Source organism: Streptomyces sp. NPDC085937 (assembly GCF_044540535.1).
Classification (GTDB): Bacteria; Actinomycetota; Actinomycetes; order Streptomycetales; family Streptomycetaceae; genus Streptomyces.
This window is the reverse complement of record NZ_JBITSH010000011.1, coordinates 269,859-310,698: the sequence shown is the minus strand read 5'-3', so window position 1 is coordinate 310,698 and position 40,840 is coordinate 269,859. Positions and strand designations below refer to the sequence as shown.

37 protein-coding genes and 1 pseudogene are annotated in these 40,840 nt (G+C 71.4%); 31 read left to right on the top strand and 7 right to left on the bottom strand.

The features are described from left to right. Window positions 1–147: 147 nt before the first annotated feature. A complete protein-coding gene (locus ACIF8S_RS23960; RefSeq protein WP_024885186.1) occupies window positions 148–819 on the bottom strand; it encodes a response regulator transcription factor in 672 nt (223 codons plus the stop codon). A gap of 14 nt (window positions 820–833) precedes the next feature. Continuing rightward, on the bottom strand, window positions 834–1,778 hold the full coding sequence (locus tag ACIF8S_RS23955; protein WP_400001573.1) for a RecB family exonuclease: 945 nt from the start codon (window positions 1,776–1,778) through the stop codon (window positions 834–836). Window positions 1,779–1,953: 175 nt separating this feature from the next. On the opposite strand from ACIF8S_RS23955, the gene ACIF8S_RS23950 reads away from it, so the two are divergent. From ACIF8S_RS23950 to ACIF8S_RS23940, 3 genes are all read left to right on the top strand, one after another. After that, window positions 1,954–3,600: a site-2 protease family protein gene (locus tag ACIF8S_RS23950; RefSeq protein ID WP_400001572.1), complete on the top strand. Its 1,647-nt coding sequence runs from the start codon at window positions 1,954–1,956 to the stop codon at window positions 3,598–3,600. A gap of 62 nt (window positions 3,601–3,662) precedes the next feature. Continuing rightward, on the top strand, window positions 3,663–4,565 hold the full coding sequence (locus tag ACIF8S_RS23945; RefSeq protein WP_024885183.1) for a tRNA (adenine-N1)-methyltransferase: 903 nt from the start codon (window positions 3,663–3,665) through the stop codon (window positions 4,563–4,565). A gap of 352 nt (window positions 4,566–4,917) precedes the next feature. Then, window positions 4,918–5,496 carry a hypothetical protein gene (locus ACIF8S_RS23940; protein WP_400001571.1) on the top strand — a complete coding sequence of 193 codons (579 nt, stop codon included), beginning with the start codon at window positions 4,918–4,920 and terminating at the stop codon, window positions 5,494–5,496. Between the two features lie 78 nt (window positions 5,497–5,574). Here the strand turns inward: ACIF8S_RS23940 and ACIF8S_RS23935 are convergent, their stop codons facing one another. Further along, the gene (locus ACIF8S_RS23935) at window positions 5,575–5,874 is read right to left on the bottom strand and encodes a ferredoxin (RefSeq protein WP_145828159.1); all 300 of its coding nucleotides are present in this window, start codon (window positions 5,872–5,874) and stop codon (window positions 5,575–5,577) included. A gap of 252 nt (window positions 5,875–6,126) precedes the next feature. Between ACIF8S_RS23935 and arc the strand changes: the two genes are divergently transcribed. The 6 genes and pseudogenes from arc to prcA all read left to right on the top strand — a co-directional run bounded on the left by arc (window position 6,127) and on the right by prcA (window position 12,022). Further along, window positions 6,127–7,893, top strand: coding sequence for a proteasome ATPase (arc, locus tag ACIF8S_RS23930; protein WP_349790724.1), 1,767 nt, complete (start codon window positions 6,127–6,129; stop codon window positions 7,891–7,893). A gap of 231 nt (window positions 7,894–8,124) precedes the next feature. Continuing rightward, window positions 8,125–9,636, top strand: coding sequence for a depupylase/deamidase Dop (dop, locus tag ACIF8S_RS23925; protein WP_349790725.1), 1,512 nt, complete (start codon window positions 8,125–8,127; stop codon window positions 9,634–9,636). Between the two features lie 197 nt (window positions 9,637–9,833). Continuing rightward, window positions 9,834–10,052 (top strand): ubiquitin-like protein Pup, encoded by a 219-nt coding sequence (locus ACIF8S_RS23920; protein ID WP_349790726.1) that lies wholly within the window; start codon window positions 9,834–9,836, stop codon window positions 10,050–10,052. A 152-nt stretch (window positions 10,053–10,204) separates the two neighbouring features. Then, window positions 10,205–10,390: pseudogene (locus tag ACIF8S_RS23915) on the top strand (endonuclease domain-containing protein); the annotation flags it as partial. Further along, complete coding sequence (prcB, locus tag ACIF8S_RS23910) at window positions 10,342–11,187, top strand: proteasome subunit beta (protein ID WP_024885176.1); 846 nt, start codon at window positions 10,342–10,344, stop codon at window positions 11,185–11,187. The pseudogene ACIF8S_RS23915 and the gene prcB, both read left to right, overlap by 49 nt. A 73-nt stretch (window positions 11,188–11,260) precedes the next feature. Further along, on the top strand, window positions 11,261–12,022 hold the full coding sequence (prcA, locus tag ACIF8S_RS23905) for a proteasome subunit alpha (protein ID WP_400001568.1): 762 nt from the start codon (window positions 11,261–11,263) through the stop codon (window positions 12,020–12,022). 593 nt (window positions 12,023–12,615) lie between these two features. On the opposite strand, the gene ACIF8S_RS23900 is transcribed toward prcA, so the two are convergent. Then, window positions 12,616–13,617 (bottom strand): LacI family DNA-binding transcriptional regulator, encoded by a 1,002-nt coding sequence (locus ACIF8S_RS23900; protein ID WP_400001590.1) that lies wholly within the window; start codon window positions 13,615–13,617, stop codon window positions 12,616–12,618. A gap of 88 nt (window positions 13,618–13,705) precedes the next feature. Between ACIF8S_RS23900 and ACIF8S_RS23895 the strand changes: the two genes are divergently transcribed. The 17 genes from ACIF8S_RS23895 to ACIF8S_RS23815 all read left to right on the top strand — a co-directional run bounded on the left by ACIF8S_RS23895 (window position 13,706) and on the right by ACIF8S_RS23815 (window position 31,182). Beyond that, window positions 13,706–14,965, top strand: coding sequence for an MFS transporter (locus ACIF8S_RS23895; protein ID WP_400001566.1), 1,260 nt, complete (start codon window positions 13,706–13,708; stop codon window positions 14,963–14,965). A 9-nt stretch (window positions 14,966–14,974) separates the two neighbouring features. Then, window positions 14,975–16,336: a Pup--protein ligase gene (pafA, locus tag ACIF8S_RS23890; protein WP_024885172.1), complete on the top strand. Its 1,362-nt coding sequence runs from the start codon at window positions 14,975–14,977 to the stop codon at window positions 16,334–16,336. A gap of 137 nt (window positions 16,337–16,473) precedes the next feature. Then, window positions 16,474–17,475, top strand: coding sequence for an FKBP-type peptidyl-prolyl cis-trans isomerase (locus ACIF8S_RS23885; RefSeq protein ID WP_400001564.1), 1,002 nt, complete (start codon window positions 16,474–16,476; stop codon window positions 17,473–17,475). A 62-nt stretch (window positions 17,476–17,537) separates the two neighbouring features. Then, on the top strand, window positions 17,538–17,909 hold the full coding sequence (locus tag ACIF8S_RS23880; protein ID WP_015661657.1) for an FKBP-type peptidyl-prolyl cis-trans isomerase: 372 nt from the start codon (window positions 17,538–17,540) through the stop codon (window positions 17,907–17,909). 123 nt (window positions 17,910–18,032) lie between these two features. Next, window positions 18,033–18,986 carry a YafY family protein gene (locus ACIF8S_RS23875; protein WP_145828014.1) on the top strand — a complete coding sequence of 318 codons (954 nt, stop codon included), beginning with the start codon at window positions 18,033–18,035 and terminating at the stop codon, window positions 18,984–18,986. Between the two features lie 18 nt (window positions 18,987–19,004). Next, on the top strand, window positions 19,005–20,000 hold the full coding sequence (locus tag ACIF8S_RS23870; RefSeq protein WP_349790732.1) for a WYL domain-containing protein: 996 nt from the start codon (window positions 19,005–19,007) through the stop codon (window positions 19,998–20,000). A 31-nt stretch (window positions 20,001–20,031) separates the two neighbouring features. Further along, window positions 20,032–20,325, top strand: a complete 294-nt coding sequence (locus tag ACIF8S_RS23865) for a hypothetical protein (RefSeq protein ID WP_024885167.1) — start codon at window positions 20,032–20,034, stop codon at window positions 20,323–20,325. Between the two features lie 10 nt (window positions 20,326–20,335). Beyond that, window positions 20,336–20,530 carry a hypothetical protein gene (locus ACIF8S_RS23860; RefSeq protein ID WP_400001562.1) on the top strand — a complete coding sequence of 65 codons (195 nt, stop codon included), beginning with the start codon at window positions 20,336–20,338 and terminating at the stop codon, window positions 20,528–20,530. Between the two features lie 246 nt (window positions 20,531–20,776). Continuing rightward, window positions 20,777–21,058 (top strand): Sec-independent protein translocase subunit TatA, encoded by a 282-nt coding sequence (tatA, locus tag ACIF8S_RS23855; protein WP_024885165.1) that lies wholly within the window; start codon window positions 20,777–20,779, stop codon window positions 21,056–21,058. 92 nt (window positions 21,059–21,150) lie between these two features. Then, the gene (gene tatC, locus ACIF8S_RS23850) at window positions 21,151–22,020 is read left to right on the top strand and encodes a twin-arginine translocase subunit TatC (RefSeq protein WP_349790734.1); all 870 of its coding nucleotides are present in this window, start codon (window positions 21,151–21,153) and stop codon (window positions 22,018–22,020) included. A 31-nt stretch (window positions 22,021–22,051) separates the two neighbouring features. Next, window positions 22,052–22,942 (top strand): diacylglycerol kinase, encoded by an 891-nt coding sequence (locus ACIF8S_RS23845; RefSeq protein ID WP_400001560.1) that lies wholly within the window; start codon window positions 22,052–22,054, stop codon window positions 22,940–22,942. Between the two features lie 45 nt (window positions 22,943–22,987). Continuing rightward, window positions 22,988–25,846, top strand: a complete 2,859-nt coding sequence (locus ACIF8S_RS23840; RefSeq protein ID WP_400001558.1) for a DEAD/DEAH box helicase — start codon at window positions 22,988–22,990, stop codon at window positions 25,844–25,846. 455 nt (window positions 25,847–26,301) lie between these two features. After that, on the top strand, window positions 26,302–27,912 hold the full coding sequence (locus tag ACIF8S_RS23835) for an ATP-binding protein (RefSeq protein WP_400001556.1): 1,611 nt from the start codon (window positions 26,302–26,304) through the stop codon (window positions 27,910–27,912). Further along, window positions 27,909–28,316 carry a roadblock/LC7 domain-containing protein gene (locus ACIF8S_RS23830; RefSeq protein ID WP_024885160.1) on the top strand — a complete coding sequence of 136 codons (408 nt, stop codon included), beginning with the start codon at window positions 27,909–27,911 and terminating at the stop codon, window positions 28,314–28,316. The genes ACIF8S_RS23835 and ACIF8S_RS23830 overlap by 4 nt, the downstream gene beginning before the upstream one ends. After that, window positions 28,313–28,723 (top strand): DUF742 domain-containing protein, encoded by a 411-nt coding sequence (locus tag ACIF8S_RS23825; protein ID WP_400001555.1) that lies wholly within the window; start codon window positions 28,313–28,315, stop codon window positions 28,721–28,723. The genes ACIF8S_RS23830 and ACIF8S_RS23825 overlap by 4 nt, the downstream gene beginning before the upstream one ends. Then, window positions 28,704–29,324 carry a GTP-binding protein gene (locus ACIF8S_RS23820; RefSeq protein WP_400001553.1) on the top strand — a complete coding sequence of 207 codons (621 nt, stop codon included), beginning with the start codon at window positions 28,704–28,706 and terminating at the stop codon, window positions 29,322–29,324. Before ACIF8S_RS23825 ends, ACIF8S_RS23820 begins: the two co-directional genes overlap by 20 nt. A gap of 130 nt (window positions 29,325–29,454) precedes the next feature. After that, window positions 29,455–31,182 carry a cytochrome P450 gene (locus ACIF8S_RS23815; protein ID WP_400001552.1) on the top strand — a complete coding sequence of 576 codons (1,728 nt, stop codon included), beginning with the start codon at window positions 29,455–29,457 and terminating at the stop codon, window positions 31,180–31,182. Here the strand turns inward: ACIF8S_RS23815 and ACIF8S_RS23810 are convergent. The 3 genes from ACIF8S_RS23810 to ACIF8S_RS23800 form a co-directional block, all read right to left on the bottom strand. After that, the gene (locus ACIF8S_RS23810) at window positions 31,176–32,135 is read right to left on the bottom strand and encodes an RluA family pseudouridine synthase (protein ID WP_400001550.1); all 960 of its coding nucleotides are present in this window, start codon (window positions 32,133–32,135) and stop codon (window positions 31,176–31,178) included. The two genes, ACIF8S_RS23815 and ACIF8S_RS23810, sit on opposite strands and share 7 nt — an antisense overlap. Before the next feature lie 153 nt (window positions 32,136–32,288). Beyond that, the gene (locus ACIF8S_RS23805) at window positions 32,289–33,125 is read right to left on the bottom strand and encodes a siderophore-interacting protein (protein WP_400001548.1); all 837 of its coding nucleotides are present in this window, start codon (window positions 33,123–33,125) and stop codon (window positions 32,289–32,291) included. A 91-nt stretch (window positions 33,126–33,216) separates the two neighbouring features. Continuing rightward, entirely contained in the window at window positions 33,217–34,137 is a 921-nt protein-coding gene (locus ACIF8S_RS23800) for a 5'-3' exonuclease H3TH domain-containing protein (RefSeq protein ID WP_400001547.1), read from the bottom strand. A gap of 242 nt (window positions 34,138–34,379) precedes the next feature. Here ACIF8S_RS23800 and ACIF8S_RS23795 point away from each other — a divergent pair, with 242 nt between their 5' ends. The 5 genes from ACIF8S_RS23795 to ACIF8S_RS23775 all read left to right on the top strand — a co-directional run bounded on the left by ACIF8S_RS23795 (window position 34,380) and on the right by ACIF8S_RS23775 (window position 40,763). Continuing rightward, complete coding sequence (locus tag ACIF8S_RS23795) at window positions 34,380–35,465, top strand: glycine betaine/L-proline ABC transporter ATP-binding protein (RefSeq protein ID WP_349790744.1); 1,086 nt, start codon at window positions 34,380–34,382, stop codon at window positions 35,463–35,465. Beyond that, complete coding sequence (locus tag ACIF8S_RS23790) at window positions 35,458–38,079, top strand: ABC transporter permease/substrate binding protein (protein WP_400001545.1); 2,622 nt, start codon at window positions 35,458–35,460, stop codon at window positions 38,077–38,079. The genes ACIF8S_RS23795 and ACIF8S_RS23790 overlap by 8 nt, the downstream gene beginning before the upstream one ends. 397 nt (window positions 38,080–38,476) lie before the next feature. Further along, a complete protein-coding gene (locus ACIF8S_RS23785) occupies window positions 38,477–39,049 on the top strand; it encodes a helix-turn-helix domain-containing protein (protein WP_349790746.1) in 573 nt (190 codons plus the stop codon). Then, entirely contained in the window at window positions 39,046–39,774 is a 729-nt protein-coding gene (locus tag ACIF8S_RS23780; RefSeq protein ID WP_400001544.1) for a helical backbone metal receptor, read from the top strand. The genes ACIF8S_RS23785 and ACIF8S_RS23780 overlap by 4 nt, the downstream gene beginning before the upstream one ends. Before the next feature lie 53 nt (window positions 39,775–39,827). After that, complete coding sequence (locus ACIF8S_RS23775) at window positions 39,828–40,763, top strand: LysR family transcriptional regulator (RefSeq protein WP_400001542.1); 936 nt, start codon at window positions 39,828–39,830, stop codon at window positions 40,761–40,763. The last annotated feature ends 77 nt before the right edge of the window (window positions 40,764–40,840 follow it).

Genomic DNA, 40,840 nt, shown 5'->3' with positions numbered 1-40,840 from the left:
CCCGGGCGCGGGCGGTCGTTTCGTCCCGGCCCGGCGCACCCGTTCTCGGGTTGGGGTTGCCCTGGGGGGGCGCCCGGGCCGCGCGCGGGGGGGGGGGGCCCCCCCGGGGGGGGGGGGCCGCCCCCACGTCGTACACGGCGACCCGTGCTACTGGGCGCCGGGACGCACCAGCCCGCTCTCGTACGCGTACACCGCCGCCTGCACCCGGTCGCGCAGTCCCAGCTTGGTCAGCACATGACCCACGTGCGTCTTCACGGTGGTCTCGCTGACGAACAGGTCGGCGGCGATCTCCGCGTTCGACAGCCCGCGCGCCACCAGCTTGAGCACCTCGACCTCGCGGTCGGTCAGCGTGTGCAGGGTGTCCGGCACCGGCTCCTCGCCGGACGGCAGATGCGTGGCGTACTTGTCCAGCAGCCGGCGCGTGATGCTCGGCGCGAGCATCGCCTCACCGGCGGCCACCACACGGATCGCCTGCACCAGCTCGTTGGCCGGGGCGTCCTTGAGCAGGAAGCCGCTCGCCCCCGCCTTCAGCGCCTCCACCACGTACTCGTCGAGGTCGAACGTCGTCAGCACCAGCACCTTCGCCGGCCCGTTCCGCTCCGGGCCGGTGATCTGGCGGGTGGCCTCCACCCCGTCCATCCGCGGCATACGGATGTCCATCAGCACCACGTCGGGCTGAAGCGCCCGCACCTGGTCCAGGGCCTGGAGGCCGTCGCCGGCCTCGCCGACGACCGCGAGGTCCTGCTCGGCCTCCAGAATCATCCGGAAGCCGGTGCGCAGCAGCGGCTGGTCGTCGACCAGTAGGACGCGGATGGCCACGTAAGTCTCCTTCGCTAGTCCGGCCCCATTCTGCCCTGCTCGGTCCCGCCGGATTCCGGCGCCCTCAGGGGCAGCGGATAGGGCGGGGGAGTACCGCCGAACTCGGGGCAGTGCTCCTGGTGGTCGCACCAGCCGCACAGCTTGGTCGGCCTCGGCCGCCAGTCCCCGGTCTCGGTCGCCAGCCGGATCGCCTCCCACAGCGCCAGCAGCTTGCGCTCGACCCGCTCCAGGTCGGCGAGCACCGGGTCGTAGGTGAGCACGTCACCGCTGCCCAGGTACACCAGCTGCAGCCGGCGTGGGATCACCTTCTTCAGCCGCCACACCACGAGCGCGTAGAACTTCATCTGGAACAGCGCGCCCTCGGCGTACTCCGGGCGGGGCGCCTTGCCGGTCTTGTAGTCGACGATCCGCACCTCGCCGGTGGGTGCCACGTCCACCCGGTCGATGATGCCGCGCAGCCGCAGCCCGGACTCCAGCTCCGCCTCCACGAACAGCTCCCGCTCGGCGGGCTCCAGCCGGCTCGGGTCCTCCAGCGTGAACCACCGCTCGACCAGCGACTCCGCCTGCGTCAGCCAGCGCGCCAGGCGCTCGCCCTCGGGATCGTCCGCGAAGAGCTCCGCGACATCGGGTCTGCTCTCGCGCAGCCGGTCCCACTGGCCGGGGATCAGTGACTTCGCCCGCGGCACGGTGCGGTCGGCGGCCGGGGCGTCGAACAGCCGCTCCAGCACCGCGTGCACCAGCGTGCCCCTGGTCGCCGCCTCGCTCGGCTTCTCCGGCAGCCGGTCGATCACCCGGAACCGGTACAGCAGCGGGCACTGCATGAAGTCACTCGCACGGGAGGGCGACAGCGAGGCGGGCGGCGCCGCGGGCGTCCCGGTCGCCACGACCGTGTCCGCCGGCGCCTGAGGCGCGGCCGGGCTGCTGTCGGGCCGCGTGGTGCCCTCGGTGCTCGTCTCCATGACCACAGACCTTACGGCCCGGCACCGACAACGCGGCGTGACCGGAGGGAGAGAAGGGGAAGGAGGGGGTAGAGAGAGGGGTGCCGGGGCGAACGGGCGGCGGACGCCGCATACCATCGACCCAGGACCCTCCCGTCCGGCAGGCGCGGGAGACGCAGCGAACGAGGGGACACCGGTGGACGTAAGCGGCGGGCGCGGACGGCCGCGGCCCGGCAACGACGAGTCGGCCGAGCAGACCGGGCCCGACGCCCCGGCCACCGGCGACGACACCCACGCCACCGGCGAACCCCGCGCGACCCCGGCCGCCCCGGCGCCCGACCCGACGCACACCGCCGGCCCCGGCGCCCCGGCCCCCGGGCCCGCGGCCGAGGACGGCGACACCCCGGCGTCCGGCCCCACGGCCGAGGACCCCCACGGGACCACGGGCGGGCCGGCGCACGGCACCACCGGTACCGGCCCCGCCGCACCGGACGGGCGTGCCGAGCCGGACGGGCGTGCCGAGCCGCACCAGGAGTCCCCGGCGGACCGTCCGTCCGCCGCCCCCGACGCGCGGGCCCCGGGGCCCGCCGGGCGGGGCGCCGGCGACGGGGGCGGACAGCTGCCGGAGCACGCCGACCGGCCGTTCGCCCACTCCGGCGCCAAGGGACCCACGCCTCAGCGCCCCGAGGAGCGGCGGCGGGGCGGCCTGCTGATGGGCCGGCCCTTCGGCGTCCCGGTGTACGTGGCGCCCAGCTGGTTCCTGGTGGCGATCCTCATCACCTGGGTGTTCGGCGGCCAGATCGACCGTGTCCTGCCCGAGCTGGGCGCGGCCAGCTACCTGGTCTCCCTCTTCTTCGCGGTGGCCTTCTACGCCTCCGTGCTGGTGCACGAGCTCGCCCACACCGTCGCGGCCCTCCGCTTCAAGCTCCCCGTGCGCCGCATCCAGCTGCAGTTCTTCGGGGGCGTCTCCGAGATCGAGAAGGAGGCCGAGACCCCCGGCAGAGAGTTCGTGCTGGCCTTCGTCGGCCCGCTGCTCTCCCTGGTGCTCTCGGGCCTCTTCTACCTCGCCCTGCAGGCCGTGGACCCGAGCAGCGTCCCCGGCGTCCTGCTGGCCGGCCTGATGGTGTCCAACCTCATCGTGGCCGTCTTCAACCTGCTGCCCGGCCTCCCGCTGGACGGCGGCCGGATGCTCCGCGCGGTCGTCTGGGCGATCACCGGCAAGCCCATGACCGGCACCGTCGCCGCCGCCTGGGTGGGACGCGCCCTCGCCGTCTCCGTGCTGATCGGCCTGCCGCTGCTCACCCAGTCCGGGGCGCTCGGCTCCGACGCCGTGGACAACGTCGGCATGGACACCGTCCTGGACGCCCTGCTCGCGGCCATCCTCGCCGCGATCATCTGGACCGGTGCCGGGAACAGCCTGCGCATGGCCCGGCTGCGCGAGCACCTGCCCGAGCTGCGTGCCCGCACCCTCACCCGCCGCGCGGTCCCCGTGGAGACGGACACGCCCCTCTCCGAGGCGCTGCGCCGGGCCAACGCCGCGGGGGCCCGCGCCCTGGTCGTCGTCGACACCGACGGCGTGCCGCTGTCGCTGGTCCGCGAGGCCGCGATCGTCGGCGTACCGGAGCACCGCAGGCCCTGGGTGCCGGTCGGCGGACTCGCCCAGGACCTCACCGACGGCATGCGCGTCTCCGCGGAACTGGCCGGCGAGGACCTGCTGGACGCCCTGCGCGCGACGCCCGCCACCGAGTACCTCGTCGTCGAGAACACCGGCGAGATCTACGGCGTGCTGTCCGCCGCCGACGTGGAGCGGGCCTTCGTCAAGGCCATGGCCCGCCCCTCCTAGAGAGCACCCCGGTGGCGCCGGCCGTGGTCGGCGGGCCCCTCGCGGACCGGTAGGCTGGTCACATGTCCGAACCGACCGGTGCCGCCCGCAGGCGCGGGCCCTTCAAGGTCGGGGACCAGGTTCAGCTGACCGACCCCAAGGGCCGCCACTACACGTTCACGCTCGAGGCCGGGAAGAATTTCCACACCCACAAGGGTTCCTTCCCCCACGACGAACTGATCGGTGCTCCCGAGGGCAGCGTTGTCCGCACCACCGGGAACGTCGCCTACCTCGCGCTGCGCCCCCTGCTCCCCGACTACGTCCTGTCCATGCCCCGCGGGGCAGCCGTCGTCTACCCGAAGGACGCGGGGCAGATCCTCGCCTTCGCCGACATCTTCCCCGGCGCGCGCGTCGTGGAGGCCGGCGTGGGCTCCGGCTCGCTCAGCAGCTTCCTGCTGCGCGCCATCGGCGACCAGGGCATGCTGCACTCCTACGAGCGCCGCGAGGACTTCGCCGACATCGCCCGGCAGAACGTGGAGCGCTACTTCGGCGGCCCGCACCCCGCCTGGCAGCTCACCGTCGGTGACCTCCAGGACAACCTGTCCGACGCCGATGTCGACCGCGTCATCCTCGACATGCTCGCCCCCTGGGAGTGCCTGGACGCCGTCTCCAAGGCGCTGGTGCCCGGTGGCATCCTGTGCTGCTACGTCGCCACCACCACCCAGCTCGCCCGGACCGTCGAGTCCATCCGGGAGATCGGCTGCTTCAACGAGCCGACCGCCTGGGAGACGATGATCCGCAACTGGCACATCGAGGGCCTGGCCGTCCGCCCCGACCACCGGATGATCGGCCACACCGGCTTCCTGCTCACCGCCCGCCGGCTCGCCGACGGCGTCGAGCCGCCCATGCGCCGGCGCCGCCCGGCCAAGGGCGCCTACGGCGAGGACTACGCCGGCCCCAACGCCGACGGAGGCGCCGGCCGCTGACGCGCGGTCCGTACCTCACCAACGCTCCGGCGCCGGGGGGGGGGGGGCCCCCCCCCCCCCGCGGCCCGCCCCCCCCCCCCCCCCCCCCCCCCCCGGCGGGGGGCCCGGGGGGGGCGGGGGGGGGGGCGCCGCCCCCCCCCCCCCCGGGCGGGGGGGGGCCCCCCCCCCGCCCCCCCCCGCCCCCCCCCCCACGGCGCTCTCACGTTGACGCAGGGTCGTGGCCGTCCCCGCAGGCGGCGCGTCGCGGGCGCTTCGCGCGGCCGGTGCGGACCCCGCCGTTCCCTCCGTCCTGTGACGTGTGGCACGATGCTGGCCACCCCCACCGGCACAGTCCTCACAGGAGACACTCCTCGTGCAGTCTTCCGCCGTACCGGAGCTCGCCCAGACGCACGCCCGGCCCATCCACTGGATGGCCACCGCCACGGCCGTCGCCGGTGTCGTGGCGCTCTCCTCCGTCCTGCAGCCCGATCCCGCGACCGCCGCCGCGCCGGGCGCCCCGCACACGAAGAACGCCCCGGCGCAGACGCTGCCGCCCGACCCGGCCGACGTCGACTTCCCGCTCGACTGCGGCCCCGTCAAGGTCGTGGTGAAGAAGCAGGCGTCCGGCGACCTGGACGGCGACGGCCGCCCCGAGACGGTCGCGGCGGTCCACTGCGACGCCCCGATGGGCACCCCGCCCGACGGCGTGTACGTCCTCACCCAGGCGGCCGACGGCACGAAGCCGCGCGTGGTGGCCACCCTCGTCGACCCCAAGGACCGCACCAACGTCGAGGACCTCGCCGTGCGCGCCGGCGACGTCGTCGCCACGCTGCTGGGCTACTCGTCCACCGACGTGCCCCGTTGCTGCCCCGACGTCCGCGAGACCGTGAAATGGCGCTGGGAGAACGGCGCCTTCGTACGCTCCGCGCCGTCCGACGCCCGGAGCGTGTGACCCGCACGCGGGCGCACGCGGCGGGCGTACGCCCGCCGCGTGAGCATCAGCCACCTGTGACCCGTGGTGCGACGGCGGTCACCCGGCGTCCGGGCCGTACACCTCGACGCTGTCCGAAACCCGGCGGACGTGGATGCACTCGCCCGGGCACTCCTTCGCGGAGTCGATGACGTCCGTGAGGAGCGGCAGCGGGACGGGCGTTGTCGCGCCCTTGTCCTGCAGCAGCTCGTCCTCGCCGCTCTTCACGTAGGCGAGACCGTCGATGTCCAGCTCGAACACCTCGGGCGCGTACTGGGCGCAGATGCCGTCGCCGGTACACAGATCCTGGTCGATCCAGACTTCCAGGTCCTCGCCCGCGACTGCGGCCTCCTGCTGCACGATCGTCTCTCCTGCCGTTTTACTGCGTCGAGCCGTACGGGAATCCGGCCAGCTCTGACGGGTGTTGAACACTTCGACCCTACCGCCGCCAGGGTTCCGATCATCTTCGGTGGGTATTCCCCTGGCGTGAGGGAGAGCGCAAGGGTGAAGATCGGACACACCCCGACCGTCTTTGTGATCTAGGGGTTTCAATCGACACCCGCCCAGGTAGGGTCTGGAAGCGTCCAGCTCCCCTTGGAGGAGGTGAGGACCGTGGCAGCCCACGACGACGACATGAACCGCGGCATCCGCCCGGGACGCGGGTCCGAGGACCCGGCCGGGCAGATCGCCTACCTTGAGCAGGAGATCGCCGTCCTGCGACGCAAGCTCGCCGACTCTCCGCGGCACACGAGAATTCTCGAAGAGCGGATCGTCGAGCTGCAGACCAATCTGGCCGGCGTGTCCGCCCAGAACGAACGACTCGCAGGCACGCTCCGCGAGGCCCGCGACCAGATCGTGGCCCTCAAGGAGGAGGTCGACCGGCTCGCCCAGCCCCCGGCCGGCTTCGGTGTCTTCCTCACGGCGAACGAGGACGGCACGGCCGACATCTTCACCGGCGGCCGCAAGCTGCGGGTGAACGTCAGCCCGAGCGTCGAGCTCGAAGAGCTCCGGCGCGGCCAGGAAGTGATGCTCAACGAAGCGCTCAACGTGGTCGAGGCCATGGAATTCGAGCGCGTGGGCGAGATCGTCACCCTCAAGGAGATCCTCGAGGACGGCGAGCGCGCCCTGGTGCTGGGGCACACCGACGAGGAGCGGGTGGTGCGGCTCGCCGAGCCGCTGCTGGACGTCACCATCCGTCCCGGCGACGCCCTGCTGCTGGAGCCCCGCTCCGGATACGTCTACGAGGTGGTCCCGAAGAGCGAGGTCGAGGAACTCGTCCTCGAGGAAGTCCCCGACATCGGCTACGAGCAGATCGGCGGCCTCGGCGGCCAGATCGAGGCCATCCGCGACGCGGTCGAGCTCCCGTACCTCTACCCGGACCTGTTCAAGGAGCACGAGCTGCGGCCGCCGAAGGGCGTCCTGCTGTACGGACCCCCTGGATGCGGCAAGACGCTGATCGCCAAAGCCGTGGCGAACTCGCTGGCCAAGAAGGTCGCCGAGGTCACCGGTGTCGCCGCCGGCAAGAGCTTCTTCCTCAACATCAAGGGTCCCGAGCTGCTGAACAAGTACGTCGGCGAGACCGAGCGGCAGATCCGCCTGGTCTTCCAGCGTGCGCGTGAGAAGGCCAGCGAGGGCACCCCCGTCATCGTCTTCTTCGACGAGATGGAGTCCCTCTTCCGCACCCGTGGCTCCGGTGTCAGCTCGGACGTGGAGAACACCATCGTCCCGCAGCTGCTCGCCGAGATCGACGGTGTGGAGGGCCTGCAGAACGTGGTCGTGATCGGTGCCTCCAACCGTGAGGACATGATCGACCCCGCCATCCTGCGTCCCGGCCGGCTGGACGTGAAGATCAAGATCGAGCGTCCGGACGCCGAGGCGGCCAAGGACATCTTCGGCAAGTACCTCACCGAGCGCCTCCCGCTGCACGGCGACGACCTCACCGAGCACGGCGGCGACAAGTCCATGACGGTCCAGAGCATGATCCAGACCGCCGTGGAACAGATGTACGCGGAATCCGAGGAGAACCGCTTCCTGGAAGTCACCTATGCCAATGGTGACAAGGAAGTCCTGTACTTCAAGGACTTCAATTCCGGTGCCATGATCGAGAACATCGTGGGCCGTGCCAAGAAGATGGCGATCAAGGACTTCCTGGAGAAGAACCAGAAGGGCCTGCGCGTCTCCCACCTCCTCCAGGCCTGCGTGGACGAGTTCAAGGAGAACGAGGACCTGCCCAACACCACCAACCCGGACGACTGGGCCCGGATTTCCGGAAAGAAGGGCGAGCGGATTGTTTACATCCGCACCCTCATCACCGGAAAGCAGGGCGCGGACACCGGACGCTCCATCGACACGGTGGCGAACACCGGTCAGTACCTGTAAAAGCAAGGGCGGCTGCGGGTGCCCACGTCGGGTACCCGCAGCCGACTGCTTTTCGGGCCACGGCTGGAGCACAGCAATGACGCAAATGATCTCCCCACCAGGGCGAAGGCGTTCTAGGCTCGTCCGTACCGCCGAGTCGCGCAGTGCGGGGACGGGCACCGCACACGCACCGGAGCGCCAGCGGTACAGCAGCGCCCCCGACCGGGGACGCCGCCGGGCAAGGAGGGCCGCATGACCGTACGGCGAGTAATGGGCATCGAGACGGAGTACGGGATCTCCGTCCCCGGCCACCCCAACGCCAATGCCATGCTCACCTCGTCCCAGATCGTGAACGCCTACGCGGCGGCGATGCACCGGGCCCGCCGGGCCCGCTGGGACTTCGAGGAGGAGAATCCGCTGCGCGACGCGCGAGGCTTCGACCTCGCCCGGGAGACGGCCGACGCCAGCCAGCTCACCGACGAGGACATCGGCCTGGCCAACGTCATCCTCACCAACGGCGCGCGGCTCTACGTCGACCACGCCCATCCGGAGTACAGCGCCCCCGAGGTCACCAACCCGCGGGACGCGGTGCTCTGGGACAAGGCGGGCGAGCGGATCATGGCGGAGGCCGCGGAGCGGGCGGCGCAGCTCCCCGGCGCCCAGCCCATCCACCTGTACAAGAACAACACCGACAACAAGGGCGCGTCCTACGGCACGCACGAGAACTACCTGATGAAGCGGGAGACCCCCTTCTCGGACATCGTGCGCCACCTGACGCCGTTCTTCGTCTCCCGGCAGGTCTTCACCGGCGCAGGCCGCGTCGGCATCGGCCAGGACGGCCACGAGCACGGCTTCCAGATCAGCCAGCGCGCGGACTACTTCGAGGTCGAGGTGGGCCTCGAGACCACGCTGAAGCGCCCCATCATCAACACGCGCGACGAACCGCACGCGGACGCCGAGAAGTACCGGCGCCTGCACGTGATCATCGGCGACGCCAACCTCTCCGAGATCTCGACCTATCTCAAGCTCGGCACGACCGCGCTGGTGCTGTCCATGATCGAGGACGGGTTCATCGCGGTGGACCTGGCGGTCGACCAGCCGGTGCGGACGCTGCACCAGGTGTCGCACGATCCCTCGCTGAAGCACCTGGTCACGCTGCGCAGCGGCCGGACGCTGACCGCGGTGCAGCTCCAGATGGAGTACTACGAGCTGGCCCGCAAGTACGTGGAGGAACGCTTCGGGGCCGACGCGGACGAGCAGACCAAGGACGTCCTCACCCGTTGGGAGGACACGCTCACCCGGTTGGAGAACGACCCTATGAGCCTGGCCGGCGAGCTGGACTGGGTTGCCAAGCGGGAGCTCATGGAGGGCTACCGGCGCCGGGACGGCCTCGACTGGGACGCGGCCCGGCTTCACCTGGTCGACCTCCAGTACGCCGACGTGCGTCCCGACAAGGGCCTCTACAACCGTCTGGTGGCCCGGGGACGGATGAAGCGGCTGCTGGACGAGACCGAGGTCGAGCGGGCCCGCACGGCGCCTCCTGAGGACACTCGGGCGTACTTCCGCGGGCGGTGCCTGGAGCAGTACGCCGACGACGTCGCGGCGGCTTCCTGGGACTCGGTGATCTTCGATCTGCCGGGCCGCGACTCGCTCCAGCGGGTGCCAACCCTGGAACCGCTTCGCGGAACGCGTAATCACGTCAAGGCGCTCCTGGACCGCTGCCGGACGGCGGAAGACCTGGTCAGGGTGCTGTCCGGCGGCTGACCGGGTGAGCCGCCGTCGCATGGGTACCTGCGGGTGTCCGGGACGGACCGGCCGGACAGGGTGGAAAACCGCCCGTCCGGGAATCATCGAGGTGGTCCCCGTACGTTGGAGCAACTGCGGGGGCATTGTCGGACCCGGCTTGTAGGGTCTGATCTTGACCAGCAACTGTGTCGGGCGAACCGAGCGGGGTGAGGGTGATGGCGACCAAGGACACCGGCGGCGGACAGCAGAAGGCCACGCGGTCCACCGAGGAGGTCGAGGAGCAGGCGGCGGAGACCGAGGCTTCCGAGGACCTCAAGGAGCGTCACGAGAAGCTGAGCGACGATGTGGACGACGTCCTGGACGAGATCGACGACGTGCTCGAGGCCAATGCCGAGGACTTCGTGCGGTCCTTCGTGCAGAAGGGCGGCCAGTAGCCTCACCGGCCTCGCCGGTGCCGGTTCGGCAGCCGCGCGGCGAGAGACACACGGCGGACGGAGGAGCGCTGTTCGCGGCCGGCCCGGTGGCCGGCCGCGGGCGGCGTTCGCTCGGCTCCGAGGCGTGCTGCCCGGTCGCTCCAGAAGCTGTTGTCGTAAATGTGGATCATTGCTGTGGGGCGGGTAGGGTCCGTGGCGTAATGTGCTTCAACTGCAATTCGGCCATCGGCAAGTTGGGAGATGATCCCGACGCTGTTCGTCGGGCAGCTGCCTACCTGGAAGGAACTTCGTGGAAGCCAACACTTCTGGCACCGGGCGTCTGCCGGCTGCCTTTCTGACGCCGGGCTCCTCCTCCTTCATGGACTTCCTCTCCGATCACCAGCCGGAGCTGCTGCCCGGCAGGAGGACGTTGCCGCCCGTGCAGGGCGTGATCGAGGCGCCGCACGGCACGACCATCGTCGCCGTCAGCTTCCCGGGCGGTGTCGTCCTCGCCGGTGACCGCCGGGCCACCATGGGGAACGTCATCGCGCAGCGGGACATCGAGAAGGTGTTCCCGGCCGACGAGTACTCGGCGGTCGGCATCGCCGGTACGGCCGGTCTGGCCGTCGAGATGGTCAAGCTGTTCCAGCTGGAGCTCGAGCACTTCGAGAAGGTCGAGGGCGCGCAGCTGTCGCTGGAGGGCAAGGCGAACCGGCTGTCGACGATGATCCGCTCGAACCTGGGCATGGCCATGCAGGGGCTGGCCGTGGTCCCGCTGTTCGCCGGGTACGACGTGGACCGGGAGAAGGGGCGGATCTTCTCCTACGACGTCACGGGCGGGCGGTCCGAGGAACACGGGTACGCCGCGACCGGCAGCGGGTCCATCTTCGCGCGCGGTGCGATGAAGAAGCTGTTCCGGGACGACCTGAGCGAGGCCGAGGCCACCACGCTGGTGGTCCAGGCGCTGTACGACGCGGCAGACGACGACTCGGCGACCGGTGGTCCCGATGTCGCCCGCCGGATCTATCCGATCGTCACCGTGATCACCGAGGACGGTTACCGCCGGCTCACCGAGGACGAGGCGTCGGACATCGCCCGGTCCGTGCTGGAGCGGCGGCTGGAGCAGCCGGACGGGCCGCGGGCCTCGCTGCTGTAGTGCGGGGGCCCGTGGTTCAGGCCCTGTCGTTCAGGGTGGTCCAGTGACTTCTACAGAAAAGGACGGGTAACCGGTGTCGACGCCGTTCTATGTCTCACCTCAGCAGGCGATGGCCGACCGGGCGGAGTACGCCCGCAAGGGCATTGCCCGTGGCCGCAGCCTGGTCGTGCTGCAGTACGCCGACGGGATCGTGTTCGTCGGTGAGAACCCGTCCCGTGCGCTGCACAAGTTCAGCGAGATCTACGACCGGATCGGGTTCGCCGCGGCGGGCAAGTACAACGAGTACGAGAACCTGCGGATCGGTGGTGTGCGGTACGCGGATCTGCGCGGGTACACCTACGACCGTGACGATGTGACCGCCCGGGGTCTGGCGAACGTGTACGCCCAGACGCTGGGCACGATCTTCTCCAGCGTGGGGGAGAAGCCGTACGAGGTGGAACTGGTGGTGGCCGAGGTCGGGGAGACCGCGGAGGGCGACCAGATCTACCGGCTGCCGCACGACGGGTCGATCGTCGACGAGCACGGCTCGGTGGCGGTGGGGGGTAACGCGGAGCAGATCAGCGGGTACCTCGACCAGCGGCACCGGGACGGGATGACGCTGGCGGAGGCGTTGAAGCTGGCGGTGCAGTCGTTGTCCCGGGACACCAACGGCAGTGAGCGGGAGATTCCCGCGGAGCGGCTGGAGGTGGCGGTGCTGGACCGGACGCGGCCGCAGAAGCGGAAGTTCAAGCGGATCGAGGGGCGGCAGCTGGTGCGGCTGCTGGAGGCGGGTGGCGGTGGCGGTGGCGGTGCGGAGACGCCTTCGTCCGAGGACTCCGGCGGGGACGTGGAGTAACCCGTTCGTTCGCACGGGTTGAGGTTCGATGCCTGCGGCGCAGGGTTCTGTCCGGTGGGGGTTGCTGTAGCGCCCACGGTGGGGTGGTGGTGCGGGGTCGGGGTGGGGATGGCCGTCCTCGGTCTGGCGCGAAAGTGCCTGTGGTGAAGCACAGGGTGCGGACGCGCCAGCCGCTGCGGGCGCCCACCCCCACCCCGCCCCCTCCCCGCCGCACGCGGCCACATCAACGCCGTGGCGGGCCATCGCCCTCCGCCGCTCGCGGCGCGCCTACCGCGCCGCCATGCCCGCCAGCTGCGGGCAGTCGTGCCTCCCCCAGTGCCTTTAGGGCCTGGGAGGTGCCCCCAGGGCGATGGGGGTCCCCCCGCTCGAGCGGAGCCGAGAGTGGGGAAGGGTGGGCGCGGCGGCAACCCGGAAGCGCCGGGCTGCGCGCGCACCCCCCCCCCCGGCGCGCAGCTGCGCCTGTGTGATCCAGCGTCGGGGTGCAAGAACACGCCCCGCACCCGGGCCGGTGCGTTTCGGGCGCCGGGTGCGCGAAGACGCCCGCGCCGGTGCGTTCCCGGCGTCGAGGCGCGAGAAGACGTATCGCGGGGGAGTCAAGGCACGCGCGTGGTGGAGCCCCGGACCTCCAGGTGGACCGGGATGTCCGTCGTGGGGGGTTCCTCGCCGTTCAGGACGGCCAGCAGTGCCTGCATGCCTCGTTCGCCGAAGAGTTCCGCGTTCAGGCGGACCGTCGTCAGCTCGGGGTCGATCGCCGTGGCGAGCGCCAGGTCGTCCATCCCCGTGACCGAGAGGTCCGCCGGGACGCGCAGTCCCAGTCGGCGGGCGGCCTTGTACAGGCCGGCTGCCAGCTGGTCGTCGTCGCAGACGACCGCCGTCGGCAGGCCGCCGGATTTCAGCGCGGCCTCCGCCGCCTCCTCCGCGCCCTTGATGGAGATCGGCGAGCGCGCCGTGCGCAGAGACGTGCCCGGCACGCGGCGGAGCCGCGCCTGAAGTTCCCGTGCGCGGACCTCGAAGGTCCAGGACGGCACGTCCGCGCCGAGGTGCAGGAAGTGGCGGTGGCCGAGGCCCAGGAGATGGTCCGTGACCTGACGGACCCCGTCGGCGATGTCCAGGTTCACCGTGGCCCCGCCCGCCGCCGGGTCGCTGTCCAGCATGACCAGGGGCAGCTGGTCGCCCCGGATCGCGGTCAGGGCCTCCGCGGCCATGGAGGAGGCGATGACGCCGTCCAGCGCCGCCTGGGCGGACGCGAACGGGTCACGGGCCGGGCCGATGCCCTCGGGGGAGGGGTAGAGCACGACGCCGAAGCCGTGGCGGGAGGCGACGCGTGCCGCGCCGGTGTAGACGCCCGCGAAGAACTCCGTGGTCAGGGCCGGGACGACCAGCAGCACCGTGCGGGTGCGGCCGAGCCGCAGGTTGCGGGCCGCGAGGTTGGGGCGGTAGCCGAGCGTGCGGGCGGCCTCGCGGACGCGTTCCGCCGTGGTCTCGGACACCCGGCCGCGCCACTTGTCGCCCAGGACCAGCGAGACCGCGGCCTGGGAGACGCCTGCGGCCCGGGCGACGTCCCGGCTCGTGGGGCGGGTGCTGGCTCTGGGCACCATCGCTCCTTCGTCTGGACTGGTGAACAGCGGTCATGGTACGTATGGAGGGCTTAGTTATACGTAAAACTTCCTGGGAGGAGCCGGCATGGCGACGGGATACCTGGAGATCCTCCGGGCACGGCACGCCACCCGGCTGCTCGTGGGCACGCTCGTGGGGCGGCTGCCGAACGCGACCGCCGCCATCGCCGTGGTGCTGTTCGTGCGCGCGGAGGGCGGGACGTACAGCCTGGCCGGCGCGCTCGCCGCCGTGTACGGCGTGGCCAACGCGGTGGGGCAGCCGGTGCTCGGGCGGCTGGTCGACCTGAAGGGGCAGCCCCGGGTGCAGTTGCCGGCCGCGCTGCTGTCCGCGGCGGCCATGGCCGTGTTCGCCTTCGTGGGGACCGGTTCGCTGGTCGTGGCGTACGGCGCCGTCGCCCTCGCGGGACTGTTCACTCCGCCGCTGGAGGGCGGGCTGCGGGCGCTGTGGTCCACCGTGCTCCCCAAGGAGGAGCACGTGCACCGGGCGTACGCGATGGACGCCGTGGCCCAGGAGGTGATGTTCACCGTCGGGCCGCTGCTCGTGACGGTGTGCACCTCCCTGTGGTCCGCCCAGGCCGCGTTGCTCGTCCTCAACGTCATCGGTGTGCTGGGGGCTCTGTCCGTCGTCGTCTCGCCGCCCTCACGGGCCTGGCGTTCGGCGCCGCGTGAGGCGCACTGGCTGGGCGCGCTGCGCTCGCCGGGGCTGCTGGCGCTGCTCGGTGCCTTCCTGGCCGTGGGCATGGCCCTGGGGTCCATCACCGTGGCCGCCGTGACCTACGCGGACGAGAACGGCGGCGACGCCGTGTACGGCTGGCTGATGGCGGCGATCGGGCTGGGTGCCCTGATCGGCGGCATGGCCTACGGGGCGCGGCAGTGGGCCGGGGAGCCCGCGCGGCGCCTCCAGGTGATCGTGGCGTTGCTGGCCTTGTGCTACCTGCCGTTGATGCTGACGCCGGGGCCGGTGGCCATGACGTTGCTGACCGTGGTCGCCGGTCTGTTCCTGGCCCCGGCGATCGCCTGTGCCTTCGTGCTGGTGGACCGGCACGCCCCGCGCGGCACGGTCACCGAGGCGTTCTCCTGGCTGGTGACCACGTTCACCGTCGGCGCGTCGCTGGGGACCGGTGTGACCGGCCCGGTGGTCGAGGCGGGCGGCCCCCTGTGGGGTTTCGCCGTACCGGGTGCAGCGGGCGGCGTGTCGCTGCTGGTTTTGATCGCCACAGGACGGGTATTGGCAGTTCCGGCCAAGACGGCGGTGATCGCGGCCGGTTCGGAAAATGATCCGAACCGTGCCCCCGAACCTCGTTTCAGTTCGGGGGATCGGGCGTAATGTTCCCTCATGGACCGCCGCATTTTCGGGCTGGAGAACGAGTACGGCGTCACGTGCACGTTCAGGGGACAGCGCCGCCTGTCGCCTGACGAGGTGGCGCGGTACCTCTTCCGCCGTGTCGTGTCATGGGGCCGAAGCAGCAATGTCTTTCTGCGGAACGGCGCCCGCCTCTATCTCGACGTGGGGTCACATCCGGAATACGCAACGCCGGAATGTGACAACGTGACCGAACTGGTCACCCACGACAAGGCCGGCGAGCGCATTCTCGAAGGACTCCTGGTGGACGCCGAACGACGCCTGCACGAGGAGGGAATCGCGGGCGACGTCTACCTCTTCAAGAACAACACCGACTCGGCCGGCAACTCCTACGGGTGCCACGAGAACTACCTCGTCGCCCGGCACGGGGAGTTCTCCCGGCTCGCGGACATCCTCATCCCGTTCCTGGTGACGAGGCAGTTGCTGTGCGGGGCCGGCAAGGTGCTGCAGACGCCGCGCGGCGCCGTGTACTGCGTGAGCCAGCGCGCCGAGCACATCTGGGAGGGCGTCTCCTCGGCGACGACCCGCTCCCGTCCCATCATCAACACCCGCGACGAACCGCACGCGGACGCCGAGCGCTACCGCCGGCTCCACGTCATCGTCGGCGACTCGAACATGTCCGAGACGACCATGCTGCTCAAGGTCGGCGCCACCGACCTGGTGCTGCGCATGATCGAGGCCGGCACCGTCATGCGCGACCTCACCCTGGAGAACCCGATCCGGGCGATCCGCGAGGTCAGCCACGACATCACCGGCCGCCGCAAGGTGCGCCTGGCCAGCGGCCGCGAGGCCTCCGCCCTGGAGGTGCAGCGGGAGTACTACGAGAAGGCGGTGGACTTCTGCGAGCGCCGCGGCATCCGCACCGGCACCGTCGACCAGGTGCTGGAACTGTGGGGCCGCACGCTGGACGCGATCGAGGCCGAGGACCTCGACCGCATCGGCACCGAGATCGACTGGGTCATGAAGTACAAGCTGCTCGAGCGCTACCGCGCCAAGCACAACATGACCATGTCGCACCCGCGGGTCGCGCAGATAGACCTCGCCTACCACGACATCCACCGCCGTCGTGGCCTGTACTACCTGCTCGAGAAGAAGGGACAAGCCGCCCGGATCTGCAACGACCTGAAGATCTTCGAGGGCAAGTCCGTCCCGCCGCAGACCACTCGGGCCCGGCTGCGGGGCGACTTCATCCGGCGCGCCCAGGAGCAGCGCCGTGACTTCACCGTCGACTGGGTGCACCTCAAGCTCAACGACCAGGCGCAGCGCACCGTGTTGTGCAAGGACCCGTTCCGTTCGGTCGACGAGCGGGTGGAGAAGCTGATCGCCGGCATGTGAGAAGCGCGTCTCCGCAGGAGTCGCCGAAACTCCCGGAACGTCACACGGGCGCCGTACGTTACACGTGCGGCGCCCTTCTCACGCCGTAGAGTTGCGCGCACGCCATCCACAAGATCGATGATTACGAGGCCCCCACCGTGCGCCGACGCTCACTCCTCATCGCCGTTCCCGCCGGACTCGCCACCCTCGCCGCGTGCGGCGACGACAAGTCCGACTCCGGCAAGGCAAGCGAGACCGCCTCGCCCTCGGAGCCCGAGACGTCGGCGGCCCCCTCACCGAAGATCGTCGACGGACCGCTGCCGGCGATCACGGCCGGGACGAAGTTCGGCGAGAAGCCGACCGTCGCGAAGGGCAGCGGCGAGCCCTCCAAGGACCTCGCGGTCAAGACGGTCATCGCGGGCGGCGGCAGGACGATCGCGGAGAACGACTTCGTCGTCGCGGACTACCTGGGCCAGGTGTGGAGCACCGCGAAGGTGTTCGACAACTCCTACGACCGCGGGACCCCGCTGGCCATCCAGCTCGCCCAGGGCACGATCATCGACGGCTGGCGCTACGCGCTCGTCGGCAAGAAAACCGGCAGCCGCGTCCAGACGGCCATCCCGCCGACCTGGGGGTACGGCGAACAGGGCAACCCGCAGGCGGGCATCAAGGGCACCGACACGCTGGTGTTCGTGGTCGACGTGCGGGACACGTTCAACGCCAAGAGCTCCGCCAAGGGCACCGACGTCGCCCAGGACAACATCGACCTGCCGAAGGTCGGCACCAACACCGACGGCAAGGCACCCTCCATCGAGGTGCCCGACAGTGACCCGCCGAAGAAGCTCGTGGCGAACTACGTCATCGAGGGCGACGGCGAGAAGGTCGGCGCGGAGGACAGCGTCCTGGTGCAGTACAAGGGCGTGCTGTGGGACGGCGGCAAGGAGTTCGACTCCACGTACGGCCGGGGCCAGCTGACGTCCTTCTCGCTGCAGCAGGTCGTCAAGGGGTGGGCGCAGGGCCTGACCGGCAAGAAGGTCGGCAGCCGCGTCCTGATCGTCATCCCGCCGGAGCTGGGCTACGGCGACAACCCGCCGCAGGGCAGCGACATCAAGAAGGACTCCACGCTGGTCTTCTCCGTGGACATCCTCGCGAAGCTGTGAGCCCCGCCGGGATGCAAGACTGTGCGTGTTCGCCTTTCCGCAGACAAGCAGGAGCGTAAGACGTGAGCATCGACAAGCCCGAGATCGACTTCCCGGGCGGCGAGCCCCCGGCGGACCTCGAGATCAAGGACATCTGGGAGGGCGACGGCGAGGTGGCCCAGGCGGGCCAGACCGTCACCGTCCACTACGTGGGCGTGGCCTTCAGCACCGGCGAGGAGTTCGACGCCAGCTGGAACCGTGGCACCCCCTTCCGCTTCCCGCTGGGCGGCGGCCGGGTCATCAAGGGCTGGGACCAGGGCGTGCAGGGCATGAAGGTCGGCGGCCGCCGCCAGCTGACCATCCCCGCCCACCTCGCCTACGGCAACCAGAGCCCCACCCCGGCGATCCAGCCCGGTGAGACCCTGATCTTCGTGGTCGACCTGCTCGGCGTCTGATCCGACCGGAGTCGATCGCCGAGGGCCCATGCCTGTCCGGGCATGGGCCCTCGGCTTTTACCGCGCCACTCCGGGGCGGTACGGTCATCGGTCGTAAGCACCATAGGGAGGCGAAGCGCGTCGATGGCCATTGCCAAGGCCGAGCGGCTGATGAATCTGGCGCTGTGTCTGCTCGGGACCCGCCGGCCGCTCAGCAAGCGCGAGCTGCGCGAGTCCATCGAGGCGTACCTCGAAGCGGGCTCCGACGACTCCTTCAACAGGATGTTCGAGCGCGACAAGGACGACCTGCGCGAACTCGGACTGGTCATCGAGACCGTCGAGAACCTCGAGGGCGAGACGGGCTACCTCGCCCGCCGGGACAGCAACCGGCTGCCGCCCATCACCCTGGACGCCGAGGAGGCCGCCGCCCTCGGGCTCGCCGCGAAGGTGTGGCAGCAGGCCCGGCTCGCCGGGGCGGCCAGCGGCGCCCTGCAGAAGCTGCGCGCGGCCGGACTCCCCGAGGACGTCGACCCGTACGGCGCGCACGGCGCGCTGGAGCCGCGCATCCCGGTGCACGAGGCCGCGTTCGAGCCGCTGATGCTCGCCTGCCGGGACCGCCGGCCGGTGATCTTCGACTACCGCAAGGCCAACGCCGCCCAGCCCGAGCAGCGGCATGTCGAGCCGTGGGCGCTGGAGTGCTGGCGCGGCCACTGGTACCTGGCCGGCTGGGACCGCGACCGCGGGGCCGAGCGGGTCTTCCGGCTCTCCCGGATCACCGGCAAGGTGCGCTCGCGCGCCGGCCGGTTCACCGTTCCGGTGCCGGACGTCGTCACCGTGCGGGAGACCGTCGCGAGCTGGGCGGGGGAGACCGCCGACCGCTCGGCGCGCATCCGGCTGCGTTCCGACGCCGGCTTCCCGCTCCGGGCCAAGGCCACGTCGGTCCGGGAACTCGGGAACGGCTGGGACGAGTTGGAGATTCCGTACGGGCACGGCCTGGATGCCTGGCTGGTGGAGTTCGGGCCCGACGTGGTGGTCCTGGAGCCCGCCGAGCTGCGGGCCGACGTGGTGGACCGGCTGCGTGCCGTGGCCAAGGGCTGAGGGGGAGCGGACAGAGACGTGGCAGGCAAACCGGTCAGGCCCGTGAACGCCATCGACCAGACCCGGCGGATGCTCTCCCTGGTGACGTATCTGCGCGAGCGCCCAGGCGCCCGCATCGAGGACGTGGCGCGCGCCTTCGGCATCACCGAGGACGAGCTGGTCTCCGACCTCGACGTGCTGCCCATGTGCGGCACCAGTTTCCGCGGCGGCGACCTGCTGGACATCGACACCGACGGCGAGCGCATCTGGTGGCACAACCCGGCCGCCCTGGGCGCCGACGCGGCCGAGCCGCTGCGTCTGGCCGCCGACGAGGCGACCGCGCTGCTCGTCGCCGCCCGCGCCGTGGCCACCCTGCCGGGGCTGCGCGAGAGCGACCGCCAGGCGCTGCTGCGGGCCACCGCCAAGGTGGAGACCGCGGCCGGCGAGGCGGCAGGCGCCAGCTCCCGGCTGTCGGTGACCTTCGAGTCCGAGGGCGGTGTCTTCGCGGACGTCGACCGGGCCATCGCCGAGCGCCGCAGACTGTGGATCCGCTACTACTCGCCGGCCCGCGACGAGGTCACCGAGCGGGAGATCGACCCCATCCGCCTGGTCAGCGTCGGCCACACCTACGTCGAGGCGTGGTGCCGCCGCTCCGAGGCGCGCCGCACCTTCCGGCTGGACCGGGTCGCCGAGATCAAGATCCTCGACGAGCCGTCCGCACCGCCCGAGGTGGAGCTCCGTGACCTGTCCGAAGGGCTGGTGCAGCCCGCGGCCGAGGACCCGGAGGTGGTCGTCGAGGTCGGGCCGGGCGGGCGCTGGGTCGCCGAGTACTACCCGCACGACAGCGCCGATGAGCTTCCCGACGGCGGACTGCGTATCACCCTGCGCACCCCCGACCCCGCGTCGCTGAAGCGGCTGGCGCTGCGGCTCGGCCGCGACGGACGCATCGTGGAGCCGCAGGAGCTGGCCGAGAGCGCCCGCCGGGCGGCCCGTGAGGCGCTGGCGGCGTACGACGGGGTCGAGGCGGCCGGATGACCGGGCAGGACGACAGGCAGGAGCGAGTGCTTTGAGCGAGTCGGCGACCGAAGGGGCACGGGGCATGACGGCGGCGTCCGCGTTCGCCGGCATGAGGAGCGTGGCCCCGGTGATGTTCCGGGCGGGCTGCCCGGACTGCCGGGGACGTTTCGAACTCGCCGCGAGCGCGCTGCGGCTGGCGATCGGCGCCAGCAGCCGCACCACGTTCTACTCCTTCACCTGCCCCGAGTGCGGCTCGGCCGTCCGCAAGCCGGCGGGGGAGCGGATCGTGGAGCTGCTGACCGGCGGCGGGGTGCGTACCCTCCGGCTGCACTCGACCGTCTAGGCTCGTCCCCATGTTCTGGCCGATGTTCGCCGTGGTCCTGGGATTCCTGGGGCTGATGGTGCTCGCAGTGCTCGCCGTCCGGGTCTTCGTCGAGGCGGAGCGCCTCGGCAGGCAGGTCGCTGACTCGGCCCGGCGTATCGGCCGGGCGGCCGAGGACCTGGAGCGCGCCGCCGCGAGCACGGCCCGGTCCGCCGAGGCCCTGTGACGTCGACCGGCACACCCGCCGTCCGCGGGGACGCCGTCGCCGCCCTGTCACCGTCCGGGCCCCGGCAGGTACGCTGCTGATCGCGGCCCGGATAACGAGGCCCGGACCGCGGACGGGAGTACGCACAGGGATTGCCGGACGTTTACCTCTGGGCGTTACGATCGCTGTCTGCACCGTCCTTCGGACGCATGTCCGACCGGTCGGACAGCCACCCACCCACCCGCCTCGGTGAGAAGGTAAAGACTTATGGGACGGCTCGGACCTACCGAGATCATTCTGATCCTCGTCGTCATCATCCTGCTGTTCGGTGCGAAGAAGCTTCCCGACATGGCGCGGTCGCTCGGCAAGTCCGCCCGCATCCTGAAGAGCGAGGCGAAGGCGATGAAGGAGGACAACAAGTCCTCCGCTCCGGCCGACCCGCCGGCCACCGGCGAGCAGCCCCCGGCGCAGCGCACCATCCAGGCCGCCCCCGGCGACGTGACCAGCTCCCGCCCGGTCACGGAGCCGACGGACACGACCAAGCGCTGACGCAGGGCCGGTGATCTCCGGCCCGCTGCACGAGATGGGAACGTGGGTTGCTCAAGTCTGCCCGCCAACAGGAGAGGGACCCCGAGGGGCGGATGCCGCTCGTGGATCACCTGCGCGAGCTGCGCAACCGCCTGGCCAAGGCCGTACTCGCGATCGTCGTGGTGTCGGTCGTCGCCGCGTTCTACAGCGAGCAGCTCATGCAGTTCCTCGCGGAGCCGGTGCCGAAGTGCGACAGCCTGACGAACAGTGACGGCGGCAACTGCGCCATCGTGTCGTTCAACACGCTGACGTCGCCGTTCACCACGACGATCAAGGTGAGCCTGATGGCCGGCCTGGTCGTCTCCAGTCCGGTGTGGCTCTACCAGCTCTGGGCCTTCGTCGCGCCCGGACTCCACAAGCACGAGAAGAAGTACACCTACGTCTTCGTCTCGGCCGCCGTGCCGCTGTTCGCCGGCGGCGCCCTCCTGTCGTACGTGATCCTTCCCGTCAGCATCAAGGTGCTGCTGAGCCTCACGCCCGGGGGATCGGCGAACATCCTGTCGCTCGACGAGGTGCTCGACTTCACCATCCGCATGGTGCTGGTCTTCGGGCTGGCCTTCGAGCTTCCGCTGCTGCTGGTCATGCTGAACATGGTCGGGATCGTCTCCGGCCGCCGGATGCTCGGCTGGTGGCGCGGTGTGGTCATGGGCGTCTTCGTCTTCGGCGCGGTCGCGACGCCCACCACCGACCCCGTGGGCATGCTCGCGCTCTCCGTGCCGATCATCGTCCTGTTCTTCTTCGCCGTGGGCTTCTCCCTGCTGAACGACAGACGGCGCGAGCGCCGGGAGTCCGAAGGGCTCGCCGACGACGAGGCCTCCGAGCTGGACCTGACCCCGGAGGACGTCGAACCGGCGGAACCGGTCAAGGCGCTGCCCGAGCAGACGACCAGGGACCGGATCAACGGTTATGACGACGTGACCTGAGGACGGCCCGGGAACTCGTAGGGTCGCTCCCGTGACCAGCGAGATCACCCTCTTCGTGAACCCCACCGCGGGCGGCGGCCGGGGCGCCCGCGCGGCGCGGCCGGCCGCCTCCGCGTTGCGGGACGCCGGCTTCCAGGTCCGCACCGTGACCGGCGACGACCCCGCGGACGCGCTGTCCCGGGCGTATGCCGCCGTCGAGGAGGGCACCGGCGCCCTGATCGCCGTCGGCGGCGACGGCATGGCCCACCTGGCCCTGCAGGCCGTGGTCGGCACCGGCACCCCGTTCGGCCTGGTGGCCGCGGGGACCGGCAACGACTTCGCCCGTGCGCTCGGCATGCCGCTGCGGGAACCGGCCACGGCCGGACGGATGATCGCCGACGCCCTGAGGAGCGGGCGGGTCCGCGACATCGACCTGGGCCGGATCGGTGACCGGTGGTTCGGCGCCGTCCTCGCCTCCGGCTTCGACTCCCGGGTCAACGACCGCGGCAACCGGATGCGCGCGCCCCTCGGACGCTTCAAGTACGACGTGGCGATGCTCGCCGAGCTGGCCGCCTTCCGGCCGCTGCCGTACCGCATCACCCTGGACGGCGGCGAGGTCCGCGAGGTCGAGGCGACGCTGGTGGCGGTCGGGAACGGGCCCTCGTACGGCGGCGGCATGCGCATCTGCCCCGGGGCGGACCTCACCGACGGGCTGTTCGACATCACGGTGGTGGGCGAGTGCAGCCGGGCCACGCTGCTGAAGGTGTTCCCGCGGGTCTACCGGGGGACGCACGTCGACCACCCCGTGGTGACGGTGCTGCGTGCGGCGAGCGTGGAACTGGTCGCCGAGGACGTCACCGGCTACGCGGACGGAGAACTCGTGGGGCCGCTGCCCCTCACCGCCACCTGTGTGCCGGGGGCGGTCCGCGTGGTCGGTCCGTAGGGGCGTTCCCCGGCGTTCTCCCACCTCACGCGGCCGATCCGGATAATGATCGTCCTGTTGTCGGTGCGGCCCGGTACGCTCGAAAGCACGATGACAGAGGATCTCTCACCGGCCGAGCGGTACGCGGCAGCACGCAGGCGCGCTGCCGAGCAGGCCACCTCGCTCGCCTCCTTCCGCGAGATGTACGACTTCGGCCTCGACCCGTTCCAGATCGAGGCCTGCCAAGCCCTGGAGGCGGGGAAGGGCGTGCTGGTCGCCGCCCCCACCGGATCCGGCAAGACGATCGTCGGCGAGTTCGCCGTCCACCTGGCCCTCCAGCAGGGCAAGAAGTGCTTCTACACGACCCCCATCAAGGCGCTGTCGAACCAGAAGTACGCCGACCTGAGCCGCCGCTACGGCTCCGACAAGGTGGGCCTGCTCACCGGTGACAACAGCGTCAACTCCGACGCCCCCGTGATCGTGATGACCACGGAGGTCCTGCGGAACATGCTGTACGCGGGGTCGCAGACGCTGCTCGGCCTCGGCTACGTGGTGATGGACGAGGTGCACTACCTCTCCGACCGCTTCCGCGGCGCGGTGTGGGAGGAAGTGATCATCCACCTCCCGGAGTCCGTGACGCTGGTCTCCCTGTCGGCGACCGTGTCGAACGCCGAGGAGTTCGGCGACTGGCTGGACACCGTCCGCGGCGACACCGAGGTGATCGTCTCCGAGCACCGGCCCGTCCCGCTGTTCCAGCACGTGCTGGCGGGCCGCCGGATCTACGACCTGTTCGAGGAGGGGGAGGGCCGCAAGAAGGCCGTCAACCCCGACCTCACCCGCATGGCCCGGCTGGAGGCGAGCCGCCCGTCCTGGGGCGACCGCAGGCGGGGGCGCAACAACATGCGGGACGCCGACCGCGAGCGGGAGCGCAGACAGCGCTCGCGGGTGTGGACACCGAGCCGGCCGGAGGTCATCGAGCGGCTGGACTCCGAGGGCCTGCTGCCCGCCATCACCTTCATCTTCAGCCGCGCCGCCTGCGAGGCCGCGGTCCAGCAGTGCCTGTTCGCGGGCCTGCGGCTCAACGACGAGGAGGCGCGGGCCAAGGTCCGCGACCTGGTCGAGGAGCGCACCGCCTCCATCCCGGCCGAGGACCTGCACGTCCTCGGCTACTACGAGTGGCTGGAGGGCCTGGAGCGCGGCATAGCGGCGCACCACGCGGGCATGCTCCCGACCTTCAAGGAGGTCGTCGAGGAGCTGTTCGTGCGCGGGCTGGTCAAGGCCGTGTTCGCGACCGAGACCCTGGCCCTGGGCATCAACATGCCCGCCCGCTCGGTGGTGCTGGAGAAGCTGGTCAAGTGGAACGGCGAGCAGCACGCCGACATCACGCCCGGCGAGTACACCCAGCTGACCGGCCGGGCCGGCCGGCGCGGCATCGACGTCGAGGGCCACGCCGTGGTGCTGTGGCAGCGCGGTATGAACCCCGAGCACCTGGCGGGACTGGCCGGCACGCGCACCTATCCGCTGCGCTCCAGCTTCAAGCCGTCGTACAACATGGCGGTCAACCTGGTCGAGCAGTTCGGGCGGCACCGGTCGCGGGAACTGCTGGAGACGTCGTTCGCGCAGTTCCAGGCGGACAAGTCGGTCGTCGGCATCTCGCGCCAGGTGCAGCGCAACGAGGAGGGTCTGGAGGGCTACAAGGCCTCGATGACCTGCCACCTCGGCGACTTCGAGGAGTACGCCCGGCTGCGCCGCGAGCTGAAGGACCGGGAGAACGAGCTGGCCCGGCAGGGCACCGCGCAGCGGCGCGCGGAGGCGGCCGTCGCGCTGGAGAAGCTCAAGCCCGGTGACGTCATCCACGTGCCCACCGGCAAGTACGCCGGGCTGGCGCTGGTGCTCGACCCGGGGCTGCCCGCGGGCCGCACCAACGGTCACCGGGGCGTGGAGTACCACGACGGTCCGCGCCCGCTGGTGCTGACCGCCGAGCGGCAGGTGAAGCGGCTGGCGTCGATCGACTTCCCGGTGCCGGTGGAGCCGCTGGAGCGGATGCGCATCCCGAAGTCCTTCAACGCGCGTTCCCCGCAGTCCCGTCGGGACCTGGCCTCCGCCCTGCGCACCAAGGCCGGCCACATCGTCCCGGACCGGCACCACAAGAAGCGTTCCCAGGCGGCCGACGACCGGGAGATCGCGCGGCTGCGCAAGGCGCTGCGGGCGCACCCGTGCCACGGCTGTCAGGACCGCGAGGACCACGCCCGCTGGGCCGAGCGCTACCACCGGCTGATGCGGGACACCTCGCAGCTGGAGCGGCGCATCGAGGGCCGGACGAACACCATCGCCCGTACCTTCGACCGGATCGTGGCGCTGCTGACCGAGATGGACTACCTGCGCGGCGACGAGGTCACCGAGCACGGCAAGCGGCTGGCGCGGCTGTACGGCGAACTCGACCTGCTGGCCAGCGAATGCCTGCGCGAGCGGGTCTGGGAGGGGCTCGGCCCCGCCGAACTCGCCGCGTGCGTGTCGGCGTTGGTGTACGAGTCGCGGGTCGCCGACGACGCGATGGCGCCCAAGCTGCCCTCGGGCAAGGCGAAGGCGGCGCTCGGCGAGATGGTCCGCATCTGGGGCCGGCTGGACGCCCTGGAGGAGGACTTCCGGATCAGCCAGACCGAGGGTGTGGGCCAGCGCGAGCCCGACCTGGGCTTCGCGTGGGCCGCCTACATGTGGGCTTCCGGCAAGGGCCTGGACGAGGTGCTGCGCGAGGCGGAGATGCCGGCCGGTGACTTCGTGCGCTGGTGCAAGCAGGTCATCGACGTGCTGGGCCAGATCTCCGCAGCCGCCCCGGTCACGGAGAACTCGACGGTCGCGAAGAACGCCCGCAAGGCGGTCGACGGTCTGCTGCGCGGGGTGGTGGCCTACTCCTCCGTGGGCTGACCTCCTCGGTCCCCGCCCGACGTTCCGTCCGGAAGCCCGGTGCGCTCCTCGCGCGCCGGGCTTCCGCGCTGAGTGCGCTCCCGTGTGGGGGCTTGAGCGTGGGGCCGGGCGGGCAGGATGAGGTCGCCCGGCGGCCCGCTCCCGTCGCCCCGGTGCCTCGCCCCGGTCGCCCCGGTGTGCCGCCCGCCGTCCGGGGAGCGCCTCACCAGTGACGGTGGGTGGCCGTCGTACGCCTGTACGCGGTGACGCAGTGTGTTCGAACGGCGCCGGACCGTGGAACGCCTCCGAGCGTACCCCTGCCGCAGGGACCGTTTCCGGCACTTGCTGAATATGACATGGCGATGATCCCGTCGGACTAAGCTCGCCCGCAGCGCACCGAGTTGAGTTGAATTCGTGCGCTTGTTCCCTTATGTGCACGTTCCCGACCGTCAGTCGATACGCTTCAGAGGGCTCACATGGCGAGTGTCCAACTTCCCTACGCACGCGTGCTGTTGCTGCCGGCCATAGTGATGGCCGCGGCGACCGGAGCCGCCGTCGCCCTGGTGACGGAGCCCGCCCGGATCGCCGTCGGCGTGTGCGGTGCCGTCGCGACCCTCCTGGTGGCCGCCGCCGCCACCGAGGCGGTGCGCCGCGGCCGGGTGCTGCGTGAGGCGCGGGCCGAGCACGACCGTCACCGTGCGTATCTGGAGGCGCGGATCGCCGCCCACGACACGGAGACCGACTACTTCATCCGCAAGGTCTTCCCCACGTGCCTGGCCCACCTGCACAACGGGAACGACCCGCACGAGGTGATGCGCGACCTGCCGCGGCTCAACCCGTCCTGGCGCGAACTGCCGAAGTACCAGCTCGAACTGCTGCGGAAAGTCCTCCAGATCATCGATGACGAGGAGAACCTGCGGGACTCCTCGCAGCGCTCCTTCGTCAGCATCGCGCGCCGCGTCCAGGCGATCGTCCACCAGCAGGCCAAGGAACTGCGGGAGATGGAGGAGGACCACGGCCGCAACCCCGAGGTCTTCGACGACCTGCTGCGCATCGACCACGGCACCGCGCTGATCGGCCGCCTCGCCGACTCCATCTCGGTCCTCGGCGGCGGCCGCCCCGGACGTCAGTGGCCCAAGCCCGTCGCGCTCTACAGCGTGCTGCGTGGCGCCATGTCCCGCATCCTCGAGTACCGCCGCATCGACCTGAAGTCCATCGCGAAGATCAACATCAAGGGCATCTACGTCGAGCCGGTCATCCACGCCGCCGCCGAACTCCTCGACAACGCCACCCGCTACTCGCCGCCGACCAGCAAGGTCAGCGTCACCGCCACCGAGGTGCAGTCCGGCGTCGCCATCGAGATCGAGGACGCCGGAGTCAGCCTCGACGAGCAGGCCCGTGCCCGTATCGAGGGCATCCTGGACCGCGCCCAGCGCGGCGTCGACCTCCAGGAGATCGGCGCCAACCCGCGCCTCGGCCTCGCGGTGGTCGGCCGGCTGTGCACCCAGTTCAGCATGCAGGTGTCGCTGCGCGCCTCCGCCTACGGCGGTGTCCGCGCCGTCCTCGTCGTCCCCAGCGAGATGGTCACCGACCAGCCCGGCGTCGGCCTCGCGCACGGCATCGGCGCCACCGCCGTGCCCCGACCCGTCGACGCCCTCCCGGGCCCGCAGCGCGCCCCCAAGAAGCGCCGCCCCACCAGCCCCCGCCTCCCCGAGACGGCCGCTGTCGAGGACGACGTCCCCGAGGTCACCGAGTGGACCGCCGGCGGACTGCCGCAGCGCCGCAGCCGTGTGAAGACCCCGCTGGCCCAGCGCTACGCCGAGCAGGCCGAGGCCGAACGCGCCGAACGGGAGGCCAAGGAGCGGGGCGAGGAATACCACGACATCTGGGCGGCCGCCGAGCCCGAGAAGAAGAAGCGACACGACCGCGAACCCGGGCTCTGGGTCGACGCCTTCTGGGAGGGCCTGAAGAAGGACCTCGACCCCGGCGTCCACCCCACCGACTTCACCCGGAACCCGACCGCCTACCTGCATCTCATCAACGAACCGGCCCGCACCGAGGCCGATGACGAGGGGGACCTCAAGTGATCCAGCAACGAGCCAACTTCGACTGGATGCTCAAGGAGCTCGCCGACGGCGTACCCGGCGTCGAGATGATCGTGGTGCTCTCCGCGGACGGCCTGCGCATCGCCCGCTACGGCGGTGAGCCGGACGCGGCCGACCGGGTTGCCGCCGCCTGCGCCGGGGTGCAGAGCCTCGCCGGTGCCGTCGCCCAGGAACTCCCGCACGGCGACGGCGAGATGAAGATGGTGCTGATCGAGATCGACGAGGGCTACTTCTACCTGATGGCGGCCGGTGCCAACGCCTACCTCGCCGTGCTCTCGGACATGACCTGCGAACCGGGCCGGATGGGCGGCATGATGCGCGACCTCGTCGTCCGCATCGGCGCCCATCTCACCAGTCCGCCGCGACGGAACGGGCAGACCGTATGACTCCTCCGCAACGCCAGAGGCGCACCCCCCGGCAGGGCACCCCCGCGCAGCCGGCCGCCCCGGCCCGGAAGGAGGGCGAGGGCGGCAACCCCGAGCGGCTCTACGTCGTGGCCGGCCCGGACGGCGAACGCGCCGACATCGACCTGGTGACGCTGATCGTCGCGCGGTCCCCGGACCCCCCGCCCTCCGCGACCCCCGAGCAGGCGGCGCTGCTCCGGCTCTGTGTCGCCCCCCTGTCCGTGGCCGAGCTGTCGGCCTATCTCAGTCTGCCGTTCAGCGTGGTGACCGTGCTGCTCACCGAGCTGCTGACGGCGGAACTGGTCCAGGCGCGCTCCCCGATCGTGCGCAAGGCGCTCCCGGACCGTTCCCTTCTCGAAGCGGTGATGCATGGACTTCAACGGCTCTGACACCATCCCGGGCCCACGCGCCGAGGATCAGCTGCCCCACACGGCGCAGTCCGCGGTGAAGATCGTGATCGTCGGCGGGTTCGGGGTCGGCAAGACCACCATGGTCGGCTCGGTCAGCGAGATCAAACCGCTGACCACCGAGGAGACCATGACCCAGGCCGGCATCGGGGTCGACGACAACTACGGCTCCCCGTCCAAGACGGCCACCACCGTCGCCATGGACTTCGGCCGCATCAAGATCACCGACGAGCTGGTGCTGTATCTGTTCGGCACGCCGGGCCAGGAGCGCTTCTGGTTCCTGTGGAACGGCCTGTTCGAAGGGGCGCTCGGCGCGGTCGTACTGGTCGACACCCGTCGGCTCGAGGTCAGCTTCGACGTGATGGGGCGCCTCGAGGAGCGCGGGGTGCCGTTCGTCGTCGCGGTCAACTCCTTCCCGGACGCGCCCCGTTACCCCGTATCCGACCTGCGGGCCGCGCTCGACCTGTCCGAGCAGATCCCCATCGTGGAGTGCGACGTGCGGCGCCGCGCCTCCAGCCGCGACGTGCTGATGACCCTGATGCGGTTCCTGCACTCGCTCGCCATGACGGGCTCGCTCGCCTGACGCGTTCCCCTGTCCCGGACGTCTTTCCCCTCCGGACATCTGCCTTCCTCCCCGGGTACCTCCCTCCCCCTCCCCGGGCATCCGCCTCCCCCTCCCCGGACTTCTGTCTTTCCCCTTCGGAGCGACCACAGTGACGCCTGAATCCCACCCCTCGACGCCGGATCTCCCGGCCGGCCCGGACGACGACGCCCGTCAGGAACCGCCTCCCGGATGCCCCGCGCACGGCCGGGGCCCCGGCGGACTCGCCCGCCTCCACGAGTCGGACGACCTGAAGAAGCTCTACGAGCACCTGCGGACCGAACACGGGCCGGTGGCGCCCGTACTGATCCACGACGACCTGCCCCTGTGGGTGGTGCTCGGCCACGCCGAGAGCCAGCAACTCGTGCGCAGCCCCGCGCAGTTCTGCAAGGACAGCCGCATCTGGTCCGCGCTCCGCGACGGTCTGGTCAAGCCCGACCACCCGCTGATGCCGCACATCGCCTGGCAGCCCATGTGCGCGCACGCCGAGGGCGAGGAACACCGGCGCTGGCGCGGCGCCATCGACACCGCCGTCGCGGCCACCGACTTCCGCAGCCTGCGCCGCCACGTCAACCGCAGCGTCCAGCGCGTCGTCAACCGGTTCTGCGAGGCGGGCGAGGCCGACCTGGTGAGCCAGTACGCCGAGCACCTGCCGATGGCGGTGATGTGCCACGTCCTCGGCATGCCCGACGAGTACGACGACCGCATGGTGCAGGCCGCGCGCGACATGATCCGCGGCACCGAGACCGCCATCGCGAGCAACGCCTTCGTGATGGCGGCGCTGGACCGGCTCACCGCCCGCCGCCGCGAGGAACCGCTCGGGGACTTCGCCGGTCACCTCGTCAGCCACCCGGCCGGGCTGACCGACGAGGAGGTCAGCCAGCACCTCCGGGTGGTGCTCATCGCCGCCTACGAGGCCACGGCCAACCTTCTCGCCAACGTGCTGCGCCAGGTGCTGATCGACCCCCGCTTCCGCTCCCAGCTCAACGGCGGCCAGATGACAGTGCCCCAGGCGGTGGAACAACTGCTGTGGGACGAACCGCCGTTCAGCACCATCTTCGCCTACTACGCCAAGCAGGACACCGAGCTCGGCGGCCAGCGCATCCGTAAGGGCGACGGACTGCTGTTCGCGCCCGCGCCGGCCAACGTCGACCCCCGGGTGCGCCCCGACCCGACCGCCGACATGCAGGGCAACCGCTCGCACCTCGCCTTCGGCGGCGGCACGCACGAGTGCCCCGGACAGGACATCGGCCGTGTCATCGCAGAGGTGGGCGTCGACGCCCTGCTCATGCGGCTGCCGGACGTGGAACTGAGCGTCACCGAGGAGGAGCTGACCTTCACGGAGTCCATCGCCTCGCGGCATCTGGTGTCGCTGCCGGTGCACTTCACGCCCCGGCCGCAGCAGGAGATCACACAGGCGCCGAGCCACGAGAACGAGGCGCCGGCGCAGCGTGACTGGCAGATCGGTGTGAACCGGCCGCGGGGTGCCGCTGCCGGGGCTGGGTCCGGTGCCGGGGCTGGAGTCGGGGGTGGGGGTGCGGCGACGGTTGCGGAGGTCGCGGCGGTGCCCGCGCAGGCGTCGGCGCCGGGCACCGGTACGGGCTTCGACGCCGGTCCGGGCTCTGGCGTCGGTCCGGGCTCTGGCGCCGAGGTGGGCTCCGGGGTCGGGGCGGGCTCTGGCGTCGGGGTGGGCTCCGGGGTCGGGGCGGGCTCCGGCGTCGGGGCGCTTCCGGACGGGGAGCCGGTGCCGCAGCGGCCCGTGCCGCCTCCGCCGGTCGCGGAGCCGGCCCCGCCGACGGGTGCCTGGCAGCGGTTCCTGCGGTGGTGGCGCGGCTACTGACCTGACGCCCAGTCCTCGTACGAGGCCCACGCCCCGAGCACCCGGCCGCTGGTGAACCGGTGCTCCACACCGGTCACCGGGTCGGTGAACCGCAGCTCACGGGCCAGCAGCTGCAGCGGACGCCGGAAGTCGCCGGCCGGGACCGGGCCGGTGACCTCGGGGTAGAGGGGGTCGCCCAGGATCGGCACCCCGAGGGCGCTCATGTGCACGCGCAGCTGATGGGTCTGTCCGGTGCCGGGCACCAGCCGGTACCGGGCCAGGTTGTCCGCCCGGTGCGCGAGGAGCTGCACGTGGGTCAGTGCGTTCGGCTCGCCGTCGACCTCCTGCGCGGTCAGTACCCCGCGCTCCTTCACGATCCGGCTGCGGACGGTCCGGGGGAGGGTGGCGGCGAGGGAGGGGTCGTGGGGGGCGACGGCCTCGTACTCCTTGTGCACCAGCCGGTCGCGGAACAGCGTCTGGTAGGCGCCGCGCTCCTCGGGCCGCACGATGAACAGCACCAAGCCGGCGGTGAGCCGGTCGAGGCGGTGCGCCGCGGTCAACGCCGGCAGGCCCAGGTCGTGGCGGAGCCGGGCGAGCGCGGTCTGCCGGACGTGGCTGCCGCGGGGGGTGGTGGCGAGGAAGTGCGGCTTGTCGACGACGACGATGTGCTCGTCGTGGTGGACCACGGTCAGCGGGAACGGCACCGGGGCTTCGTCGGGCATGTCCCGGTGGAACCAGACGCACAGGCCCGGGGCGTAGGGGGTGTCCGCCGGGACCGGGCGGGCGTCCGCGCCGACGATCTCGCCTGCGGCGAACATGGCGTCGATCTGGGCGGGGTCGGCTGCCAGGCGCGAGACCAGGTGGTCCCGGACGGTGGTGCCGGGGCCGCCGGCCGGGAGACGTACGCGGACGGGGTCCACGCCGTCGCGTTGCGGCAGGGGTGGGGGAGGGGGTGGGGGGCGTCTGCGTCTCACGTGGGGCAAGGGTACGGGGGGTGTGGGCGGGGGCCGGTTCGTGGCTTGGCCGGGTGGGGGCGGTTGTCGGGTGAGGGTGGGTGGGGGCTGGTCGCGCAGTTTCCCCGCGCTCCTGGGAGGGGTGCCTTTCTTGCGCCCCCTACGGCGTCGGCGTCAGTGGGTGGGTTCTTGTTCTGCTTCGATTTGGGCGTTCCAGTCCCGCTTCGAGGCCTGCCAGCCGTCCTCGTTGTGACCCAGGCGCCAGTAGCCGGAGATGGACAGGTCCTCGCGCGGGACGGCGCGCTCCACGCGCAGCAGACGGCGCAGTTCCTTCACGAAGTGGGCCTCGCCGTGGACGAAGGCGTGGAGGCGGCCCTCCGGCCAGTCGAGGGCGCGGACGGCCTCCACCAGGGCCTCGCCGACCTTGCGGTCACCGCGGTGCAGCCAGCGGATGTCCACGTCGGAGTCGATCTTGTGCTCCTCCTCCGGGCCCGCGATCTCCACGAAGGCGAACGCGCGCGCACCGTGCGGCAGCGACTCCAGGGAGCGGGCGATGGCCGGAAGGGCGCTCTCGTCGCCGGCGAGCAGGTGCCAGTCGGCGGCCGGGTCCGGGGCGTACGCGCCGCCGGGGCCCAGGAAGCGGACGACGTCACCGGGCCGGGCGTTCATGGCCCACGGGCCGGCCAGCCCCTCGTCGCCGTGGATCACGAAGTCGAGGGTCAGCTCACGGTGCTCCGCGTCCCACTGGCGGATGGTGTACGTCCGGGTCACCGGCCACTGGTCGCGCGGAAACTCCGCACGGATCCGCTCCACGTCGAACGGCTCGGGGTAGACCGCGCCGGGTGCCGGGAACAGCAGTTTGACGTAATGGTCGGTGCAGGTGTCCGCCGGCAGGCCGGCGAGCCCCTCGCCGCCGATCACCACGCGCTGCATGTGCGGTGTCAGCCGCTCGGTGCGGACGACCTCCGCGGTGTGCGGGGTGCGCGGCGCGCGTGCCGGTCGCTCTGCCATGAGGGGCCTCCCTGTCGCAGTTAGGTTTACCTAAGCTAACACCTCGACCTGCGTCGGTGGCGCAACTCCCGCTGCGGAAGGCCCCGGTGGCTCACTCCGCGAGGGTGGCCAGCAGGCGGCCGAGCGACCCGCCCAGGCCCCAACGCGCCGTCAGGGACTCCACCGCGGCCGGGTCGCGCGGGGCGTGCGGCAACGCCGTGTCGACGTCCGGGAGCGGGACGTCGTCCGCGACCCGGACGACCTTCGGCGCCACCGCCAGGTACGGCCGCGCCTCGTCCAGGCGTCTGCGCTGCGTCGGCGTGAGCTTGGCCTTCGGGTCGTCCACGGCCGCCAGGATCCCGGCCAGGTCCGTGAACTCGGCCAGCAGCTTGGCCGCCGTCTTCTCGCCGACGCCGGGCACGCCCGGCAGGCCGTCGCTGGGGTCGCCGCGCAGCAGCGCCAGGTCCGCGTACCCCTTGCCGTCCACCCCATACTTCTCGCGCAGCGCGGCCTCGTCCGTGATCTGCAGCGTGCCGACGCCCTTCACCGGGTACAGCACGCGCACCCCGCGCGCGTCGTCCACCAGCTGGTACAGGTCGCGGTCACCGGTGACGATGTCGACCGGCCCCTCGGCGCGGGCGGTGAAGGTGCCGATCACGTCGTCCGCCTCGTACCCGGCGACGCCGACGCGCGCGATGCCGACCGCGTCGAGCACCTCCTCGATCACCGGCACCTGCGGCGACAGAGTGTCGGGCACCTCCTCCTCGTCGGGCCCCGACGCGCGCTCCTCGGCGACGCGGTGCGCCTTGTAGGAGGGGATGAGGTCCACCCGCCACTGCGGACGCCAGTCGGCGTCCATACATGCCACCAGGCGGTCCGGCCGGTGGTCCTTGACCAGGCGGTCGATGAAGTCCAGCAGTCCGCGCACGGCGTTCACCGGCGTGCCGTCCGGCGCCCTGACGGACTCCGGGACGCCGAAGTAGGCGCGGAAGTACAGGGAAGCGGTGTCGAGGAGCATCAGTCGTCCGGTCACGTCCGCATCATGCCGCACCCCACCGACAGCACCGCCCGGACGGCGCGCCCGTCGGCCGTCCGCGCGACGTGTTGCGTCCTGCGCTACGTCTGTGAGGCCGCCCACGAAAAGTTTGCGTCAAGTCAAAGGGGGGAGGCGCGGGCCCGGAGCGATACCGGTTTCAGGTTCAACCTGTTGCGGACCGCCACGAGCCGTCCGTAGGGCATCGCTCCTGCCCTGTGTTGTCGACTCGAGAGGTTCGTGTGTCATCAAGGCTTGAGGCCGAGCGCCTGTACAAGGTGTTCGGCAGACGACCGGACCAGGCGGTCGAACGACTGCGCCAGAACACAGCAGACCGTGAGGAGCTGCGCGCGGACGGTGTCACCGCCGCCGTCATCGACGCCTCCTTCACTGTGGAGCCGGGCGAGATCTTCGTCGTCATGGGCCTGTCGGGCTCCGGCAAGTCCACCCTGCTGCGGATGCTGAACGGTCTGCTGGAACCGACCGCCGGACACGTCCGCTTCGACGGACAGGACCTCACCGCCCTGTCCGACCGCGAACTGCGCGACGTCAGGTCCCGGAAGATCAGCATGGTCTTCCAGCACTTCGCGCTCTTCCCGCACCGCAGCGTCCGTGACAACGCTGCCTACGGTCTTGAAGTGCAGGGCGTGCCCCGCGCCGAGCGCGAACGCCGCGCCGACGAGGCGCTCGCCCTGTGTGGCCTGGCCGGCTGGGAGGACTCGTGGCCCGACGAGCTGTCGGGCGGCATGCAGCAGCGCGTCGGCCTCGCCCGCGCGCTCGCCACCGACGCCGACCTGCTGCTGATGGACGAGTCCTTCAGCGCCCTCGACCCGCTGATCCGCCGCGACATGCAGGACCAGCTGATCGAGCTGCAGAAGAAGCTGAAGAAGACCATCGTCTTCATCACCCACGACCTCAACGAGGCCATGCGCCTCGGTGACCGCATCGCCGTCATGCGCGACGGCCGCATCGTGCAGATCGGCACCGCGCAGGACATCCTGATCCGGCCGGCCAACGACTACGTGGCCTCCTTCACCCAGGACGTCGACCGCTCCCGCGTGCTCACCGCCCAGGCCGTGATGGACCCCGAGGTGCGCGGCGACGAGGCCGACTGCGGCTGCGAGACCGCGGCGCCCGGCACGTCCTTCACCGAGCTGTGCGCCATCAGCGCGCGCGTGCCGCACCCGGTGGCCGTGGTCGACGACGGCGAGCTCGTCGGCGTCGTGCCGCGGCAGCGTCTGGTCGGGTTCCTCGGCGACGAGGAGGCGGACCCCGGCGTCTGCGACAGCCCCAAGGGCCAGGGCGGGAAGGTGATGGCCCATGCCTAGGATCCCGCTCGGTGACTGGGTCAACAGCTCGGTCGACTGGCTGCTCTCCAACCTGACCTGGCTGTTCGACTTCTTCAAGGCCGTCTTCACCGGCGCCTACGACGGTGTCGACGCCGTCCTCCAGGCCCCGGAACCGCTGATCCTCTGCGGCATCTTCGCGGTCATCGCCTTCTGGCTGCGTGGCACCCTCGCCGGTGTCCTCACCTTCGTCGGCTTCGCCTTCCTCGACTCCATGGAGTTGTGGGAGGACTCGATGGTGACGCTGTCCCTGGTGCTCGTCGCCACCGTGATCGCGCTGGTGATCTCGGTGCCGGTGGGAATCTGGGCGGCCCGGTCCGACCGGGTCAGCGCCTTCGTCCGGCCGATTCTCGACTTCATGCAGACGCTGCCCGCGATGATCTACCTCATCCCGGCGATCCTGTTCTTCGGGACCGGTTCCGCCCCCGGCATCGTCGCCACCCTGATCTTCGCGCTCGCCCCCGGCGTGCGCATGACCGAGCTGGGCATCCGGCAGGTCGACAAGGAACTCGTCGAGGCGGCCGAGGCGTTCGGCACCACGCCCCGCAACACCCTGCTGCGCGTCCAGCTCCCGCTGGCGCTGCCCACGGTGATGGCGGGCGTCAACCAGGTCATCATGCTCGGCCTGTCCATGGCGGCGATCGCCGGCATGGTCGGCACCGGCGGGCTCGGCGGCGCCGTCATCGAGGCCATCGGCCAGCTGAACATCGGCCTCGGCGCCGAGTCCGGCCTGGCCATCGTCATCCTGGCGATCTACCTGGACCGCATGACCAGCGCCCTGGGCACCCAGGTGTCGCCGCTGGGCCGCCGCGCGGCCGCCAAGGCGCGCGCCGCGCAGGGGCTCAAGATCTGGTCCTACCGTCCCCGGCCGCAGGTCGCCGTGGTCGGCATCGTCGTCCTGGCCCTGGTGGCGGGCGGCATGGGCCTGTTCGGAGGCTCCGCCGGGTCCTCCGGCACCACCGCGGACGACAAGAAGGTCGGCGACGGCAAGAAGATCAGCATCGGCTACATCCCCTGGGACGAGGGGGTGGCCTCCACGTACCTGTGGAAGGAGATCCTCGAGCAGCGCGGCTTCGAGGTCGAGGCCAAGCAGCTGGACGCCGGGCCGCTCTACACCGCGCTGGCGCAGGGTGACGTCGACTTCCAGACCGACGCCTGGCTGCCCACCACGCACGCGGAGTACTGGAAGAAGTACGGCGACCGGCTCGAGGACCTCGGCACCTGGTACGAGGAGACGACGCTGGAGCTGACCGTCCCCGCGTACATGAAGGACGTCAACTCCCTCGAGGACCTGAAGGGCAAGTCCGCCACCTTCGGCGGGAAGATCACCGGCATCGAGTCCAGCGCCGGCATGATGGGCCTGCTGAAGAGCAAGGTGCTGCCCGCCTACGGCCTCGACAAGGAGTACAAGGTCGTCGACAGCTCCACCCCGGCGATGCTGGCCGAACTCAAGCGCGCCTACAGCAAGAAGGAACCGGTCGTCGTCACGCTCTGGTCGCCGCACTGGGCGTACAGCGACTACGACCTGAAGAAGCTGAAGGACCCCAAGGGCTCCTGGGGCGAGGGCGACGCGGTGCACCTGGTGTCCCGCAAGGGCTTCGCCGGTGAGAACCCGGTCGTCGGGCAGTGGCTGAAGGACTTCTCGATGAGCGAGAAGGAACTCACCGGCCTGGAGGCCGAGATCAACAAGGCCGGCAAGGGCCGTCAGCAGGACGCCGTGCGCGCCTGGCTGAAGGACAACCCGGACGTCGTCGACAAGCTGGCCCCCGTGACGTCCGGTTCGGGCGGCGACACCCCCGCCGAGGCGAAGCGCGCCCTGGACGTGGCGTGGTTCCCGTGGGAGGAGGACGTCGCCGTCACCTACCTGTGGAAGAACGTCCTGGAGCGGCGCGGCTACAAGCTGAACCTCAAGCAGATGGAGGTCGGCCCGGTCTACACCGGCCTCGCGTCCGGGGACATCGACCTCAACTTCGACGCGTGGCTGCCACACTCGCAGAAGAACTTCTACGAGCCGAACAAGGACAAACTCACCGACCTCGGTACGTGGTACGAACCGGTGTCGCTCGAGATCTCCGTCCCGTCCTACGTCAAGGACGTCAAGTCCCTGGCGGACCTCAAGGGCAAGGCCGACCTGTTCGGCGGACGGATCGTCGGCATCGAGGCCGGGACCGGCCAGATGGACATCCTGAAGAACAAGGTGCTGCCCGCCTACGGCCTGGACAAGGAGTACAAGGTCGTCGACGGCTCCTCGCCGGCGATGCTGGCCGAGCTCAAGCGTTCCTACGCCAAGGAGAAGCCGGTCGCGGTCACGCTCTGGTCGCCGCACTGGGCGTACAACGACTACGAGCTGACCAAGCTCGCGGACCCGAAGCGCGCCTGGGGCGAGAGCAACACCATCCACACCATCGCGAGCAAGAAGTTCCCCGAGCAGTACCCGCAGCTCACCGAGTGGATCAAGGACTTCCACATGAGCGAGGACGAGCTCGGCTCCCTGGAGGCGGAGATCAAGAACCGCGGCCAGGGCCACGAGGAGGAGGCCGTCGCCGCCTGGCTGGAGGAACACCCGGACATGGTGGAGCGGATGACGCCGCGGTAACCGCCGTACCGGCCGCGTCCCCGAGGGGCGGGTCCCGGAGCGTCCCTCAGGGGCGCCCGGACCCGCCCCTCGCGCCGCCCGGAGCCGCCGCGTGCCACGGAAAGAATCCGGACAACCACAGAGCGCCAACCCCTCCCCGGACCTCCCCGTGACCTTCCGGCGAACACGGTGAACAATGGCGGGAACACCCCCTTTCGCATCCGGGGGGTGCCGAGGGGCCCCATGGGCGGCTGGCGCGAACTGTGAGGTGGGAAGCGGCCGCTCACGCCGGCGACGTGGCAGGCGCCTGAAACGGTTCGCCGAACATGCGTAGGGTGCAGACAACTCAGCGAAGGAAGGGCGCCGGGGCCTCGGCGCCCGGGGTGCGGGACGAGCGGCGAAGGAGGGAGCCGGAGCGATGGGCGACCACAAGGAACAGCCCCTGCGGGTGGGCGCGGCCGTGCGGCGGCGACGCCGTGCGCTGGACCTCACCCTCTCCGTCGTGGCCGAGCGCAGCGGTCTGTCGGTCCCGTTCCTCAGCCAGATCGAGAACGAGCGGGCGCGTCCCAGCCAGAGCTCCCTGGAGAAGCTCGCCGACGCGCTGCGCACCACCGCCGTGGAACTGCTCGCCGCCGCCGACCCGGCGTGCAGCGTGGACGTCGTCCGCGCGGAGGGCGCCGAGTCCTGGGCCGAGCCCCGGGTGCGCTCCCTGGTCCGCGGCCACCACCAGATGCACGCCTCCGAGTTCACCGGCGACCATGACGCCGGACGTGAACTGCAGTTCCGCAACGACCAGTTGATGTACGTCGCCGAGGGCGCCGTGGAGATCGAGGCCGAGGGGCGCGCCTACCGCCTGGGACGCGGCGACACCCTGTACCTCACCGGCGGGGTCCGGCACCGCTGGCGGGCCACGGTGCCCGAGACCCGGCTGCTGGTCGTCGCCGTCGCCGAACACATCGAGGCGCTGCGGGACACCAAGCCGCGCCGATGAGTCCCGTCCGGGTCGTCTCCCTCGTCCCCTCCCTGACGGAGGCCGTGGCCGTCTCCGCGCCCGGCGCGCTGGTCGCGGCCACCGACTGGTGCACGCACCCCGCCGGGCTGGACGTCGCCCGCGTCGGCGGCACCAAGAACCCGGCGGTGGACCGTGTCGCCGCCCTCGCCCCCGACCTCGTGATCGCCAACGAGGAGGAGAACCGGCAGCCCGACCTGGACGCCCTGCGCGCGGCGGGCCTCGACGTGCTGGTGACCCACGTACGGACACTGCCGCAGGCGTTCGGCGAGCTGGAGCGGGTGCTGTCCGCGTGCGGGGTGCGGACCCGGCCCCGCTGGCTGGACGAGGCGGAGGCGGCGTGGGAGGCGCCGCCGGCGTCCGACGAGGTCCGCACGGCGGTCGTCCCCGTCTGGCGCCGCCCCTGGATGGTCCTCGGCCGCGACACCTTCGCGGGCGACCTGCTGGCCCGCCTCGGCGTGCGCACGCTGTACGCGGACCACGCCGAGCGGTACCCGCGCATCCCGCTCGACGAGCTGCGCGCGGCACGGCCGGACCTGGTGGCGCTCCCCGACGAGCCGTACCGCTTCACCGCGGACGACGGCCCGGAGGCGTTCCCCGGCATCCCCTGCGCCCTCCTCAGCGGCCGGCACCTCACCTGGTACGGCCCCTCCCTCGCCGAGGCGCCGGAGGTGCTGGGACACGCGGTGCGGGCGGCCCACGTCTGACGGGCGGTGCGCGCGCGGGCGGGCGGTGCGCGGGCGTTGCATAAGCTGGGCTTATGAGCAGGACGGAAGACCGCGCCGACGAACGGCACCCGGGTGCCGGTTCGCTGGCGCACCGGGTGCCCGACCTGGGGGCGCTCGAGCTGCTGCTCACCGTGGCGCGGGTGGGCAGCCTGGGGCGGGCGGCCCGGGAGCTGGGCATCACCCAGCCCGCCGCGAGCAGCCGGATCCGCTCGATGGAGCGGCAGCTCGGCGTGGCCCTCGTCGACCGTTCGCCGCGCGGGTCGCGGCTCACCGACGCCGGGGCCCTGGTCACGGACTGGGCCCGGCGGATCGTCGACGCGGCCGAGGCCTTCGACGCGGGCGCCCAGGCGCTGAGGGACCGCAGGGACTCCCGGCTGCGGGTGGCGGCCAGCATGACGATCGCCGAGTACCTGCTTCCCGGGTGGCTGGTCGCGCTGCGCGCGCAGCGCCCGGACACGGCGGTGTCCCTGCTCGCCGGCAACTCCACGGCGGTCGCGGAGCGGCTGCTGGCGGGGGAGGCGGACCTGGGGTTCGTGGAGGGGCTGACGGTGCCGGCCGGGCTGGACTCCGCGGTGATCGCCCATGACCGGCTGATCGTGGTCGCGGCCCCCTCGCACCCCTGGGCCCGTCGCGGGCGCCCGCTCGCGGCGGAGGAACTGGCGGCCACCCCGCTGGTACTGCGTGAGGAGGGCTCCGGCACCCGGCAGGTGCTGGACGCGGCGCTGGGCGGGCTGGCCCGGCCGCTGATCGAGCTGTCCTCGACGACGGCGGTGAAGGCGGCGGCGGTCGGCGGGGCGGGGCCCGCGGTGCTGAGCGAGCTGGCGGTGGGGGAGGAGCTGGGGATGCGGCGCCTGGTCCGGATCCCGGTCCAGTCGGTGGCTCTGGCCCGCGACCTGCGGGCGGTCTGGCCCACGGGCCACCGCCCCGCCGGCCCGGCGCGGGATCTTCTGTCCCTGACGCGAGGCTGAGGCGCCCCCCCGGGGGCGCGGGGAACTGCGCGCCCGGCCATGGTGTTGCCCGCACCCGGCGTACAACAGTCCCCAGC

Coding starts and splice junctions, on each gene's coding strand:
- ACIF8S_RS23835 (WP_400001556.1), top strand. CDS start 26,302: ATGGCGAGTGTCCAACTTCCCTACGCACGCGTGCTGTTGCTGCCGGCC.
- ACIF8S_RS23860 (WP_400001562.1), top strand. CDS start 20,336: ATGTTCTGGCCGATGTTCGCCGTGGTCCTGGGATTCCTGGGGCTGATG.
- ACIF8S_RS23805 (WP_400001548.1), bottom strand. CDS start 33,125: ATGGCAGAGCGACCGGCACGCGCGCCGCGCACCCCGCACACCGCGGAG.
- ACIF8S_RS23945 (WP_024885183.1), top strand. CDS start 3,663: ATGTCCGAACCGACCGGTGCCGCCCGCAGGCGCGGGCCCTTCAAGGTC.
- ACIF8S_RS23820 (WP_400001553.1), top strand. CDS start 28,704: ATGGACTTCAACGGCTCTGACACCATCCCGGGCCCACGCGCCGAGGAT.
- tatC (WP_349790734.1), top strand. CDS start 21,151: ATGCCGCTCGTGGATCACCTGCGCGAGCTGCGCAACCGCCTGGCCAAG.
- ACIF8S_RS23955 (WP_400001573.1), bottom strand. CDS start 1,778: ATGGAGACGAGCACCGAGGGCACCACGCGGCCCGACAGCAGCCCGGCC.
- ACIF8S_RS23895 (WP_400001566.1), top strand. CDS start 13,706: ATGGCGACGGGATACCTGGAGATCCTCCGGGCACGGCACGCCACCCGG.
- dop (WP_349790725.1), top strand. CDS start 8,125: ATGACCGTACGGCGAGTAATGGGCATCGAGACGGAGTACGGGATCTCC.
- tatA (WP_024885165.1), top strand. CDS start 20,777: ATGGGACGGCTCGGACCTACCGAGATCATTCTGATCCTCGTCGTCATC.
- ACIF8S_RS23920 (WP_349790726.1), top strand. CDS start 9,834: ATGGCGACCAAGGACACCGGCGGCGGACAGCAGAAGGCCACGCGGTCC.
- pafA (WP_024885172.1), top strand. CDS start 14,975: ATGGACCGCCGCATTTTCGGGCTGGAGAACGAGTACGGCGTCACGTGC.
- ACIF8S_RS23840 (WP_400001558.1), top strand. CDS start 22,988: ATGATCGTCCTGTTGTCGGTGCGGCCCGGTACGCTCGAAAGCACGATG.
- ACIF8S_RS23785 (WP_349790746.1), top strand. CDS start 38,477: ATGGGCGACCACAAGGAACAGCCCCTGCGGGTGGGCGCGGCCGTGCGG.
- ACIF8S_RS23775 (WP_400001542.1), top strand. CDS start 39,828: ATGAGCAGGACGGAAGACCGCGCCGACGAACGGCACCCGGGTGCCGGT.
- ACIF8S_RS23875 (WP_145828014.1), top strand. CDS start 18,033: ATGGCCATTGCCAAGGCCGAGCGGCTGATGAATCTGGCGCTGTGTCTG.
- ACIF8S_RS23780 (WP_400001544.1), top strand. CDS start 39,046: ATGAGTCCCGTCCGGGTCGTCTCCCTCGTCCCCTCCCTGACGGAGGCC.
- ACIF8S_RS23825 (WP_400001555.1), top strand. CDS start 28,313: ATGACTCCTCCGCAACGCCAGAGGCGCACCCCCCGGCAGGGCACCCCC.
- ACIF8S_RS23790 (WP_400001545.1), top strand. CDS start 35,458: ATGCCTAGGATCCCGCTCGGTGACTGGGTCAACAGCTCGGTCGACTGG.